The following is a 51002-nucleotide window of genomic DNA, read 5'->3' as shown; positions in this document are numbered from 1 at the left end:
GGCGGTGGATATTTACAACCTGGAGCGACCTCACTTGGCATTGAAATACAGAACCCCCGATGCGGTACATCGGGGGTTCTGAGTCACGTGAAGCTAGACGAAAATGTGTAAACCTATTTCAGGACTAGACATCGCCTTATGAGGTTTCCCCCTCGGCTTAGTAGCTGCCGCTGGCCTTTTTGGCCGCGGTGATCATGGGCGTGATGGTCATGCCCTGTACCACGATGGAGAACATCACCACCGAGTAGGTCATCACCAGGATCACCTCCCGCAGATCGACACCCTGCTCCGGCAGCACCATGACGCCGGAGGGCAGCGCCAGTGCCATGGCCATGGCCAGGCCGCCGCGCAGGCCGCCCCAGGTCAGGATGCGGATGGAGAAGGTGTTGTAGCTGCGGAAACGGCGGAAGGCGACGTAGGGCAGGGACACGCTGATGAAGCGGGCGGCCAGGCAGAGCGGCACCGCGATGACCAGCAGGATCCAGTCTTGCCAGGCCAGATCCAGCAGCACCAGTGCCAGGCCGATCAGCAGGAACAGCAGGGCGTTGAGGAACTGATCCATCAACTCCCAGAAGTGATCCAGGTGGTGGCGGCTCTGCTCGGAGAAGCCGGACTGGCGGGTCCAGTTGCCGATCATGATGCCGGTGACCACCATGGCCAGGGCGCCGGAGACGCCGATCATGTTGGCGAAGGCGAAGCCCGCGGTCGGGATGCAGAGCGTCAGCAGCAGCTCGAGGGAGCCGTCGTCGGTGGCGCTGATCATCACGTGGGCGATGAGCCCCAGCACGGCGCCGAACAGGATGCCGCCGAGGGCCTCGTGCAAGAACAGGCCGGCCACGCTGCCGAAGGTCGGTTCGACCCCGCCGAAGGCGACGGCAAACACGGTGGCGAAGATCACCAGGCCGACCCCGTCGTTAAACAGGGATTCCCCCTCGATCTGGATGGCGATCTGGGGTGGCGCCTTCATCTTCTTGACGATGGCCAGCACGGCGATGGGGTCGGTGGGGGAGATCAGTGCACCGAACAGCATGCAGTAGACCAACGGCAGCTCCCAGCCCAGCAGCTTGGCGATGAACCAGAAGCCATAGCCGATGAGGAAAGTGGAGAGCAGGGTCGCCACTATGGAGAGGATGGTGATCTCCCACTTCTGACTGCGCAGGGCCTTCAGATTGATGCCGAGTCCGCCGGCGAACAGCAGGAAGCCCAGGATCCCCTTCAGCAGGAAGTTCTGGAAGTCGATGCTCTCCATGGTCTCGACGGCCAGCGGTTCCAGATTGAACCAACCCAGCTTACCAAACAGCACCAGCAGGGCGGAGATCAGCATGGATCCTGCCGTGATGGCGATGGTGGTCTGGATCTTCACCACATACTGGTTGGCAAAGGCGATGAAGATCGCCAGGGCTGCCAGGAAGCAGAGTGTGTAGTAGACGCTCATAGTTATTTTTCTCTTTAGTAAACAGCAAGCACGTATCCCCATTGAGGACGGGCATAGGGTACTCTCGGCTCAGGGGGTACTCATTACCTATTTATGGTTATATTTAATCAACCGCACGGACAGATAGACGGCTAGATTTCCATACCATTCGTTTGCTGTTAGGATGAGGTTAACTCAGTGGCATGGATGTAAGAGGAACGAGCGGTGTCTAACGAAAAGCTGAACAAGAAACAGGGGTTGGAAGCGAGCCTGAAGGAACGGATCCTGATCATCGATGGCGCCATGGGCACCATGATCCAGGGCTACAAGCTGGGTGAGGCCGATTATCGCGGTGCGCGTTTTGCCGATTGGCATACCGACATCAAGGGCAACAACGATCTGCTGGTGCTGACCAAACCGGCGGTCATCCGCGAGATCCACGATCAGTATTGCGCCGCCGGGGCCGACATCCTCGAGACCAACACCTTCAACGCCACCCGTATCGCCATGGCCGATTACGAGATGGAAGAATTCTCTGCCGAGATCAACCGGGAGGCCGCTCGCCTCGCCCGCGCCGTCGCCGATGAGTGGACGGCAAGAGAGCCCCACAAGCCGCGTTTCGTGGCCGGGGTCCTGGGCCCGACCAACCGCACCGCCTCCATCTCGCCGGACGTCAACGATCCGGGCAAGCGCAACGTCACCTATGACCAGCTGGTGGTCGCCTACACCGAATCGACCCACGCCCTCATCGAGGGCGGCGCCGACATCATCCTGATCGAGACCATCTTCGATACCCTCAACGCCAAGGCCGCCGCCTTCGCGGTGGATCTGGTGTTCGAGGAGCTCGGCCATGCCCTGCCGGTGATGATCTCCGGCACCATCACCGATGCCTCCGGTCGCACCCTCTCCGGCCAGACCACAGAAGCCTTCTACCACTCCCTGCGCCACGTTAAACCGCTGTCCTTCGGCCTCAACTGTGCGCTCGGCCCGGACGAGCTGCGCCAGTACGTGGAGGAGCTGTCGCGCATCAGCGAAGCCTGTGTCAGCGCCCACCCCAACGCCGGTCTGCCCAACGCCTTCGGCGAGTACGATCTGGATGCGAATGAGATGGCGGAGCACATCCGCGAGTGGGCCCAGAGCGGCTTCCTGAACCTGGTGGGGGGCTGCTGCGGCACCACCCCTACCCACATCCGCGCCATGGCGGACGCCGTGGCGGGCATCAAACCGCGCGCCCTGCCCGAGCTGCCGGTAGCCTGCCGGCTCTCCGGCCTCGAGCCGCTGATCATCACCGCGGAGTCCATGTTCGTGAACGTGGGGGAGCGCACCAACGTCACCGGCTCGGCCAAGTTCAAGCGGCTGATCAAGGAGGGGCTCTACGACGAGGCGCTGGACGTGGCCAAGCAGCAGGTGGAGAGCGGCGCCCAGATCATCGACATCAACATGGACGAGGGGATGCTGGACGCCGAGGCGGCCATGGTGCGCTTCCTCAACCTCATCGCCGGCGAGCCGGACATCGCCCGGGTGCCGGTGATGATCGACTCCTCCAAGTGGGAGGTGCTGGAGGCGGGCCTCAAGTGCGTGCAGGGCAAGCCGGTGGTCAACTCCATCTCCATGAAGGAGGGGGAGGAGAAGTTCATCCAGCAGGCCAAACTGCTGCGTCGCTACGGCGCCGCCGTCATCGTGATGGCGTTCGACGAGGTGGGCCAGGCCGATACCCGCGCCCGCAAGTTCGAGATCTGCCAGCGCGCCTACCGGATCCTGGTGGACAGGGTCGGCTTCCCGCCGGAAGACATCATCTTCGATCCCAACATCTTCGCCGTCGCCACCGGCATCGACGAGCACAACAACTACGCGGTGGACTTCATCGAGGCGGTGAAGGACATCAAGGACAACCTGCCTCACGCCATGATCTCCGGCGGCGTCTCCAACGTCTCCTTCTCCTTCCGTGGCAACGAGCCGGTACGGGAAGCCATTCACGCCGTCTTCCTCTACCACGCCATCCAGAACGGCATGGACATGGGCATAGTCAACGCCGGTCAGCTCGCCATCTACGAGGACATTCCGGCGGAGTTGAAAGAGAAAGTCATCGCCGTGGTGCTCAACCTCAACGACAACGCCACCGAGGATCTGCTGGCCATCGCCGAGAAGTATCGCGGCGCCGGGGCCCAGGCCGAGGATCCGCGGGATCAGGAGTGGCGTAGCTGGCCGGTGGGCAAGCGGCTGGAGCACGCCCTGGTCAAGGGCATCACCGACTTCATCGAGGAGGATACCGAAGAGGCGCGGGCCGGGGCCGAGAAGCCGCTGCACGTCATCGAGGGGCCGCTGATGGACGGCATGAACGTGGTCGGCGATCTGTTCGGCGCGGGCAAGATGTTCCTGCCCCAGGTGGTGAAGTCGGCGCGGGTGATGAAGCGGGCGGTGGCCTACCTGCAGCCCTATATCGAGCAGGAGAAGGAGGGGGGCTCCAGCAACGGCAAGATAGTGATGGCCACGGTGAAGGGAGACGTGCACGACATCGGCAAGAACATCGTCGGCGTGGTGTTGCAGTGCAACAACTACGAAATCGTCGATCTCGGGGTCATGGTTTCCTGCGAGAAGATCCTCAAGACCGCCAGGGAAGTGAATGCCGACATGATCGGATTGTCCGGCCTGATCACCCCTTCCCTCGACGAGATGGTGCACGTGGCCAAGGAGATGGAGCGTCAGGGGTTTACACTGCCGCTGCTGATCGGTGGCGCCACCACCTCCAAGGCGCACACCGCGGTCAAGATAGAGCAGAACTACTCCGAACCCGTGGTCTATGTGTCGAACGCATCGCGGGCGGTCGGGGTGGCCCAGAGCCTGCTCAATCCCGAGCTCAAGCCCGCCTTCGTGGCCCGCATCGACAAGGAGTACGAGATAGCCCGGGAGCAGCATGCCCGCAAGCAACCGAGATCCAAGCCGGTCAGCCTGGCCCATGCCCGCGCCAACCGCCAGCAGTTGGACTGGGTCGGCTATCAGCCGCCAGCCCCCCGCGAGCCTGGCGTGCAGAACTTCGAAAACGTGCCCATCTCGGTGCTGCGGCCCTACATCGACTGGACGCCCTTCTTCCTGAGCTGGGAGCTGGCGGGCAAGTATCCGCGCATCCTGGAGGACGAAGTCGTCGGTGAGGAGGCGACCAAGCTGTTTGCCGATGCCAACGCCATGCTGGATCAGCTCGAGCGGGATGGCAGCGTGCGCTGCGCCGGCATCATAGGCCTGTTCCCCGCCAACGGCGTCGGCGACAGCATCGAGGTCTATACCGACGAATCGCGCACCGAGGTGCGCAAGGTGTTGCACCACCTGCGCCAGCAGAGCGAGAAGCAGGGCTTCCCGAACTACTGCCTGGCGGACTATGTGGCGCCGAAAGAGAGCGGCAAGCCGGACTGGATCGGCGCCTTTGCGGTGACCGGCGGCATAGGCGAGGAGGCCATCGCCAACGCCTACAAGGCCCAGCATGATGATTTCAATGCCATTCTGGTGCAGGCGGTGTGCGACCGCCTGGCGGAAGCCTTCGCCGAGTACCTGCACGAGCAGGTACGTAAGGTGCATTGGGGTTATGCCCAAGATGAGGCCCTCAGCAACGAGGAGCTCATTCGCGAGAACTATCAGGGCATACGCCCGGCCCCCGGTTACCCGGCCTGCCCTGAGCACACCGAGAAGGGCAGTATCTGGGAGCTGCTGGGCGTCGAGCAGGCCATCGGCATGAAGCTCACCGAGTCCTACGCCATGTGGCCGGGGGCGGCGGTGTCCGGCTGGTACTTCTCCCATCCCGACAGCAAGTACTTTGCGGTGGCGCAGATCCAGCAGGATCAGGTGGAAGACTACGCCGTGCGCAAGGGTATGACCCTGGTGGAAGCCGAGCGCTGGCTGGGGCCTAACCTGCATTGATCGGGTGTAAGTGGTCAGGAGAGGAAATGGACAAGGCAAGAGATGATGAGGCATGGCCGGATGAGGTGTTGATTGCCCGCTGTCTGGCCGAAGCGGATGAAGAGGGATACATCGATTTCAAGGTGTTCTGTCGGGCTCTGGATGTATCTGCCTCTGCGCTGGCCGGTTTCTTCCATGAGCGCGATCGCTTCTATGACTCGCCGGAGATGGTGGCCCTACGTGAAGGGTTAAACCACAGGGTAGAGTGGCGTGAACGCAAGCGGCGGGACGGTACTTCCCATGAACCTGCCCGGTTCGTGGTGAAGCGGGCGCAGATCCATCGGGATCATCTCGCGTGCTTTCTGCAACGGTCGCAGCGATACATCACCCGGGCCAGGGCAGACTTTGATCGGGCTGTACTGCGCTGGCGCATGGAGCAAAGCGGGGTCGGCCCCCTCCATTGAGCCAGCTTCCCCTTTTTATTGATATGAAGGTGATGCCTCCTCTGGGCGTGTCACCTTGCCTGCGCCAGCTCGGTGTGACCTGGCCACCCGGTTGGCCCATTCACGGGTCCATGGACCCTGAATCGAGGTGATGATGAAGATTGGATTTGTCGGCCTGGGGGCCGTGGTGCAGACGGCCTATCTGCCTGCGCTCGCTGCATTGGCAGAAGATGCTGAAATATGGGGTTTTGACCCGGATCTGACGCTGTCGGGGGTGAATCAGGCCCAGAGTCTGGAGGCCCTGCTGGCCTTGCCGCTGGACAGGCTGGTCATTGCCACCCCCTCCCTGCTGCACCTGCCGGTGCTGGAGCAGGCGCTGGCAAGCCGCATTCCTCTTATCTTGGTGGAGAAGCCCGTGGTGGCCAGCCTGGCCCAGCACGACCGCTTGCAGGCGTTATTGGCCGATCCCGCAGTGGCGGGCCGGGTGCTGGCGCTGGATCACTGGATGGCCCGCACCGCGGTGCAACGGCTGCTGAGCGGCACGCTGGGGGCCGACTGGCAGCCGCTGACTGGCGAGGCCCGGGTTCGGCCCGCGACCATCCAGGATGTGGCCGAGGTGGAGGGCTTCCTGCTGGAGCCCTGCGGGATCGATGAGCAAGGTCACCCCTTCGCCCTCAACTTCGCGACCGGCGAGCCGGATCAACGGACCTTCCACCATCCGGATGGCGTCATCCTCGACATCGGCACCCATGTGCTGGCGATGATCCGCGAGCTGCTGGTGGCCCTCGGCGGGGGCGACAGCCTGCATCTGATCGCCGAGGGCGTCTGCGATCGGCTGGGGCAGCCCATCGTGCTCGGGGATCTGCGTACCGCCGAGGGGCGTGCCTGCCTGCGCGGTGAGGCGGCCGGGGTGCCGCTGACCCTCTGGCTCGACAAATACGCCGGGCCCGGGGTGGAGAAGAAGGGGCTCAGTCTCCTGCTGAAAGATGGGCGACGGCTGGAGCTGCTGCGCAGCGGCAATCAGGCCTGGCTGCATCATCATGAGAACGGCGTGCTGCAGCGCTGGCAACTGGAGGGGCCACTCTATCGCGACTGCATCGCCGAGACCCTGCTGGCGCCTCTTCCCGCCAAGGGGTGGCAGGGGACGACGGCCCGCCGCCTGCAGGAGGTGGGCTTGCTGCTCGAGCTGCAACAGCTGCTGCGCGGTCCGCATTGAATCTGTTTTAGGGCGATCTTGCAGAAAGACACATGGTGAGGGGAAAGGATTGGCGTTGCCAGACGTTCATGGCACCTTATACTCTCCAGTCCGATTATCAGGTCTGCCATTTCCATGAATATTGCCATTTTATCCCGCGAGCCCAATAACTACTCCACCCGCCGCCTGGTCGAGGTGGCACGGGCCCGTGGTCATCAGGTCGAGGTGCTCGACACCCTGCGCTGCTACATGAACATCGCCTCCCACAGCCCCTCCATTCATTACGAAGGACGGGAGCTGGAGAGCTATGACGCCGTGATCCCGCGCATCGGTGCCAGCATCACCTTCTACGGCACCGCCGTGCTGCGTCAGTTCGAGATGATGAACACCATGGCCCTCAACAGCTCGGTGGCCATCTCCCGCTCCCGCGACAAGCTGCGCGCCATGCAACTGCTCTCCCGCCACGGCATAGGCCTGCCCATCACCGGCTATGCCCACAGTACTCACGACGTGCCGGATCTCATCACCATGGTGGGCGGGGCGCCGCTGGTGGTGAAGCTGCTGGAGGGGACCCAGGGAATAGGGGTGGTACTGTGCGAGACCCAGAAGGCCGCCGAGAGCGTGATCGAGGCCTTCATCCAGACCAACAACAACATCCTGGTGCAGGAGTATATCCGCGAGGCGAACGGCGCCGACATCCGCTGCCTGGTGGTCAACGGCAAGGTGGTCGCGGCCATGCGTCGTCAGGCCCAGCCGGGGGAGTTTCGCTCCAACCTGCACCGTGGCGGCACCGCCGAGGCGATCAAGATAAGCCCCGAAGAGCGGGCGACTGCGGTGCAGGCCGCCAAGATCATGGGACTGGATGTGGCCGGGGTGGACATTCTGCGCAGCGCCCGCGGCCCGCTGGTGCTGGAGGTGAACTCCTCGCCGGGCCTGCAGGGGGTGGAGGCGGCCTCCGGCAAGGACGTGGCGGGCAAGATCATCGACTTCCTGGAGCTCAAGGCGAGTCGCAAGCACAAGCCGGCCGAGTGACGACGGTGACCAGGGATGATTGGAACAGACAAGGCGCCTTCGGGCGCCTTGTCGTTTCTAGCCTTAGCCGTCCGGGGAGGAGGGGTTGGGGAGCTGGGATGGGGTGGCCAGCATCTCCAGCCTGGCGCTGAAGAGGCCCCCCTCCAGCCGGGTGGCGATCCGCCAGCCCAGCTTCTCGCAGATGCGCTGGATGATGGTCAGGCCGCAGCCGTAGCCGAGGATCTGATCCGGCGCCGCCGCGGTGGGATTGCTGATGGTGAGGGTCTGCCCTGTCAGCACTATCTCGATGTGACCATCGGCGTAGCTGAGGGCATTCTTGAGCAGGTTGCCGAGCGCGATGGCCAGCAGGGAGAGCGGGGCCTGCACCTCGCTCTGCTCGTCGAGGCTGAGTCGGATGTCCAGGCTTTCCCGTTGCAACAGGGGGGCGAGCCGAGCCAGCTCCCGCCGGATCAGCGGCGCCACCCGTTGCGGGGGGCGCTCGACCGCCTCCTTGCGCCCCAGCAGCAGGAAGGTCTCGGTGAGCAGCGCCATCTCGTCGCTGGCGGCGCGGATGCGGCTGGCCGCCCGGGCGGCGGGGGCGGGCAAGTCCGTCACCTTGCCGAGCAGGGCGGCGGAACCCTGGATCACCATGTTGGGGGTGCGCAGCTCGTGGCTGGCGAAGCGGCTGAACTCCTGCTCGCGGGCGAACACCGCAGCCACCTCCTGCTTGCCTGCCAGTAGCGCCAGCTCGATCTCCCGCAGCTCCTGCCAGGGGGCGTCCGGCACGAAGTCCGCCTGATCCGGGGTGAGGTGGGCGACCCGCTGACGCAGTCGCTCGAGCGGCCGGGTGATGTGGCGCACCAGCCAGATGCCGAATGCGATGCAGCCCAGCAGCAGGGCCAGCCCGATCAAGCGGGTGACCAGATGCAGCTTGTCTTCGTAAGGGTCCAGATAGTCGTCGGCGTCATCGTTGAACACCAGATAGAGCAGGCCCTGGCCCGAGGGGTGGGGCCGCACCAGGAAGTGCTTGTCCTCCTTGCCGAGCTGGTGCTCGAAGAAGCCCGGGCTCTGGTAGGCCTTGAGCCAGGCGGGCAGGCGGCCGTGCTCGGTCCAGTAGCTGGAGAATTGACGCGGGCTGGGTGCCGGGGCCGCGGTGCCGAGCCGCAGCCAGTCGTCGTTGTAGCGGGTGACTTCGGCCTCCAGCCAGTGGCGCAGGCTCAGCTCCTCCATCTTGTCCTCGGCCACCACCATCAGCAGGCTGAGGATCACCAGCAGCAGCAGCCCGGCCCCGCCCAGCGCCAGGATCAGCCGGCGACGCAGACTGGGCAGGCTCATGGCGCCACCTGCGCGTCAGCTGTCATTGGCATGCTCGCTCCCAGGCTTCACCAGTCGGTAACCCTGACCGTGCAGGGTCTCCAGCATGGGGGTGGGGAAGGGCTTGTCCAGCGCGTTGCGCAGGGCATAGATGTGACTGCGCAGGGCATCGGAGTCGGGCTCCTCATCCCCCCAGACGGTGTCGAGCACCTCCTGGCGGCTGACCAGGGCCGGGGCCCGGCGGGTGAGCAGGGTCAGGATCCGGAACGGGATCTTGCCGAGTTTCAACTCGACGCCGGCACGGCTGGCGCGGCCACTGGCGGGATCCACCTCCAGCTCGCCGAAGCGAAGCGCCCCCAGATCGGTGCGGGGGCCGCGCAGGGCCAGCGCCTGCAGCCTGACCTCCAGCTCCTCCATGGCGAACGGCTTGACCAGGTAGTCATCGCCGCCGGCGCGAAAGCCGGCCAGCTTGTCGTCCAGGCCATCGCGGGCGGTGAGAAACAGCACGGGTGTCGCAATGCCGTCGGCCCGCAGCCGCTCGACGGTGCGCAGGCCATCGAGGCGCGGCATCATCACATCCATGATGATGACGTCGAAGCGCTGCTCCGCCAGCAACTGCAGGGCGGCCTGGCCGTGATAGGCGCAGTCCAGCCGGTGCCCCGCCAGCTCCAGATAATCCATGATGGTTTCCGCGACCTGGGGATTGTCTTCCACCACCAGTATTTTCATGTTCTGATCTCCTGGTCTCGACCGATATTTCACGGTTATTTCACAGCGGATACGCCATCCTGTGTGCCAGTGTAACCCCGAGGATCCCCGATGAAGAAGCCTCTCTGTGCTCTCCTGCTGCTCATCTTGCTGCCATTTGGCACTGTGCAGTCGGCCGAGTTCAAGCTGACCGGCCGCACCACCTGGCAACTGGGCCAGCTGATGGTCAACGGCATCCCCTTCGCGATCGACGGCCAGACCCGCTTCAAGGATGGGCTGAGTGAAGACGATCTCGGGGGCAGCTGGGTCGATCTGGAAGGGGTGGTGCAGGGGGAGCAGCGGCTGATCCGCGAGGTGGAGACGCTGGAAGAAAAAGACCAGATGGAGCTGGAAGGACCTGTGGCCCAGGGGCGGATCTGGGGCTATGTCACCTCGGACGACAGCCTGGCGCCGTTCGAAGGGCGCTGGTTGGAGCTGGAGTGCCGGTTCGATGGCATGCGTCTGAGCCGCTGCCGTGAAGATGATTGAGGCGCCCACAGCAGCGCCGACCGGAAAAAGTGCCCATCCAGGCCCATAGTTAAACCTCATCGCCGGTTGACCATGGGCCTGTTTGCTATGACCAGAACCGCATTGCTGCTGTGGGTGTTACCGTTTTGCACCCTGGCCACCGAGGCCGAACTCTGGCTGGTGGAGCTGGAGCACAACGACGGCATCCGCCTGCAATTTCAGGGTGCCGAACTGGAGCTGGGCAGCGCCGCGCTGACCGGGGTGAACCAGCCCGACGATCTCAAGCCCGGCATGCGGCTCGCCATCCTGAGCCGGTACGGCGTTGCCCAGCAGATCCGGGTGCTCGCCACGGCGCCGGATCTGGCGCAGAGCAGCCAGTGGCTGCGGGCGGAGGACAGGCTGCTCGCTACCGCAGGGGAGACCTTGTTGCTGCAGGAGCTGGGAGTGCTGGTGTTTGATGCCGGCACCCGCTGGCTCAACGGCAGCCCCGCCGACCTGCAACCGGGCCTCAGGCTGGTGCTGAGCCGCGATGAGGATGGACGCTTGACCGAGGTGCTGATCCCCAATCCTGAGGATGACTAAGGAGGTCGCGCCACGGGGTGGCGCGACCTTGTCACTTATTGGAAGTGGATATTCTCGAGAGGAATCTGGGTCGCATTCCATGAAGTGTCACAGGGCCTTGGACTAGGATAGGTAAATTCAAATAGTTCTTGTTTATCCTTGTTGATCCCCTGAATGACGACACGGGTTCTATTGTCGATTGCCGCATAGTTGATCAAATAATCCCCTTGGGTAGACAACTTGTCCTCGTAAATGCTGGAGCATATATCCGAGTAGAGGCCATCATCAAAGTTCCATGCCATCTGACCAGTTCTGTTCTGACTATCAATGTCGAAGATGGCGGCCTGGCTGGTAGCGAGATCTATACCGGCAGGGGTACCAAGTGGGTTGTTGAGGCTTCTCAACCCATTATTGAACAGTATCAGTTGCCCATTCTGGGTTATCGATAGGGCGTGCTGTCCAATGGGCGTCTGACCTGTAGAGAGAGACAAGGCTAGCTTCTGTAGCGATGGATAGGAGTGCCAGTGTTTGGTCTCGTCCCCCAGCAACCAGATGATTTTACCCGTGTTGTAATCCAGCTTTACCACGAAGTTTTCGCGGCTGGAGATCAGTAAGGTGTCATCGGCAGGATCATAGGTAGCGGCATTCATATGAAACCAGTCCACGCCATCTCTGACAAAATTTCTGGGGTCATCGCCCTCTTGCAGCATATATTCAGAGAATATTTTACCGATATCCCATTCCTTGATTACCGTACCATTTCTATCTATTTCACTTAAAAACGACTCTATTTTTAATACCCCGTCGATAGTACCATCCAATTCAACCAGCACTCCATGCTTGCCTGGATCTATATTGTGATGAAAGTAGGCGTCGCTACCCATCTTTGTGCCACTGACATTTAACATACCAGTTTTTCCATATAGAGACACAGTATCGATAGCGGTAGCAGCCCCCTTAAAGTTTCCTGTCCAAAAAGTATTGTTGATGAAAATTGATGGGTTGGAATTTCTTTTTATATCAGCATCCCAACGTACTTCACCATCTATATCCATAATAATGGGAGTCTTGAGTTGTCCTTTCAAATAAAAATAACTGTAACTCGGTGTGGCGGTCGGCTTGATGCTGATGCCTACGTTGTCATAAATACCCACGCTGTCGACATAGGCGGCAGCAGGGACCATCTTCTGAAATGAGTAGATACTGTCATCGATATACTGAATATCTATCGTGAGTTCATTGAGATAGTTGCTGTAGAGGCCAAATATTGGAATCTGTACGTTGTTATTTGCGGTGTTATATAACCCATTGCTGGACAGGTAGTTCCAATCATAGGTAGCAGAGACGGGTTTGGCGAAGTTGTCGTCTTTTGTCTTGATATGGAAGGATATATTTTTTATCTTGCTGGTGTCTAATCCAGTCATATTCAAGGCTGAAATAAACACTGAAGTGTGTGGGTCATCCTCTATGACTTGTGTCGCAGGGTCATAAGTAAATTGTTCAGCCAGAGTCTTGCTGTCATTACTACTGTCGCATCCATATAACCCAAAGCAGAACATGCCAAGAATACATGTTTTTTTGTGGTTCATAATGCACACCATCCCTATGTTAATGAACAGCATTCATTGTAGTGAAAAAATCATGGTTGAGTTAACAGATGGGCCGTATATACTGGCGCCATCTTGTCGGAGTGCCGACCGTCGAACGACGCGAAGCTGAGACCGTTAATTCGGGATCCGTGGAACCTGATCAGGCTAGAACCTGCGAAGGGAAACAAGGGTAACCAGTGGGTTGCCGCGCGGGGAGAGGGACAAGCCTCTCCCGCTCATCGAAGGGGTCAATCCCGCGATGAGTCAGGGTGCACGAGAGGGAGTCTGTCCCGTCCGGTCTGTCCATCGAGGCGCCGCACGGCCCGCCCGAACAGGGGGGAGCCAGACAGCAGAGCAGGGAAGCACAGATCCCGGGCTCGCTCCCTCTTGAAGCACATCTCACCCACAGGTTCATCACTTCTCCTCGAACTCCAGACAAGCAAACACCCATAACTTCAACCAGTTAATGTGAGTTTTGCTATGTCTACCCCAGTACAGTCCGCTCCAGAAGCACAGTCCGTTTCAGAAAACGCCGTATCTGAACAGATCAAGCCAGCCGTCGCCAGCCGCCGCCAGCAGCGCGCCAGCGCCCAAACCTTTATCGATAACCTCAAGGGCATGGCCCATCCCAACTCCAGACGCATCTTCATCCAGGGCTCGCGCCCCGACATCCGGGTCGGGCTGCGGGAGATCTCCCTGGCCGACACCTTCGTCGGTGGCAGCGAGGAGCACCCCAAGTTCGAGGCCAATGAGTCGGTGCCTGTCTACGACACCTCGGGCGCCTACGGCGACGAGCAGGCCGAGATCGACGTGCGCCGCGGCCTGCCGCGCCTGCGGGAAGCCTGGGTGCTGGAGCGGGGCGACACCGAATCCCTCGATGGCCTGAGCTCCGCCTTCACCCAGGAGCGCCTCGCCGACGAGGGGCTGGATCACCTGCGCTTCGATAACTTGCCCAAGCCGCTGCGTGCCAAGCCGGGTCGCCGGGTGACCCAGCTGCACTATGCCCGCCAGGGTATCGTCACCCCCGAGATGGAGTTCATCGCCATTCGCGAGAACATGGGCCGCGAGCGGGTGCGCTCCGAGCTGCTGCTGCGCCAACATCCGGGTCAGGGCTTCGGCGCCCGCCCGCCGGAAAACATCACCCCCGAGTTCGTGCGCGATGAGGTGGCCGCCGGCCGCGCCATCATCCCCAGCAACATCAACCACCCGGAAGCCGAGCCCATGATCATCGGCCGCAACTTTCTGGTGAAGATCAACGCCAACATCGGCAACTCGGCGGTCACCTCCAGCATCGAGGAAGAAGTGGAGAAGCTGGTCTGGTCCACCCGCTGGGGCGCCGACACCGTCATGGATCTCTCCACCGGCCGCTACATCCATGAGACCCGCGAGTGGATCCTGCGCAACAGCCCTGTCCCCATCGGTACTGTGCCCATCTATCAGGCGCTGGAGAAGACCAACGGCATCGCCGAGGAGCTGACCTGGGAGCTGTTCCGCGACACCCTGCTGGAGCAGGCCGAGCAGGGGGTGGATTACTTCACCATCCACGCCGGCGTCCTGCTGCGTTACGTGCCCATGACCGCCAAGCGCCTCACCGGTATCGTATCCCGCGGCGGTAGCATCATGGCCAAGTGGTGCCTGTCCCACCACAAGGAGAACTTCCTCTACCAGCATTTTCGCGAGATCTGCGAAATCTGCGCCGCCTATGACGTGGCGCTCTCCCTGGGGGATGGCCTGCGTCCCGGCTCCGTCTATGACGCCAACGACGAGGCCCAGTTCGCCGAGCTGCACACCCTGGGCGAGCTGACCAAGATCGCCTGGGAGTACGACGTCCAGGTGATGATCGAGGGGCCGGGTCACGTGCCCATGCACATGATCGAGCGCAACATGACGGAGCAGCTGGAGCACTGCCACGAGGCGCCCTTCTACACCCTGGGCCCGCTCACCACAGACATAGCCCCCGGCTACGATCACTTCACCTCCGGCATAGGTGCCGCCATGATCGGCTGGTATGGCTGCGCCATGCTCTGCTACGTCACCCCCAAGGAGCACCTGGGGCTGCCGAACAAGGAGGACGTCAAGCAGGGGCTCATCACCTACAAGATCGCCGCCCACGCCGCCGATCTCGCCAAGGGTCACCCCGGCGCCCAGATCCGCGACAACGCCATGTCCAAGGCGCGCTTCGAGTTCCGCTGGGAGGATCAGTTCAACCTGGCGCTGGATCCCGAGACAGCCCGTGCCTACCACGACGAGACCCTGCCCCAGGAGTCCGGCAAGGTGGCCCACTTCTGCTCCATGTGCGGCCCCAAGTTCTGCTCCATGAAGATCACCCAGGACGTACGTGACTACGCCGCCAAGCTCGATGCCGCCAAGCTGGAGACCATAGAGGTGAAGCTGGTGGGCATGGATGGCCAGCAACAGCGGGTGCAGGCCGAGGTGGAGAGCGGCATGGCCAAGATGGCGGAAACTTTCAAGGAGAAGGGGGGCGAGCTCTACCATCAGGCGGCGGCCCTCAAAGAGGAGCGGGAAGAAGCATGAGCACCAAGCCCATCGTCTGGACCATAGCCGGTTCCGACTCGGGGGGCGGCGCCGGCATCCAGGCGGATTTGCACAGCATGCACAGCCTCGGCGTGCACGGCTGCTCCGTCATCTCCGCCATCACCGCCCAGAACTCGGTGGCGGTGAAGATGGTGGATCCCGTGCTGATGCAGAGCTTCTGCGCCCAGATCGACGCCCTCGGCGTCGATCTGCCGCCGGCCGCCATCAAGATAGGCCTGCTGCCGACCCGGCTCCATGTGGAGGTGCTGGCACGCCGGTTGGAGGTGATCGCCGCCCCCTTCGTGGTCTATGACCCGGTGGCCATCGCCAGCAGCGGCACCCCCATGGCCGAGCCGAACATGCTGGCGGCGGTGCGCGAGCACCTGCTGCCAAGGCTGTCTCTCATCACCCCCAACGGCCCCGAGCTGGAGGCACTGACCGGCATCCCGGCGACCAGCCCCGCGCTGGTGCGGGCGGGGGCCGCCCGGCTGCGCGAACTCGGCGCCCGCGCCGTGCTGGTCAAGGGGGGGCATCTGGCGTGGAGTGGCGAGCTCTGCCTCGACTACTACCAGGATGAGCACAGGGAGTTCTGGTTGGCCGCGCCGCGCCTGGCGACTCGCCACGGCCACGGCACCGGTTGCTGCTACGCCAGCGCTATCGCCGCCGTCGTGGCGCTGGATTATCCGCTGGAGGATGCCATCACCCTGGCGCGCGCCTACCTGCAGCAAGGGTTGGCGGCCGCGCAGGGGGTTGGTGCCGGCCCAGGCCCCATCGCCCACCTCGGTTGGCCCAGGGATCTCGCCCAGTTCCCCCGCGCCCTGCTGGCGGGCTCTGCGCTGGATCACCGCTTCGGCCTCTATCCCGCCAGCGAGGCCCGCCTGCCGGAGGGTCCCTTCGCCGGGACCGAGCATCGCCTCGGCCTCTATCCGGTGGTGGATTCGGTGCCGTGGCTCGAGCGGCTGTTGAAAGCCGGGGTCAAGACACTGCAGCTGCGTATCAAGGACTTGCCCGCCGACGCCGTGATGCCCGCCATCGTCGAGGCGGTGGCGCTCGGCCGCCGCTTCGGGGCCCGGCTCTTTATCAACGATTACTGGCAGCAAGCCATCACCGCTGGTGCCTATGGCGTGCACCTGGGCCAGGAGGACATGGAGACGGCGGATCTCGCCGCCATCCAGGCCGCCGGCCTGCGCCTCGGCATCTCCACTCACGGCTACTTCGAGCTGATGCGGGCCCGGGAACTGGCACCTTCTTACATTGCCCTCGGCCATATCTTCCCCACCAACACCAAGCAGATGCCGTCCCGCCCCCAGGGGCTGGTGCGGCTGCACCACTACCGTGCCCTGATGCGCGACTGGCCGACCGTGGCCATAGGCGGCATAGGCGAGGATCGGGTGGGGCCGGTGCAGGAGAGCGGGGTGGGCAGCATAGCCCTGGTCTCCGCCATCACCGCCAGCGATGACTGGCAGGGGGCCACCGTCCGTCTGCTGGCCGCCGTCGGGGCCGGGGACGAGCCACTGTCGGCCCTGCCTAACCAGGAAAAGGAGGCCAGCCATGCTCTCTGACGAGGCATCTTTAAGTGACGAAGAGTATCTGCGCTATGGCCGCCAGCTGATGCTCGCCGAGATTGGGGAGGAGGGGCAGGCGCGGCTCAAGGGCAAGTCGGTACTGATCGTCGGTCTCGGTGGCCTCGGCTCGCCGCTGGCGCTCTATCTCGCCGGGGCCGGAGTGGGCACGCTGTGGCTCGCCGATGGCGACATCCTGGATTCCAGCAATCTGCCGCGCCAGATCCTGTTCGATGGCGAGGGCCTGCGCCGCTCCAAGGCCGAGCTGGCCCGGGAGCGACTGGCGGCCCACAACCCGCTGGTGGAGCTGATCGCCATCAACCAGCGCCTCGATGGGGCTAGCCTGCCGGCCTTCGTGGCCGAGGTGGATCTGGTGATCGACTGCTGTGACAACCTGGCGACCCGCCACGCCATCAACGCCGCCTGCGTAGTGCAGGGCAAGCCCTGGATCTCCGCCGCCGCCGTCGGCTGGCAGGGTCAGCTGATGGCGCGCAGCGCCCCTGAGCATGCCTGCTACGCCTGCCTCTACCCGGCGGATACCGAAGTAAGGGAGAGCTGCCAGAGCAGCGGTGTCACCGGCCCGCTAGTGGGAGTGATGGGTTCCCTGCAGGCGCTGGAGGCACTGAAACTGCTGCTCGGGCGCCCCAGCCCGGTGGCGGGCACCCTGCGCCGCTTCGATGCCCTGACCCATGAGTGGCAGTGCCTGCAGCTGCCCGCCGATCCCGCTTGCCCGGTGTGTGGCAGCCATAAGGATGACCAATGAATATTCGATTGAACGATATCGAGCTGACGCTGCCCACCGGCCAGAGTCTGACCGAGCTGCTGGCGGTGCAGGAGATTGCCCCCCAGGGGGTGGCGGTGGCCCTCAACGGCGCCGTGCTGCCCCGTAGCCGCTGGTCAGAGACCCGCCTCAGTGACGGGGACGAGATCCACCTTTTCACCGCCATTGCGGGAGGCTGAGATGCTGACCATTGCGAACCACACCTTTTCTTCCCGTCTCTTCACCGGCACCGGCAAGTTCGCCCGTCCGGAGCTGATGGCCGCCGCCATCGAGGCAAGCGGCTCCCAACTGGTGACCATGGCCATCAAGCGGCTGGAGCCGGGCAAGCGCCACGACGACATCCTCACTCCGCTGCTGGCCCTCGGGGTCAAGCTGCTGCCCAACACCTCGGGCGCCAAGACCGCCGCCGAGGCGGTATTTGCCGCCCGGCTCGCCCGGGAGGCGCTCGGTACCAACTGGCTCAAGCTGGAGATCCACCCCGATCCCAAATACCTGTTGCCCGATCCCATAGAGACGCTCAAGGCTGCGGAACAGCTGGTGAAAGAAGGCTTCGTGGTGCTGCCCTATTGCGGCGCCGATCCCGTGCTGTGCAAGCGGCTCGAAGAGGTGGGCTGCGCCGCCGTCATGCCGCTCGGCGCCCCCATTGGCTCCAATCAGGGGCTGGTGACCCGGGAGTTTCTGTCGATCATCGTCGAGCAGGCCAAGGTGCCCGTGGTGGTGGATGCGGGGATCGGGGCCCCCAGCCACGCGGCGGCGGCCTTTGAGCTGGGTGCCGACGCCGTGCTGGTCAACACCGCCATCGCCGTGAGCGGGGATCCTGTCGCCATGGGCCGCGCCTTCGCGCTGGCCTGCGAGGCCGGTCGCGGCGCCTATCTGGCCGGATTGGGGGCGCGTGGCAGCCAGGCCCAGGCCTCCAGCCCGCTTACCGATTTTCTGGAGGCGCTATGAGCCAGAGCATGGGGCAAGATGTGGTGTCTGCATGCTCCCCTCTCCCATTGGGAGAGGGGCCGGGGGTGAGGGAACCGGCTGAAGCGGCACTTGAATTGGTTGAGCCCTGCACTCCTCCCCCTCCCAAGGGGGAGGCCGGGAGGGGGTTGGATTTTGCCGACCGCTGGCGCGAGCTGGACTGGGATCATGTGGGCATGAGCATCCGCGCCAAGACGGCGCGGGACGTGGAGTTGGCGTTGGCCAACCCACGGCGCGGCCTGGATGACTTCATGGCGCTGATCTCCCCGGCCGCCGAGCCCTTCCTGCCGCAGATGGCGGAGCTGGCGGAGCGCCTCACCCGCCAGCGTTTCGGTAACACAGTCGGCTTCTACGTGCCGCTCTATCTGTCGAACCTCTGCGCCAACGACTGCTCCTACTGTGGCTTCTCCATGAGCAACCGCCTCAAGCGCAAGACCCTGAATGCCGAGGAAATCGAGCGCGAGTGTCTGGCCCTCAAGGCGCGCGGCTTCGACAGCGTGCTGCTGGTGACCGGCGAGCACGAGACCAAGGTGGGTATGGCCTATTTTCGCCAGCACCTGCCACAGATCCGCCGCCACTTCAGCACCCTGGCGATGGAGGTGCAGCCGTTGTCGCAGGCCGAGTATGCCGAGCTCAAGACGCTCGGGCTGGATGCGGTCATGGTCTATCAGGAGACCTATCACGCCCCGGCCTACGCCCGCCACCACCTGCGCGGCAACAAGCAGGATATCGAGTGGCGCCTCGCCACCCCGGACAGGCTGGGCCGCGCCGGCATCGACAAGATTGGCCTCGGTGCCCTGATCGGCCTGTCGCCGGACTGGCGCGCCGACAGCTATTTCGTGGCCGAGCACCTGAGCTGGCTGGAGCGCCACCACTGGCAGAGCCGCTATTCCCTCTCCTTCCCGCGGCTGCGCCCCTGCACCGGCGGTCTGCAGCCCGAGGTGACCATGACGGACCGCCAGCTGGTGCAGCTCATCTGCGCCTGGCGCCTGCTCTCGCCGACCCTGGACTTGTCTCTCTCCACCCGGGAATCGCCGGCCTTTCGCAACGGCGCCCTGCGCCTCGGTATCACCCAGATGTCGGCGGAGTCGCGCACCCAGCCTGGCGGCTACGCGGAAGGGGATGAGGAGGAGTTGGAGCAGTTCGCCATCCACGACGATCGCGCCCTCGGCGAAGTTGCCGCCGCTGTCAGGCAAGCGGGGTTGCAGCCGGTGTTCAAGGATTGGGAACCGTTTTTGGGGAGGTAATAAAGCCAGTTAGCTGGACCACAAGCGTATATAGGTTTCTGGCTGGCTATAACAGGATGCATTTAACTTTGTTCATTGCATCCTGTTATTCTGTGTTATCTACAAGGAATGTTTAAATGACAGGTGCCACCACTCATTTTAGAGTTAGTTATTAAAGTGTCTCTTTGAGTCTGTCTTTGGCGAATTCCAGAAATCTACTGATTTTACGGGAACGGGCACTCTCACCTGTGGCCATAAGTGCGACAATGTCAACTTGTGGTAAAGCATATTCTGGGAGGAGCTCTACCAAAGTACCAGTATTGAGCTCAGTAATAAGGTCCCATTCCGAACGATTGATTATGCCCAATCCATCTAGAGCCCACTGCTTCACCACATCGGCAATATTGCTGGTAAGTGAAGGCGTCACCCTGAGACGACATTCTCTGCCTGATTCGATATGCTGGAAACGCCAGAGGGAAACATCTTCATTATTTTCCCTCAATACGATGCAATCATGCTGATTAGTCATCAGTTGTTCTGGTGTTGTCAGGTCTGGCATGGTGGAAATATAGTCTGGTGATGCACAGAGGACACGACGAGTGGGCGAGATGACCATTCTATAGAGATGTGCCTGGGTTAATTCACCAATATAAAACATGATGTCAGGTTGGAGAGGGGAGTCTGTCCAAGAAGGGCGATCGGACAGGGTAAGATCGATGGATACTGCCGGGTATTGCTGCTTGAATTGGCCAATAATGGGAGACAGTTTTTTCTCACCGAAACCAATAGGTGCAATTATATTGATATGGCCGCACAGGTCATCCTTGGCCGCTCTTAGCGATTCTTCAATTGAGGCCATTTGTCTGATAATTCCTGACCCCATGTCGATCAATATCTGGCCATGCTCGGTGACTTTTAGTTGTCGACCCTGTCGTTCAATCAGAATAAGTCCAAGCTTTTCCTCGAGGGACCTGAGCTTCTGAGTAACATAAGGTGCCGAAACATTGAGTTGTTTTGCTGCGGTGGAGAAGTTTTTGCAGGCAGCAATTGTAATAAAAAATTTTATATCATTTATAGCCAGCATTAACATCGCCATTAAGTGAGGATTAACAAAATGCTAAATATGAGAAACATGCTACCACATGCTATGTTCTTACCGCAATGCAATAGCATTATCTGTTAATCGACGGTTTGGATTCGGCTCCGCAGATATGCTGACCATCTAAACTAGCTTTAATGGGTTAAATCGAGGTGCTATTTGTCGGAGTGGTAGTCGATAAATAGCCCTTTCAAAGGAAGTATTATGACATTTAGTATCATGCTGGCATTTGTTTTTAGCTGTGTCGCCTTTAGTTTTTCTCCAGGGGCGGGCGCCATTGCAACTATGTCAAGATCGATAGAAGGCGGCATAGTTCAAGCCAGGTACAATATTATTGGTTTGCAACTGGCACTGCTGGTTCACCTCACCATTGTAAGTGTCGGACTAGGAACCTTTGTGGCATCATCAGAAGTTGCGTTTGATTTCATAAAATATATAGGTGGAGGCTATCTTATTTACTTGGGTGTGATGAAAATAAAAAACTCAGGGAATATCGTGTTGCGTAATACTGAGACGCAAGGCGGCAAGTTAAATAGCTTGGTTAATGGTTTTGTTGTCAATCTAACAAATCCAAAATCCATTGTGTTTTTGGTCGCGTTTCTTCCGCAGTTTGTCGACGGTTCAGATAGTGGTTATCAATATATTAAACTTGGCTTTTTCATTGTTTTGGTGGACTGCATCGCAATGTTGTCATATGCATCTTTCTCTCATGTTTTATTGCGATATCTCTCTGAGCCATCTCATTTAAAGCGTTTGAATTTAATATTTGGTGCAGTATTTATCATGCTAGCCGTGATGTTGTTAATGTCTGGCAGACATTGAGAGGACGATTCAATAGGTGACATCATGGCCATAGGGGAAGATGGCTTGTGAGGGATGTGGCCATGGCCCGGCAGCCAATGAATCACTTCATGGACAACGTGCCGCCTTTTTCAGAGAAGGTTATGGTACTGCAACGGAGTGGCTCTGCTTGGATCTTTATCTTGGCGGGGATGAGGGAGTACACATGAGCATCCAGAGGTTGGCCATGGAGGAAGATACGATTTTTGGCCCGACATTCGAAAGTGGCGCCAACGGCGATAGCCACGGCCTCGCTCGCCGAATTGCCGGCGCCTGCCACAATCTCCAGCCTGAACAGGCCCAGCTGCCGAAAACCGAAGTCGCATAACAGGGCGACCGCCTGCCGGGCGATGCTGTGGCCTTGTCGGGATTGTCTTACCCAATAGCCGATATTGCCGTAGCGATGATGGGGAGCCAGCTGATTGATACCGACGCCACCCAGTAGCTGGCAGGCGACTGCGCAAAAGAGGCCCATATCATAGGCACGCCCCGCCGCACGATCCTGTTCGCAGGTGGCAAACCACCCTAGCGCCTTGTCCCGATTGAATGAGGGAGTGCACCAGCTCATCCAGGTGCCGACCGTCTCGATGGATTCGTGCGCCGCGCGGACAAACTCATCGGCATCAGTCGGTTCGAAGGGGCGAATAACGAGATTGGCATTGGCAAGTGGTTGGAATGTCCTGGGCTGTCCTGCTTTTTCATTTGGATGAATGGTTAGGCCTTTTCGACGGCAACCCGCTTAAGCCCCATGCCAACACTGGCAGGAGCCGTGAGTGAGAAACCGAATTGCTGATAGAGTCGCTGAGCCTGCCCATCTGCCAGCAAGCTGACATAGCCTGATTCCGGCACTTCGCGGGCGATATAGTCCGCGATCTCCGCCATGATCTTTTTGCCTACACCTTGACCCTGATATTCAGGCAGGACTGCAATATCAACGACTTGATAAAATGTCCCGCCATCTCCGATGATACGACCCATGCCGATTGCGGTCTGACCGCAAAATATCTGGACGGCAAACAGCGTATTGGGCAGGCCACGTTCTGCGGCCTCAATAGTCTTCGAGCTAAGTCCCGCAGCTGTTCGAAGATAGCGATAGGTTTCGACGAGCGGCGTTGAGTGGACGACAGTGAAAGCAGGTGTTGGTGCGGTCATTTGGATAACTCCTGTGGGGCCTGATTGAATTAAATTCGCATATAACGCAATGGTCTGGGGGATTGATGTGTTCTCTCCAAGGGGCAGACCGCTGTGCTGCGATCGGATGGGGAGGCTCTCCTCGATGTCTCCAGATGGTTTGCTATAAACCCACCCTCTCCAACTCCGTAATATCCCCACCACCAATCAATTTCAAATTCCGGCTGATCTGCTCCACCGGCCAGTTCCACCAGGCGAGGGTGTTGAGGCGGGCTATGGTGTCGTCGTCGAAGCGGTAGCGGATCACCCGGGCTGGGTTGCCGCCGACGACGGCGTAGTCGGGCACGTCGCCGGTGACCACGGAGCGGGCGGCGATGATGGCGCCGTTGCCGACCTTGACGCCCGGCATGATCAGGGCGTCATAGCCTATCCAGACGTCGTTGCCGATGACGGTATCCCCCTTGTAGGGGAGGCTGCCCGGTGCGGGGGCGGTGCTCTCCCAGCCGTTGCCGAAGATAAAGAAGGGGTAGGTGGAGAAGCCGGAGCTCTGGTGGTTGGCGCCGTTCATGATGAACTTGACCCCGCGGGCGATGGCGCAGAACTTGCCGATGATGAGCTTGTCGCCGATGAAGGGGAAGTGGTAGAGGACGTTGCGCTCAAAGCCTGCCGAATCTTCCGGGTCGTCGTAGTAGCTGTAGTCACCCACCTCGATATTGGGCCCCTTGATGGTGTTCTTGATAAAGCACACCTGGGGGAAGCCATTCATGGGATGGGGATTGGTGGGGTCGGGTCCGTGCAAGGTGCTCTCCTTTCGAATCTGTTGGCACCTAACCCTAAGGGAGTTTGATGACCCTTTGCCACCCTTTTTCGGTTGTTTATCACTGGCTGGATGCCTGTGAGCCAGTCCTTGTCGCCCCCTGTGTGTTGGCGCATCGATCTTGGGCGGTTTTTTCTCTAGCATGGGCAGATGCGGGGCGCGGCTCCGTCACACGACTTTTGGCGGCGTCCGTTTATGGACTTTGGGCGGAGAGAAGAGATGAAGATGCGTTTCTTGTTGGTGTTGGGTGCCCTGGTGCTGGGCGGTTGTGCGGTCAATCCCTATGGTGGCACTCAGGCGCCGGTCTCCGAGCCTAAGCCGCCGGTGAGCCAGCCGGACAAGCCGGTGACCGAGCCCGAGGTGGTGAAACCTGCCCCCAAACCCGTGGCGCCGACCGGGCTGGCGCTGGCCATGGCGGATGCCTTCCTCAAGGCCCAGGAAGTGCAGGCGCTGGCGGGTAGCAATCCTGTGCTGCTGTTGATGCCGCCCCAGAATGGCACGGGTGAGCCGTTCAATACCCAGCCCATGGCGGTGGCCATGAGCCAGCGCATTCAGCAGCACGGTGGCTTCAGCTTCGCCGATCCCGGCCAGGTCGCGGCCATCACCGGCCAGCTCGAGTATCAGCAGGGGGGCATGAACCCGGCCTCCCTGGTGCGTCTCGGCCGCCAGACCGGGGCCGGTTACATGCTCTACGGGGATCTCGTCTCCGAGGGGAGTCGCTACCGGCTCGCCATGAGCCTGATGGATCTGAAAAGCGGCGAGCTGCTGTGGAACGGGAGCCGCACCGCCAGCCGCTGATCCCATAGTGTTGACCGCTGATAAAGCCATCGCGCCCGTCTCGATGGCTTTGTTGTTTTCAGCCCCGGCCTTCTGATGCCGAGCGGGCATTTTTGCAGCGCAATATCCTGCCTTTCTCACCACAATGCCATCTCACGCCATGTTTTAAGTACATAACGCTATCAAGAAGCGGATTTGTTGATATTAATCACTGCTTGGTGGTGATGGATTGACATAAAGTCGACGCCGAACGGAACTGACCTGCCATAAGTCACTGCCTCACCCGCGGCGTCGTTCTCCACCCCTTGTCTCGGCGGAGAGGGAGAGGGCGGCAAGGTGTCGGCAAGCTTTCCCTCTTTCCCTGTCGCTCGCCCTGATATCGGTGGCCTGTCGAACGCAGGCCCCCGTCATACGAGCGGCGGGACCGTGTGCGATACTTAACGGGTCGTGTATAACAATCAACAAAGGGTGGCTCGCCCAAGGCTCGGAAGGAACACAGATGGCTCTCTCAGTGGCACAGCTCTACGAAGTGATGACCCAGCTGCCGGATCCCGTCTTTATCCTCAGTGAGGACGGCTATTACGTGGAATACATAGGCGGGGTGGAGCAGCAATCCTATCAGGACGGCAACCCGCTGATCGGCAAGCAGTTGCTCGATATCCTGCCCGATGACAAGGCGCGCTGGGTGATGGAGCAGGTGGCGCACGCCCTGGCCACCGGCGAGGTACAGGTGGTGGAATACGATCTCTCGCCCGCCGAGGTGGAGGGGATCAACGCCGATGCGGGCCCCCAGGGGATGCAGCGCTTCGAGGGCAAGATAGCGCCGCTGCCATCCCTCTACGACGGCAAGCGGGCGGTGGCCTGGATGACCCGCAACATCACCCGTCAACACGAGTTGCAGCGCAGGCTCAAGCGACTCGGTGAGACGGATCAGCTCACCGGTCTCTACAATCGCCACTTCTTCTTCGAACACTATCACCACAGGGTGCAGGGCCAGCAGAGCACCGGCCTCATCATGCTGGATCTCGATCACTTCAAGCGGATCAACGATCGTTTCGGCCATCAGGCCGGGGATCGGGTGCTGTGCAACTTCAGCGAGTGCGTGGCCGCCCAGTTGAGGGCCGAGGACATGTTCGTGCGCAGTGGGGGCGAGGAGTTTCTGATCCTGCTGCCGGAGATAGACGAGGAGATATTGCGCAAGGTGGCGGAGCGCATCCGCGCCGCCGTGGCAGCCATGGCGCCGGATCCGGCTCCCATCACGGTGAGCCTGGGGACCACCCTGATCCGGCCTGGCGAGGAGGTCAGTGCCGTGCTGGCCCGGGCCGACGAGTGGCTCTATCGGGCCAAGCGGGGCGGGCGCAACCGGGTGGCCCACGACTCGGATCCCTGAGCGGCACGACCACATAACAAACAAGGGCGACCCTGGGGTCGCCCTTGTTGTTTGTCCTCGGCCTTGGCCAGATCCGCCTTAGCTGAACAGGGTCGAGACGTTCTGGCCCGCCATCAGCAGGCCTATGCCCAGCACGCTGAACCAGACCAGGGTGGCGGTCACCAGGGCGTAGCCACCGGCGACGAAGAGGCCGTCCCGCTGCAACATGCCGATGGCCAGCAGCAGTATGGCCCAGGCGGGCATGGCGTTGGTGAAGGGGATGGCGCCAAGCGGCAGCATCAGCAACAGGGCCGCCAGCATGATCAGCAGGCCGTTGCAGCGATTGATGACGGTGCTGCCGGTCAACAGCAGCAGGCGCGGCCGGATGAAGCGATCGATGCGAGCCAGCAGATCGGCCCCCTTGTGCAGGGTGGGCTTGAGCTGGTCGGCGGCGAAGCGGCGCTCCATCAGGATGGAGGGCAGCCAGGGCACCCGGTTGAGGGTGATGCCGACGCCGATAAACAGGATCAGCAGGCCGAACGGGGTGCTGACGCCGGGAATGGAGACCGGCAGCAGGAAGGGCACCGTGAGCAGCACGCAAAACAGCAGCATGCCCTGTTCACCCACCAGGCTGAGCATGTCCCGCAGGCTGATGTGGCTCTCCTCGATGGCATGAGCGGTGGCCCGCAGGGTGTCGGAAAGCTTGTTCTGTGGGTCGTTGAGTTGCGCGGCAACCATTCCTGAAATCCTCGTCTTGTTAATGCCAGCTCTGTGGCGCCGCTAGCTTACGGGGTCGAGGTTAATCCCAGATGAATGGTGCCTCGGTGGGAGGGGGCAATGCAGAAACAGGGCCTGTCTTAATGGGCCGATACAGCCCCTATTTAGGATCGGATGCAGAAGGCTCTGATATGCTTTTGGCGCGAGCCATGCACACATAAGCAGATCAGGGGGAAGGTCGTGATGCGAGCGGGAATGATGGTGGTGGGGTTGTTGTTGCCACTGGGCCAGGGCTGGGCGGCCCAGCCCGATGAATTGGGTTGGCAGCTGACGCCTTTCGCGGGCTACAGCTCGTCGATCGGCTTCGAGGCGATGGAGGATCCCGCCCCCGCGCCGGTGGCGACCCGGATCGACTCGCTACAGGGGGAGAGCTCGGGCAACTGGGGCTTCTTCATCAGCAAGGAGGTGGACGATCCCGGCATGATAGAGCTGCTCTACAGCCACCAGTCGACCCCGATGTCACCGGATCAGCCGGACAAGCTGACGGTGGACACCCTGCACTTCGCCGGTGCCCTGATCCTCTCTGACAACGTCATGGCGCCCTACATAGGTGCCGGGATCGGGGTGACGCGCTTCGATGCCTATGAGAGTGAAGTGGCGCCCTCCATGTCTCTGGCGCTCGGGGTGCAGCCGCGCCTGACCAAGCAGCTGGCGCTGCGCGCCGAGGTGCGTGGCTACGGCTCTCTGGTCAACGACGACAGCCAGTTCCTCTGCAACCCCGAGATCTGTGCCTTCCGGGTGCGGGGGGACCTCATCACCCAGTGGCAGGCCAATATCGGGCTGACGCTGCGGTTCTGATCTTCTGGCCCTCTCGGGGCTAAGGCCGGTATCAGATATCAAGAGGGGCCGCTATGGCCCCTCTGCCATTGGATCCATCAACGGGCGCGCAGCAGCCAGCGGCTGGCCGGGGTCATGTCCAGCAACCGGTAGCCGAGCAGCGTGCAGGCGACCAGCGCCGGCACCTTCAGCAATTCCCACCACACCAGCTTGCCCTGGGGGCCGAAGATCATCAGCCAGACCACCAGCATCATGTGCAGGCAGTAGAGGCCGAGCACCTTGGGGGCCTGACGCTCCAGCCACCTGCCCTTGCCCCAGTCGGGATTGGCCAGCAGCAGGCCGAACAGGCCGAGGGCCCAGGGCAGGGAGCCAAGCAGGAAGTCATGGCGATTGAGGGGCACCTCGGCAAAGTGCAGCAGGCCGACAGCTTCCAGCGCGTAGAGCGCCAGACCCGTCGCCATCAGCAGGGCGCTGCGTCTGGTATCCGGTCGCCATTTGCGGGCGCGCAGGTAGGCGCCGAGGGCCACGAACAAGAGCGAGAAGAAGGGGCCGTTGCGGGTCAGCAGGGCCCACTCGCCCCCCAGCAGCGGCTTGCCGTAGGAGCCGCCGAGCAGCGCCAGCAGATAGAGCAGCACGCCTGCCACCAGCGCCAGCTGGGGCAAGCCGACGCGCTGGCAGAGCGCCAGGATCAGCACCGCCAGCATCAGGGCGGGCAGGAACCAGAGGTGGATCATGCCGCCCACCCACCAGACGTTGAGGAGATCCCCCACCTGCATCTGCCACTGACCCGCCATGGCCGGCAGATAGCCCTGCTGCACCGCGGCCACCGGGTTGAAGGGCACCAGCAGATAGATGAGGCTCCACCCCAGCCAGAGCAGCAGCAGGGGGCGACAGTAGCGCAGCGCGACCTCCATGGGGTTGCCTGCGGCCAGCCTGGGTTGCAGGAAGTAGCCGGCGCACAGGAAGAACAGTGGCACCGCGAAGCGGCTCAGCTGATTGATGGTGCCCCCCAGCCACAAATAGAGAGGATCACCCCAGAGGCTGGGATCGAAGGGATTGCTGAAGGGGGAGATGTGAATGGTCATCACGGCCAGGATGGCCAGTACCCGCCCGCACTCGATGCTGGAGATGCGCATGATACCTCTTGGCGTCTGGAGTTCTGGCCGCACCCTAACAGCCGCACCTGACCCCCGCCAGCCGCGGGGAGCACAACTGTGACCCCGGCCGGCGGCCGGTTACCCTTTGTTACCTCCCCGAAAGGGACGTTACCCCCTGTGAGAGGGAGATCCCGCTTTGGTGTATGTAACGGGTCGACACCCCTGGCCAGGCCGGCGCCTAGAGCAGGGCGATCAGCAGGGTGGCGAGGGCGCCCGCCAGCAGCAGGGCGATGCCGCGCCGGGGTGGCCCGTGCAGCTTGTTCCACATCAGCAGGCTGGTGAGGGCGAGCAGCAGCAGCGCTAGGGCGGCGAGGTCGCCAAACAGCTGCCAGGGGAGGCCGGTGCCCATGCCGCGATGCAGCCGGTTGAGGCTGGCGGCGAAGTTGGCCTGCTGGCGCTCGATGCGCACCTCCAGGGTGCCGGCCACATAGCTGGCGGCGAGACTCTGGCTCAGGGTCACGGCCTTGAGCTCCCAGCGCGCGGGCAGGATGAGGGGGCCGCTCGGGGTGGGCAGGTGCTGGGGTGGGGTGACAGTGGTATGGGCCTGTTCCAGCCCCTCGGAATAATGTTGTTGCACAAGGATGGTGAGCGCGGCGGGCTCACTGAGCGGCGCCGTCAGCGTCAGCACCTCGCTGCGCTTGTCGGTATGGGGCCCGGGCAGGGGCAGCACGGCCCTGTGTTGCAGCCAGAGGCCGGTGAGGCCGTAGATCAGGAGCAGGGCCAGGGTGGCAAAGCCGGCCCAGGCGTGGATGCGGCGCACCCACTTGTTGTTATGCAGGGGGAGTTTCTTGGTTTTCATACATATCTGGCCGGCTTGCGCCGGCCAGTCTGGTCAGGAGGGGATCAGAAGCGGTAGGCCGCGGTCAGGTTCAGCTGACGGGGGCTGCCCGGCATGATCTGGGCCGCGCTGGTGGCGCTGACGTAGTACTCATGGTCGGTCAGGTTCTCCACGCTGAGCTGGGCATCCCACTGCTGCCAGCGGTAACCGGCACGGGCGTCGTAGCGGGCGTAGCCCGGCAGCACTGTGGTGTTGGCGTTGTCGGCGAAGCGATCCCCCACCGCCGTCACCCCGGTCTCCCCAAACCAGCCCTGCTGGCCGCTCTGGTAGCCGGCGAACAGCTGGCCGTTCTCGCGGGAGACGTTGCTCGGCCGCTTGCCCTGCAGATCCGCATCCGCTTTGACCTGCTCCGCATCCTGAATGGCGACGCCGCCGTGCAGGTAGACCTCGTCGGTCAGTTGGGCGCGGGCGCTCAGCTCGATGCCGTCGGTACGCTGCAGACCGGTGAGGATCACCTTGGTGGGATCCAGCGGATCCTTGCTGCGCTTGTTGTACATCTCCAACCGGTAGATGGAGAGAGTGGTGGCCAGTCGGCCGCCCAGCCAGTCACTCTTGACCCCACCCTCGTACAGCCGGGTGTGCTGAGGATCCAGGTTGTTGTTCTTGTCCCCCGGGGTGATGCCGATGAGCTCACCGCCGACCGGGGTGAAGGTCTTGCTGTAGGCGGTATAGAAGGCGTGCTCCTCGATGGGGTTCCACACCAGGCCCAGGCGCGGACTCAGGCTGGTGACCGAGAGGGTCTCCTCCTTGTTGAGATCGTTGCGGCGGCTGGTGACGGTGAACTCGTCCCGGCGCAGGCCGCCGAGCAGGTGCCAGTCACCCAGGCTGAGCTGATCCTGCACATAGAGGCCGTAGCCACGCACCTTGTGGTTGGCGTCGCTGGAGAGCTTCATGGCGCCGTTGTAGGTGGGCAGGGAGCCCGGATCGTAGAGGTTGCCCGGCGGGATCGGGGTGGCGTTCTGATACAGCTTGGGGGTGCGCTCCTGCCAGTTCTGCTCCAAGCCCACCAGCAGGCGATGGGCGACGGGGCCTGTCTGCAGCTGGCCCTCGGCCTCTGTGTTGCTGGTGAGGCTGTTAGCCTTGAGATCCTGCTGCCAGCGGGCACGGGTCACCTTGTCACCCTTGACGGCGGTGACATAGGTGTTGTCGAACTGGCTGTCGAGGCTGGTGTAACCGAGCTGCTGGCGCAACTGCCACTGATCGTTGATGTCCCAGCTGAAACGGGATCGGGTGGACTGGGCCAGATCGTCGATGAAGTCCCGGCTGGTGTCGCTGTAGACGCTCTCTATGGGGACGTCGGCGGGACGGCCATCGACCCCGGGGATGCCGCGATCCGGGGTGCGGTCGTGCTCGTTGCGCTCGTACTGCACCAGCCAGTTCAGGCTGTCGCTTATCTCCCAGTTCACGGCGGGTGCCAGCAGGGTACGCTTGCTGGTCACGTCGTCACGAAAACTCTCCTTGTCCTCCTGAGCCAGGTTGAGGCGCAGTTGCACCCGCTCCCCTGCCTCGGCGTTGAGGTCGGCGGCGAAGCGTCGGCTGTCGAAGCTGCCGACCCGGGCGCTGACGCTGGACGCCTGCCCGCGCTGGGGCGTCTTGCTGACTCTGTTGATGATGCCCCCGGTGCTGCCACGGCCGTAGAGCACGGCGGCCGGCCCCTTGAGCACCTCGACCCGCTCTATGTTGCCAAGGTCGCGGGTGTACTGCATGTCGTCGCGCAGACCGTCGAGATAGAAGTCGTTGCTGGCGTTGAAGCCGCGGATGTTGACGCTGTCGAAGCGGGTGTCACCGCTGGCGTTGACCCCGGGGATGCCGCTCAGGGCCTCGCTCAGGGTGGGTTGGCCGTAGGCGGTCAGCTCGCTGGCCGGGACGCTCTCTATGGTCTGGGGCACCAGCTTGGCCGGGGTGGCGGTGCGGGTCGCGGTGGCGACCTCTTCGTGCTGGCTGCGTTTGCCGACGACCGTCATGGTTTCGTCAGCGGCCTGGGTGCCGGCACTGAGGGCCAGCAAGGCGGCGCCCAGCAGGGCGCGCTCTGGGTTGGGGTTATGCATCTGCGTGTGACTCTTTTAATCGACCTGATGGCCTGAACTTATTGATTTATTTGTAATTATTTTTTTGCTCCCGACACGGGAGGGCGCTAATGATATTTATTTTCATTTGACTGGCAAGCGAAAGGTGTAAAAAATCCACATCTATTGCCGTTGTCGCAGTCAGATGGCGCTGACTGATGGCATTGCCCGGCAGTTGAGTCTTGGTGGTGGCCCGGGGCTGGTTTACCATCTGAACCCGGTGGCGGGCTGTCACCTCAGACTCAGGCAAAGGGAAGGCGACAGATGGAAGAGATCATCAGGGCGGATCTGAATAACCGGCAGCACGGCGAGGCGCTGGTCTGCCTGCTCAATGAATACGCGAAAGACGAGATGGGGGGCGGCTGTGCCTTGCCCGACGAGGTGCAGGCCAATCTGGCCGGGGTGCTGGCTGCCCGCGGGGATGCCCATGTTCTGCTGGCCTGGGTGGATGGCGAGCCGGCCGGGATGGCCACCTGCTTCGAGGGCTTCTCGACCTTCGCCTGCCAGCCCCTGCTCAACATCCACGACATCGCCGTGCACCCGGATTTTCGCGGTCGCGGCCTTGGCAAGCGGCTGCTGGCGGAGGTGGAGCGCCTGGCCCGCGAACTCGGTTGCTGCAAGCTGACCCTGGAGGTGCTGGAGGGCAACAAGGTGGCGCAGGCCGCCTATCGTGCCAGCGGGTTTGCGGGATACGAACTGAACCCCGAGGTGGGACGGGCCCTGTTCTGGCAGAAGAAACTGCATTGAGCCGGCCGGCAAAAACGGATCCCTCTGATTGTCATCGGGCCGACCAGCCTCTAGAGTGGCGTCCAATTTCCCCATTCTCTCAACGGCCAGCCTTGGCCGGGTGATCAAGATGACGCTTTATGCCTCGGATCAGCGAGTGACCCGAGTGAACTCCGTACAGATGCGCACGATGAAGCGTTGTCCGGAGCCTGTGGAGGCCTGAGCCTCCCCCCATTCATCGTACCCTTGCCGATCGGACCTCGTGATGAGGCCCGAGACGCGCTGGTACGAGCGAAACAAAGGCCATAGACGCGACCTCGTCTATGGCCTTTTTTGTTGGCTCGCATCCAGGATGCGGGTCCGAAACAGAGCAGAGGCCCACCCGGGTTCTCTGCTTTTTTTTTTGGCTTGTGGCCGCCAAGGTCAGGGTATGCTCAGGCATACCCGCTTTGCCGCCTGGCCAGTATGAGGAAATTTAAATGTCACAGAATATCTATGATAACCCAGGCTTTTTTGAAGGTTATGCCCAGTTGCCCCGCTCCCGGCAGGGGTTGGCGGGGGCGCCCGAATGGCCGGCGTTGCAGGCCATGCTGCCGCCGCTGGACGGCAAGCGGGTGCTGGATCTGGGCTGCGGCTATGGCTGGTTCTGCCGGGTGGCCCGGGAGCAGGGGGCGGCCGAGGTGCTCGGCATCGATCTCTCCGCCAGGATGCTGGCCCGCGCCGCCGAGCTGACCCGGGACGAGGGGATCCACTATCGGCAGGGAGATCTGAACGGACTCGAGCTGCCTGCCGGGTCGTTCGATCTGGTCTACAGCTCGCTGGCGCTGCACTACCTGCCCGAGCTGACAACCCTGTTCGAGACGGTTTACCACTCGCTGGTGGCGGGGGGCAGCTTGGTGTTCTCGGTGGAGCATCCCATCTTCACCTGCCCGCAGCCCCAGGGCTGGCTGGTGGATGGGGAGGGGCGCCGCTCCTGGCCCGTCAACGGCTATCAGGCCGAGGGCAAGCGGATCAGCAACTGGCTGGCGGAGGGGGTGATCAAGTATCACCGCACCCTGGGCACCCACCTCAATGCGTTGATCGCGGCGGGATTCGCGATCCGTCACCTGGAGGAGTGGGGACCGACTGCGGCGCAGATCGCCGCCAATCCGGCGCTGGCGGAGGAGGCCGAGCGCCCCATGCTGCTGCTGGTAGCGGTGCAAAAGCCATTGCGTTGATCTGAGAGGTAAATAGAAACGGCGCGCAGAGGGTTCTGCGCGCCGTTTTTTTATGGGGTTCAGCTTGGGGCCGACTCAGAAGTCGTAGCGAGCCGCCAGCTGGAAGTCATCCTTGGTGTTCAGCTTGCCGCTGTCCTGGCTGTCCAGGTTATTGATGCGGTATTCGCCGATGACCCTCAGGTTCTTGTTGAACTTGTACTGGGCACCCAGGGTGTAGTAGTCGATGGAGTCGTAGTCGGACTTGCCGCTCTGCTCTACCGTCTGCTTGTTCCACAGGGCCATCAGGCCGAAGCCGCTCTCGAAGTTGTAGCCGAGCGCCGCTTCCCAGCCAGTGTGATCCTTGCCGGTGGCCAGGAAGTCGGTGCCGTCGGCGTAGCTCAGGGCGGCGTAGACGGCCTTGTTGTCGTACTTGGCGGAGAGCAGCCACAGCTTGGCATCCTCTTCACCGCTCTTGTCGCGGATACCCACGTTGTAGGCCGTGCCCAGCGCCAGGTTGAACGGGAAGGTATAGGAGACGGCGGCACCGTAGGCGGCATCGCTGTCCTTGCTGGTGGTCTCCTCGGTGTCACCGCCGTCGAACTTGTAGCTGGTATCGACCTGGAAGCCGTTGAACAGGCCGGAGTATTTCAGCACCGAGCCGGCGCGGTTGGTGGCGAAGGTATCGGTCTTGGCGCCGAGGGCGTCGTTGCCGTAGCCGTCGGAGAGGGAGACGTCAGTCCAGTTGGCCAGCATGCCGGGGGCGCCTTGCTGACGGCCGAAGGTGACGTTGCCCCAGTTGGCGCCGACCCCGGCGAAGGCCAGACGGGTGCGCAAGTTGTCGGAGTTCTCGCTGACGGTCTTCTCGCTGTCGTTGATATAGAGCTGCAGTTCGTACTGGGCCAGGGCCTTGAGGCCGGGGTTGATTTCGCTCTCTACCTTGGCACCCAGACGGACAAACTGGTTGGCACCCTGTTTGTCGCTATATTCGTTTTTGATGTCACCGTTGGCATCCAGCTCCTTCTTCTCACCGAAGAATTGACCGGCATAGATGCGGCCGTAGAGATCGAGCAGGGTGCTGTCGTTTTTGTATACTTCGACGGCTTGCGCCTGGAAGGCCGCGGTGAGTGCCAATGCTACTACTGTCAGCTTTTTCATCTTAATCCCTTGTGTTACAAGCTTTGTTTTAAAAGACGGGGCCATGCTAGGCAGGGCAGATGACAGCGGGGTGACCGTGGCGTGAACAACCTATGGCGGTTTGGTGTCAGTTGGGTGACGGCGCGATTTATATGGCGATCCACCACTTTTGCGCGCAAAGGTTTGCCCTTGTGGTAGAATGCCGCCCGTTTTCGAGCACCTAAGGTTGGATATGCGATGAGACGTGAACTGGCAATCGAGTTTTCCCGAGTGACGGAAGCGGCGGCACTGGCTGGCTACAAGTGGCTCGGACGTGGTGACAAGAATATCGCCGATGGTGCGGCCGTTGCGGCCATGCGCCATATCCTCAATCAGATCCAGATCGATGGTGAGATTGTGATCGGCGAAGGCGAAATTGATGAAGCCCCCATGCTCTACATCGGTGAGAAGGTGGGGACGGGTCTGGGGGATGCGGTGGATATCGCGGTCGATCCCATAGAAGGTACCCGGATGACTGCCATGGGGCAGTCCAATGCCCTGGCCGTGCTGGCCGTCGGCGACAAGGGCTCCTTCCTCAAGGCCCCCGACATGTACATGGAAAAGCTCATCGTCGGTCCCAAGGCCAAAGGTGCCATCGACCTGAACCAGGCCCTCGAGCTGAACCTCAAGGCCGTGGCCAAGGCGCTCGGCAAGCCACTCTCCCGTCTGACCGTGATCACCCTGGCCAAACCGCGCCACGACAAGGCGATCAAAGAGATGCAGGGACTGGGCGTGCGAGTGTTCGCCATTCCCGACGGTGATGTGGCGGCGTCCATCCTCACCTGCCTGCCGGACAGCGAAGTGGACATGCTGTATGGCATCGGCGGCGCACCGGAAGGGGTCATCTCGGCGGCGGTGATCCGCGCGCTGGATGGCGACATGCAGGCACGCCTGGTGCCCCGTCATAAGGTCAAGGGCGACAGCCCGGAAGTCCGCGCCCTGGGCGAGCAGGAAATTGCTCGCTGCGAGGAGCTGGGCATCGATCTGAGCAAGGTGCTGAAGCTGGAAGATCTCGCCAAGAATGACAACGTCATCTTCTCGGCCACCGGCATCACCAAGGGTGATCTGCTGGACGGCATCACCAGCGATGGCGTCATGGCGACCACCGAGACCCTGCTGATCCGTGGCAAGTCCCGCACCATCCGTCGCATCAAGTCGATCCACTTCCTGAACCGCAAGGACACTGTGGTACGGGATATCATCCTGTAATCGGATGAGCACTGTGGTGGCAAGTCACGTACTCTCATGCCGTCGCATCAAGTCGATCCACTTCCTGAACCGCAAGGACACTGTGGTACGGGATATCATCCTGTAATCGGATGAGCACTGTGGTGGCAAGTCACGAACTCTCATGCCGCCGCATCAAGTCGATCCACTTCCTGAACCGCAAGGACACTGTGGTACGGGATATCATCCTGTAATCGGATGAGCACTGTGGTGGCAAGTCACGTACTCTCATGCCGCCACATCAAGTCGATCCACTTCCTGAACCGCAAGGACAGCGTGGTGCGCGACATCATCCTGTGATGCGCTGAGTGCTGCAACTGTCTGAAAAAGCCCGACGTTCGTCGGGCTTTTTGTTGTCTGGGTGGCGGGCCGACCTTTATTTCAGGGATGCCGGAGGATAAGGCTAAGGGGAATCACGACTCCTTGCTAGACTGGTTCGCCATGGACAGGAAAGCATCATATGGAGTGTCGTCAAGGCTGTGGTGCCTGCTGCATCGCCCCGAGCATCAGCAGCGCCATCCCCGGCATGCCGGCGGGTAAACCGGCCGGTGTCCCCTGTGTTCAGCTCGATGCCCAACTGGGCTGCAAGATCTTCGGTCAACCCGAACGCCCGGCGGTGTGCGGTGGTTTCAGCCCCATGGCGGATGTCTGCGGATCGCACCGGCAGGAGGCCATCTGGCTGATCGGTGAGCTGGAGCGGTTGACCGCCTGAGTCCGATTACGCCGCTGCGCGGCTAATCAAACCTATGCGGCTGAGGTCAGGCGCCCCCTTATTCCCGGCCCTTCTCCCGCCAGGGGAGAAGGGAGAAAAATAATTCGGATCAACACCAATAAAAGAGGCCGCAATTGCGGCCTCTTTTGCATGGAAAAATTAGTCTTAGATCCCGGCAAGCTCCAGGGCCTGGCGATAGTATTCGTTGGCCTTGTTGGTGAGCCGGCGCTTGTCCATCAGCTGACCGAGGGCGTGGCAGAGGACAGGGCTCGGTGCGCGCTGCACCTCCTGCTCCAGCAGGCGCTGGGCCTCGTCCAGCTGACCAGCCAGCAAATAGATCCGGGCCAGAGCCGCTTCGGCACCCGGCTGATCCTGCATCTTCTTGAGCAGGGTCAGCATGGGCTGATAGTCATTCAGCTTGAGCTTGGGCAACAGGCTGAACAGCTCGGGGGCCGGGTGTTTGCGGAGCGCCTCCAGCCAGAGCTCGGCCGCCTCGCTGTCGGCACCGAGCTGGCGCAGCCGATCGCCGTAGCTGGCCAGCAGGGCAGGATCCTGGCGCAGCTTGCGTGGCAGCGCCTGCCAGACCGGGCGAAGGGTCTCGAGTGCGCCGCTGGCGGTGTCGAGGCGGGCACGCCAGGCCTGATGCAGCAGATCTTCTTCCTGCTGGGGCGTCAGCTTGCCCACCTTGCGCAGGGCCGGGGCGAGATCGATCAGCGCCGCCCAGTCTTGCCGCGCCAGATAGACCTGACGCAGCTGGTCCAGCACCATGGGGTGGCGCGGATTGAGGGCGTAGACGGATTCGAGCCGACCGAGGGCGCTGTCGTACTGGCCCTGCTCAATCTGCAGCTGGGTTTGGATCAGGGTCAGCGCCAGCTCGGCCTTGGGGTTCTCCTCCTGCGCCTTTTGCAGGTATTGATCCCGGCGAGCGTCATCGCCGCGCGCCTGAGCCACCCTGGCGGCACTGAGGTAGTTGAGCAGCGGAGTGTCGCTGTTGTCGGCGCCCTTGAGCAGCAGCTTCTCGGCCTGGCTGTAATGCCCCTCGGCCATGGCCAGGGTCGCATTCACCGTCTGCTGGTTCGCCTTGCGGCGCCGGCGCGTGCCAAACCAGCCTTGGGTCTTGCGGCGCAGGCCGAACACCCGGCCGAGCAGCCACTCGAGGATGAGCAGGGCGCCGTAGAACAGTACCGCCAGGATCACGGCGCTGGTGACCGAGGACTCCACTGTGTAGTTGCCCAGGGCGATGAGCACATAGCCCTTGTTGCCGGATGCTTCGGGGCCGAACATCAGGCCAGCCACCATCACGGCGACCACTAGGATCAGACGAATCATGGTCTCCTCCTCAACTGCCGGCCAGGATGCGTTGCAGGCGCTCGGTCAGCACCTGTTCCAGCATGGCCTGGGTCTTGAACTGATCCGGATAGTCGAACTGGATCTGCTCGCTTTTGAGCTTGTCGAGCTCGGTTTGCATGTATTGGGTGGCGCTGTTGTCGACGTCGAAGTACTGGGTCAGCCAGCGTTGGGCCTTTTCCAGGCTGTCGGTGTAGAGTGCCTGCTGCTCGCGATAAACGGCGAGCTGGGCCTGCAGCAGCTTGGTCTTGAGGTTCTCGCGCAGGAAGATCTCCTGCTGCGGGGAGAGCAACGCCTCCGCCGCCCCATCGCGGCGACGGATGGTGATGAAGTTCTCGGTGAACTTGACCCAGTTCTTCTTCAGGTTGTTTTCCCACTCGTCCGGATTGGTGCTGACCGCCTGATCCGGCTCGGCCTTGGCATCGGGCATGCTGACGGTGGAGAGCGGCAGCAGCTCTATCTGATCGGACAGGGCGGCCAGCTTCAGGGTCAGCCCCTCGCGGTCGACGCGCGGCATGGCCTTGAGTTGGGCGATGTCTTCCGCCAGCGCCTTGCGAATGGGCATCAGGCTGGGATCGTTGAGCGCCTTGATCCGCTCGTCGGCGTTGCCGAGCAGGGTGATGGCGGAGATGAGGTCGTGTTCGAGCCACAGCTTGCGGCCCGCCATGCGCACCAGGTATTCGGATTCCGCCAGCATCCAGTCGTTGGGACGCTTGTCATCCAAGTCCAGCACCTTGTGCTGCAGGGCATCCAGCGCGTCCTGCAACTGTTGCTGGCTCTTGCCGAGGGTGGCGAGTTGCTCGGCATCCTTGCTGTTGCTCTGATCCAGCTTGCCCATGACCTCGGCGAGCTGTTGCTTGAGGGCGCCGATCTCCGCCTGCTGGGTGACGGCATTCTTGTGGCCGTGCAGATAGAGACCACCGGTCAGCCCCAGGGCCAGCAGGATGGCAACGCCACCGAGGACGACGCCAGCGCCGCCCTTCTTGTTGCCGACGGCCTTGTTCTCGGGCTTGTTGTTGTCGGCCGCGGGGGCCGCAGCACTCGGCTGGACTTCTTGCTGTTCAGTCATTCCATCTTCCTCAGTTCCAGGGCGGCCACCAGAGCCTGGTTGGATGCACCTTGGGCAATCACGATACGGGTAAAGCCAGCCGCCTCGGCCAGTTCGGCCACCCGGGGACTGGGCACCACCAGCAGGCGGTCATAAAGCCAGGGCTGCTGCTGGCTTGGCACCAGTTCCAGCAGCCGCTGCAGCAGTTCACCACTGGTGATGAGCAGGCTGTCGAGGCCGGCCCCCTGCCAATGGCGAGTCAATGCGTCTCCGTCGAGCGCGGGGTAGTGGCGCTCATAGGTGGCACAATAGTGCACCAGTGCGCCGCGTGAGGCCAGTGTCCGGGCGATGAGATCCCGGCCGCCGTTGCCGCGCAGGATCAGTACCCGCTTGCCCGCCATCTCTTGCAGGGTCGGCAACAGCAGCAAGCCTTCGCTGCGGGGATCCTCGGGGCTCTGGGCCCGGATCCCCACCTCGGCGAAGGCATCTGCACTGGCCTGACCGACCGCAAAGTAGTCAATATGTGGCCAGGTCTGACCAGTTTGCAACAGAAAATGATGAGCAAATTTAACGGCATGGGCGCTGACGGCAACGACGATATCCGCGGCAGACAGCAATTCGGGCAGGCGGGAGAGCTCGTCCCCCGGCCGGGTTTCCAGCAGCGGGCAGCAGAGCGGGTGGTGGCCGCACTGGCGCAGCAACTGCACCAGCTCCTCGGCCTGCTGCGCCGGGCGCACCACCAGCGGGATCATGGGATCCGGCTCGCCGGGCGCGACCCTGGCCTGGCCGGGCCCGCACTCATGCGCGGTAGACCTCGGCCAGTATGACGTCGGCACCATCGGCCAGCAGGCGCTGGGCCAGCGCATGGCCCAGCGCCTCGCCGTCGGCCAGGGGACCGCGGATCTCGTCGCGGATCACCCGGGTGCCATCCGGACTGCCCACCAGGCCACGCAACCAGATCTCCTCTCCCTGCACCAGGGCATAGGCACCGATAGGCACCTGACAGCCCCCTTGCAGGGCGCGGTTCATGGCCCGCTCGGTCAGCACCCGCGCCCGGGTTTCGGCGTGTTCGAGTGGTGCCAGCAGCGCGTGCAGCTCCTGATCGTCGATGCGGCATTCGATGCCGACCGCACCCTGACCGTTGGCGGGCAGGCTCTGCTCCGGCTCGATGAAGGCGGTGATGCGGTGGGCCATCTCCAGCCGTTTCAGGCCGGCGGCGGCGAGTATGATGGCGTCGTAGTCACCGGCATCCAGCTTGGCGAGGCGGGTGTTGACGTTGCCGCGCAGGTCGCGGATCACCAGATCCGGGCGTGCGGCGCGCAGCTGGCACTGGCGGCGCAGGCTGGAGGTGCCGACCACGGCGCCCTGAGGCAGCTCGTCGATCTGCGTGAAGCGATTGGAGACGAAGGCATCTCGCGGATCTTCTCGCTCGCAGATGGTGTGCAGGCCCAGCCCCTCGGGGAAGTCCACCGGCACGTCTTTCATGGAGTGGACGGCGATGTCGGCACGGCCCTCCAGCATGGCAGTCTCCAGCTCCTTGACGAACAGGCCCTTGCCACCGACCTTGGCGAGCGGCGTATCCAGGATCTTGTCACCCTGAGTGCTCATGGGCACCAGTTCGACCTGCAGATCGGGGTAGAGGGCTTCCAGTCGATCTTTGACAAAATTGGCCTGCCACAGGGCCAGTGGGCTCTTGCGAGTGGCGATTTTCAGGGTTCGGGCTGCCATATCAATCAGTTGTTTCATCTTTAGTGAGGAAAACGATCTTACCACCCTTTACAGGGGCTTTCATGGCGTAGCCGGCAAAAGCGGGGGCAGCGTCAAAAAAGCGGGTTGAAAATGATTTTCATCCAGTCGAAAATTAAATGTAATTAATTGAATTTATTTATTTTTATTGCTTTCCGTTGATACCGTCACCGCGCTGGTCAGAAATAATCCGATGATTCCGTACGGGCTTGTTTACCACGGCAGTTTGCATTGTTAACATGATCACACTTTTTTGACGTCTCCCCGTTTTGGTGCGTCATTTCTCTTCCCCATAGGTAGGGCATTGCTGGTAAAACTCGACACGCTGGTGGCGCGCTACGACGAACTCAATCGTCTCAAGACGCAACGAGCGCTGGATCTCATGAGTCGCTATGGGCAGCAGGTCTTCCAGTTGCTGCCCGTCATGCTGCACTTCAATCATCCCCTCTTGCCCGGTTATGTGGCGGGGGACGTGCCTCATGGTATCTGGAGTTTTGTCGCCAACGAGGCCCAGCAGGCCTTCATCGAAGATCTGTGCCAGAACGCCAACTGCCAGGGTGGCCTCAGTACCCACGACAAGTCGATCCAGGGTCTCTACTCCATGGGCAGCACCTCGTCCATCGGTCAGTGCTGCCACTCGGATCTCGACATCTGGGTCTGCCATGCCGCAGGTCTGTCGGTGGAGCGGCTCGCCCTGCTGGAGCAGAAATGTCAGCTGCTCTCCAAGTGGGCCGAGCAGCGCGGGGTCGATCTGAACTTCTTCCTGATCCCCGAAGACAAGTTCCGTCAGCGCAACGACGCCCAGATGCAGGGGGAGAGCTGCGGCAGCGCCCAGCACCTGCTGTTGCTCGACGAGTTTTACCGCAGCGCCATGCACATCGCCGGCAAGCGCCTGCTCTGGTATCTGGTGCCCGCCGAATATGACGATCACTACGACGACTATGTGAGCGGCCTGTTTGCCCACGGCAAGCTGAGCCAGGATGACTGGCTCGATCTCGGTGGCTTTGACCGCATTCCGGCTGAGGAGTACTTCGGCTCCGCCCTCTGGCAGCTCTACAAGGGCATCGACTCCCCTTATAAAGCCGTGCTCAAGTCGGTGCTGATGGAGGCCTACTCTCACGAGTATCCCAGCACCCGCCTGCTGTCGGTGACCAGCCGCGACTGGTTCCAGCACAACGAGGGCATGCACTACCGGCTCGACAACTACTGCCTGATGCTGGACAAGGTGACCAACTACCTCAAGTCCATCGGCGACATGCAGCGCCTCGATCTGGTGCGCCGCTGCTTCTATCTCAAGGTGTGTGACGGCCTGAGCCATCCGAAGGAGGAGCACAGCCCGGACTGGCGCCGTGCGCAGATGGCGCAGCTGGTGGCTTACTGGGGCTGGAGTCCGGAGCGGTTGCACCACCTGGATCACCGCCAGGAGTGGAAGGTCGAGGACGTCAAGGTGGCCTACGCCGAGTTGCTCGAGGCCCTGATGCAGAGCTATCGCAACCTCATTCAGTTTGCCCGGCGCAACAACATCAGCGAGTCCATCAACCCGGAAGACATCGGCATACTGTCGCGCAAGCTCTATGCCGCCTTCGAGAGCCTGCCGGGCAAGGTGCAGCGCATCAACCTCAAGATAGCGCCGGATCTCAGCGAGCCGGATCTCAGCTTTGTGCAGGTGCCCCACGGCCGCCTCAACCGCGCCGGCTGGTATCTCTACAAGCACTCGCTGGAGCCGGTGAACATCATCGGTCGGGCGCCGCTCGAATATAACGGCTACATCAGCAAGCTGATCGCCTGGGCCTACTTCAATGGCCTGATGACGCCCCAGTCCCGGGTGCACCTGTTCAATCAGGGCTCGGATCTGCACACCGACAACCTGCACCAGTTCTGCCGCGATCTGTCCGGCACCTTCCCGGTCAAGTACCCGAGGGCTACCAACCTGGCCCTGAGTCGCCCCTGCGAGATCCATCAGCTCTCCATCTTCCTCAACCTGGAGACGGATCCCACCAGCCACTGGGTGGGGCAGGTGATCGAGTTCGACGCCAACGCCGCCGATGTGTTCTCGTTCGGTCGCAATCAGGAGTGTCTGGTGGGCTCGGTGGATCTGGTCTATCGCAACTCCTGGAGCGAGATCCGCACCCTGCACTTCCAGGGGGAAGAGGCGGTGGTGGATGCCCTCACCACCATACTCGGCAAGATGCACCAGGACGCGGCCGCCCCCGAGATGATAGAGGTGTTCTGCTACAGCCAGCACTTCCGCTCCCTGGTGCGCTCCCGCTTCCAGCAACTGCTGGCCGAGTGCATCGAGCTACGCCTCGCCCGCGACAAGCAGCAGCTGGTCAAGACCCTGGCCCTCGGCAAAGAGAAGTACGGCATCTTCTTCGAGCGGCGCGGGGTCTCGGTCAAGAAGCTGGAAAATGCCATCGACTTCTACCGCCACATCTCCCACAACAAGCTGGATCACCTGCCGCTGCGGCTCGACAAGACCCACAGCCAGCACCTGCCCGGCATCGTCGATGCCTACGCCAGCGAGGGGCTGGTGCAGTTCTTCTTTGACACCCGCAATGCGGGCACCAACATCTATATCCTGGACGAGGCGAATCGGGTGGAGATCTACCAGCACTTCGCCGGCAACAAGGATGAGCTGGTGCAGGGAGTGAACCGCTTCTACACCTCGGGCCACGAGCGTTTCAGCAACGCGGGCCAGTTCAGCAACTTCAACCTGCCCCAGTACTACGAAATCGTGCAGCAGGGCGAGGTGCTGGCGGTGATCCCCTACCGCAGCCAGAGCCCACAGCGAGACAATCCGGGCCCGGCGCGGGAAGTAGGATGATGTGCTGCTGACGCTCCACGACTCCAATGCAAACGGCCTGCTATGCAGGCCGTTGTCGTATGCGTGATCCGGTGTCAGGCGTCGAGGCGAGCCAGCAGCCAGGCACGGATATCGGTGAGCTGGGACCGGCAGATCTCGTGGCGCATGGGGTACTCGTGCCACTCGGGGCTGAGGCCGGCCGCTTCCAGCCGGTTCTTCGCCTCCCAGCCCATGGAGAGCGCCACTACATCGTCGTAGATGCCGTGCATGTAGCAGATGGGCAGGGCACGGGCGGCCTCACTCATTTCTGCTAGCAAGGCGTCGGGCGCCGCCAGGTAGGTGGACATGCAGAGCAAGCCCGCCAGGGGGTGAGGGCAGCGCAGGGCGGTGAAGGAGGCGATGACGCCCCCCTGGGAGAAGCCGGCCAAGATGATGCGCTCGGGGGCGAAGCCCTCGGCGATCAGGCTGTCCAGCAAGCCCTGGATGCTTGCGGCAGATTCCCGCACATGGGACTCCACGGCGCGATCCGCCGGGTGCTCGAAGCTCCGGATGTCGTACCAGCCGCGCATCTTGTGGCCCATGTTGATGGTGATGGGCCGCTCGGGAGCGTCTGGCAGCAGGTGGCGCACCGGCAGGGAGGCGGGCAAGTCCAGCGCGTCCACCAAGGGGGCCAATCCGGCGCCGGAATCCCCCAGCCCGTGCAGCCAGATCACGGCGTGGCGGGCACCGTCGGGATGCAGATCTATCATGGGAAGACCACTGGCTCGCCGGCCTGGGTGGTGCAGGCGCGGGTCAGCAGGGCCTTGAGCTCCTCGCCGAAGCGGTTGTCTATCCAGCTCTCCCCGCGCAGTTCGAAGTGGAAGCCGTTCTCCCGGGTGGCGACCCAGACCTGGTGCAGGGGCTCCTGCTTGTTGATGATGACCTTGGTCTTGTTCTCGAAACTTAAGGTCAGCACACCGCCGGCCCGTTCACAGTCGATATCCGGATACCCCTCGTCGATAACGTCTTCCACATACTGGAAAAAGGTGTCTGTCAGGGCGTGATACTCGTGATCCTTCATCGGTTTATCCTGTTGCTTTTAACAATGTGAGTGCGATTATAGAGGGCCAAAAATTTTTTCGCAGCGAACCATTATGACCAGCCAGTTCACCAAGTGCCTGTTGGCCGCATTTCTGTCCCTCGGGTTGGGCGCCTGTGGTCTGACGGGGCCGCTTTACATGCCGCCGCCGGAGCAACCGGCTCCCGCCGAGCAGCCAAAACCAGCGTCGCCCAAGACAGAGAGTACGCCGCAAGCCGCTTCGCCTGCGACCGCCAAACCGGCCTCCGAGGCCGCGCCGCAATAATCTAGGAAGGAACCGCCCCCTTGGATCACTTTAACTACGACGCCGACGGCCAGCTGCAGGCAGAGCAGCTTCCCCTGCAACAGCTCGCCGAACAATACGGCACACCGCTCTATGTCTACTCCCGCGCGACTCTGGAGCGTCACTGGCACGCCTTCGATCAGGCGGCCGGCGATATTCCCCATCTGATTTGCTATGCGGTCAAGGCCAACTCCAACCTGGCGCTGCTGAACCTGCTTGCCCGTCTGGGTTCAGGGTTTGACATCGTCTCCGGCGGGGAGCTGTCCAGGGTGCTGGCGGCGGGGGGGGATCCGGCCAAGGTGGTCTTCTCCGGCGTCGCCAAGAGCGAGGCCGAGATGCGCCTCGCACTGGAGAAAGAGATCCTCTGCTTCAACCTGGAGTCTGAAGCCGAGCTGGAGCGCCTGAACCGGGTGGCCGGCAGCATGGGCAAGGTGGCGCGGGTCTCGGTACGGGTCAATCCGGACATCGACGCCGGCACCCATCCTTATATCTCTACCGGCCTCAAGCAGAATAAATTCGGCATCCCCATCGAGCAGGCCCCCGCCATCTACCGCAAGGCGGCGACCATGGCGAACATCGAGATCAAGGGGGTGGATTGCCACATCGGTTCTCAACTCACAGAATTGAATCCCTTTATGGAGGCGGCGGACAAGCTGCTGCGGCTCATCGACGAGCTGGCCGCCGAAGGCATTCACATCCATCACCTGGACGTGGGCGGTGGCCTGGGGGTCAACTATGGCGCCGAGCAGCCACCGCACCCCACCGAATATGCCGAGGCGCTCAAGCAGAAGCTGGCGGGTCGGGATCTGACCCTGCTGTTCGAGCCGGGCCGTGCCATCGTCGCCAACGCCGGCGTGCTGCTGACCCGGGTCGAGTTCCTCAAGCCTGGCGAGACCCGCAACTTCGCGCTGATCGACGCCGGCATGAACGATCTGCTGCGCCCCTCCCTCTACGGCGCCTGGATGAACATCATCGAGGTGGACAGCCGCACGACCCACGAGCCTGCGCTGTACGACGTGGTTGGCCCGGTGTGCGAGACCGGCGACTTCCTCGGCAAGGAGCGTACCCTGGCCATAGGTGAGGGCTCCCTGCTGGCGGTCCGCTCCGCCGGCGCCTACGGCTTCACCATGTCCTCCAACTACAACACCCGTCCCCGCGCGGCCGAGGTGCTGGTGGACGGTGACCAGGCTCATCTCATCCGGGAACGCGAGCAGCTGACCGATCTCTGGCGCGGTGAGCATTTGCTACCCTAGAAACCCGCGTCGTGAGATGGTAACGACAACCCCTCTCTCCCCTTGCGCGGAGGGAGGTTGGCAGGGCTGGCAGACGGCGTTTCACTGCGTGAGCGCCTGATCAACGGTACAGGAATGCAGGATGTTGATAGATTTTTCCAAGATGCATGGCCTGGGTAACGACTTCATGGTGGTGGACGGCGTCACCCAGAAGGTGTTCTTCAGTAACGACATCATCAAGAAGCTGGCGGATCGCCACTTCGGCATCGGCTTCGATCAGCTGCTGCTGGTGGAGCCGCCCTATGATCCCGAGCTCGACTTTCACTACCGGATCTTCAATGCCGATGGCAGCGAGGTGGAGCAGTGTGGCAACGGCGCCCGCTGTTTCGCCCGTTTCGTGCGCCTGAAGGGGCTGATCAACCGGGACAGGATCGGCGTCAGCACCGCCCGTGGCCGCATCACACTGCAGCTCGAGGGTGAAAACCAGGTCACGGTCAACATGGGGGTCCCCCAGTTTGAACCGGGCAAGGTGCCGTTTCGCGCCCAGAAGGCGGAAAAAACCTACCTGCTGCGGGCCCAGGAACACACCGTGATGTGTGGCGTGGTCTCCATGGGCAACCCCCATTGCGTCATCGAAGTGCCCTCGGTGGACGATGCGCCTGTATCGACCCTGGGTCCCATCATGGAGCGGCACGAGCGTTTCCCCGAGCGGGTCAACGTTGGCTTCATGGAGATGGTCAACGCCACCGAGATCAAGCTGCGGGTGTTCGAGCGCGGGGTGGGGGAGACGCTGGCCTGCGGCACAGGCGCTTGCGCCGCCGCGGTGATCGGCATCAGCCAGGGCAAGCTCAAGGAGCGGGTCACCGTCAGCCTGCCGGGGGGCAAGCTGACTATCGCCTGGAAGGGGCCGGGCCAGCCGGTCTACATGACGGGACCGGCCGAGCACGTGTTCGATGGCCAGATAGAGCTGTAACCCTCTCCCGCCGGGAGGGAAAGATAAAGGGGGCGCAAGCCCCCTCTGCACAACGATAATGTCAGGGCCCCGTGCCCTTTTTCTATGATGGACCAACCAAGTTATGAGCGAACTCAAACGGCAGGAATCACTGATGGACGAAGCCACAGTGCTGGAGTACCTGGCCCGTTATCCCGAGTTTTTCCAGCGCCACGCGGCCATGCTGGACCGGATCCGCATTCCCCATGAGCAGAAGGGCACCGTCTCCCTGGTGGAGCGCCAGATGGACAGGCAGCGCGAGCGCATCGAGCAGCTGGAGCAGGAGATCACCGAGCTGATGGGGATCGCCAGCGAGAACGAGCGGATCTTCCGGGTCTATGCGGACCTCTATGGTGAGCTCTATGGCTGCCGGACCCTGTTCGAGGCGAGCGTGCTCCTGGGCAAGGCCTTCGTGCAGCGGTTGCGCTTGACCGGCTTGCGACTCTGGCTCAACCCGAAAAAATTCCAGCTCAGCGGCTCTGAGCAGCGCTTCCTGGCAGAGGGCAAGCAGCTCGATCAATTGTTGGGTCAGCGCCTGCCGGGGACGGATTACTACTTCGGCCGGCTCAACCAGAGCGAGAAACAGACGCTGTTTGGCAACGACGTGCTGGTCAATTCTGTGGCTCTGATGAGGCTCGGGGAGTTCGGCGTGCTGGCCTTCGCCAGCTCGGATCCCAGCCACTTCGCCCCCCACAACGACACCCTGCTGCTGGGCCAGCTGGGTCGCCTGCTGCAGCAGCGTCTGCCCGAGCTGACCCGTGGCTAGGGAGCCCGCCAGATCACCCACCAAGGCGGCGCCTGCCGCCGAGCCTCTGCCGGCCGCGCTAGCCGATGAGCTGGCGGCCTTTATCGAATACCTGAGGGTCGAGCGCCAGCTCAGCCCCCACACCCGCAGCAACTACGAGGCGCACCTGCAGGCCATGACGGCGGAGCTGGTGCGCCTCGGTCTCGATGACTGGGGCCGGCTCGAGGCGAGCCAGGTGCGCAGCCTGGTGAGCCGGATGCACAAGGGGGGGCTGGCGCCCCGTTCGCTCGCCACCAAGGTTTCGGCCCTGCGCAGCTTCTGCGACTGGCAGGTGCGTCAGGGGCGGCTCGCCGCCAACCCGGCCCGGGGCATAGTGACCCCCAAGCAGGGGCGACCGCTGCCCAAGAATCTCGACGTGGACGAGATGTACCAGCTGCTCAACATCACCGACGAGCAGGATCCGCTGGCGGTGCGGGATCGCGCCATCATGGAGCTGATGTACTCCTCCGGCCTGCGCCTGGCCGAGCTGGTGGGGCTCAACCTGGTGGACATCAAACTCGATGAACGTCAGCTCAGGGTGACCGGCAAGGGCTCGCGGGAGCGGGTGCTGCCCATGGGGCGGATGGCGGTGGAGTGGCTGCAGAAGTGGCTCAAAGTGAGGCCACTGCTGGCGGGGGATGAGGCCGAGGCGCTGTTCGTCTCCCAGCGCAAGCAGCGGTTGTCGGCGCGATCTGTGCAGGAGCGGCTCGATGGCTGGGGCAACAAGCAGGCGCTCAACGCCCACGTCCACCCACACAAGCTGCGCCACAGTTTTGCCACCCACATGCTGGAATCCTCCGGCGATCTGCGGGCGGTGCAGGAGCTGCTGGGGCACGCGGATCTCTCCACCACCCAGATCTACACCCACCTCGATTTCCAGCACCTGGCCAAGGTGTATGACAATGCCCACCCCAGGGCCAAGCGGGATGCCGCAACCCCGGATGATGAGTGACCTTGTATGACGGTGACCTGTTATCCGAGGGAATGACAGCGTCCAACTCGCCAGGGCCAAGCGGGATGCCGCAACCCCGGATGATGAGTGACCTTGTATGGCGGTGACCTGTTATCCGAGGGAATGACAGCGTCCAACTCGCCAGGGCCAAGCGGGATGCCGCGACCCCGGAAGATGAGTAAAAGGTGCAGTGCTCGAATGGTTCGGTGCCCTGTTTCCCTCACCCTGCCCCTCTCCCAAAGGGAGGGGGGCCGATTGAGGTTGTGTTAATGCCGAAGGCGGCCATCGACCACGTATTTTTTGGCCACCGGTTAACCACGATCTATCCGCAATCGCCGATCTGCGCCCTTCTCCCCTCGCGGGAGAAGGGTTGGGGATGAGGGGGCAAGTCAATGGATCTGCGGAAATCTTGTCCCACCAAGAGGAGTAAGCATGCAGTTTTATCGTCGTTGGCAGCCGGTGGCCGCCATCTCGTTCGATCTCGATGACACCCTCTATGACAACGGCCCCGCTATCTTGCGGGCCGAGCAGTGGATGCTGGCGCACCTGCGCAGCTCATACCTGGCCACCGCCATGCTGGACAAGCCGCGCTGGCTGGCGCTCAAGCGCGAGCAACTGCTCGCCCATCCCGAACTATGCCAGGACGTCAGCCTGGCGCGCCAGCATTGCATCCGTGTGGCCATGACGCAGGGCGGCATGCCCTTGGAGCTGGCCGAGCGGGAGGCGGAGCAGGTGTTCGCCGGCTTTCTCGCCGAGCGCTCGAAGATAGTGGTGAGCGCGGCGACCCACGCGCTGCTTGGGAGACTGGCGGAGCGCTATCCGCTAGTGGTGATCACCAACGGCAACCTGGATCTGGCGCAGGCCGGCTTGAGCGACTACTTCACCCTGGTCTGCAAGGCGGGAGCCGGCGCCCGGATGAAACCGGCACCGGACATGTTCCTGCAGGCGCAGGCAGCCCTCAAGCTGCCCCCCGACCAGATACTGCACCTGGGGGACGATCCCGAGACCGATGTGCTGGGGGCCCGTCTGCACGGCTTTCGGGCCGCCTGGCTCAATGAGCGCAATCAGCCCCACCAACGGCTGCGACTGCTGCCGGATGTGGAGATCTGTGCCCTCGGCGAGCTGGCGGAACTGCTGCTCTGAGCCTTGCCGGCGTGAGTGAATTGCGTGAGTTACTTGCGGCAGATAAGGCCGCTGGGGCCCCAGTCCGTCTGATTGACCCGGCAATAGGTGATGCCCGAGGGCAGCGCCTGCTGCAGGGTGATGGCGCTGTCCTGATAGTGGCAGACCAGATAGAGGGGGCGAGCCCCGTCCCCCGTCAGGCTCCAGTAGTGTGTCTCGGCGCTGTCGCCGTTGTCCGGTTTCAGCTGTGCCAATTCCCCCGGCTCACCGTCGAACAGGGCCAGCGCCTCCAATCGGTGGCGCAGCGTCTGGCTCGGCTTTCCCTCCCGGTCCCGAGTCACCCCCTGCCAACCGGTGGTAGGGGAGAGCAGTTGCTGGCGGCTCGCTATCTGGGGTGGGCAATCGAATTGCAGGCTGGCGCTCAAGGCCAGGGCCATCAGTAACATGAGGGGATCCCGGTGGTGGCTGATGCGCACCATGCTAGCGCATGGCGTCGGTGCTACGCCATCGCCCGTTTGCCATGCCGGCGTGGCTGACGAAGAGAGGTGAACAGCTTACAAGCGTTGTGCTGGCCTGCGCCCTATGGGCGCAGGCCAGCGTAAGGATCAGGCGACTAGCCAGCCTGTTGTCTGCGCTCGCGGCAGGCGGCGCCGAAGGCCTCGAACAGCTTGATGGAGTGAGGGTTTTCGCTCGCCTTCCACTCCGGGTGCCACTGCACCGCCAGGGTGAACTGGGGCAAGGCGGGGGCATAAATGGCCTCGATCAAGCCATCCTCGGCGTAGGCCAGCGGTGCCAGTCCCTTGGCCAGCGTCCTGATCCCCTGACCGTGCAGGGAGTTGACCGGGATCTGCTCCTCTCCCATCAGCTCGGCGAACCAGCTGCCGGGCACCAGGCTGACCTGATGGCTGTGGCCATATTGATCCTCCACCGGATCCTCTGCGTCCTCCCGGTGATCCGCATAGCCGGGCTCGTTATAGACCTTCTGATGAATGTCCCCGCCGAGGGCCACGTTGATCTCCTGCATGCCGCGGCAGATGCCGAGCAGCGGCAAGCCCCTGTCGATGGCGGCGCGCACCAGCGGAATATCGAACAGATCCCTGTCCCTGTCCTGGGGTTTCTCCGGGGTCAGGTTCTCCTGGCCGTAGAGGGCGGGATCTATGTTGGAGCCGGCGCCGCTCAGGTAGACGCCGTCCGCCAGATCCAGATATTGCTCCAGATCCTCGGCACCGCAGCA

At 62.3% G+C, this 51002-nt stretch carries 47 protein-coding genes, 1 pseudogene and 1 riboswitch (1 of these 49 only partly in view); of the genes and pseudogenes, 27 read left to right on the top strand and 21 right to left on the bottom strand.

All coding sequences use genetic code 11. The annotated features are described in order from the left end of the window. Positions 1-157 precede the first annotated feature (157 nt). Entirely contained in the window at positions 158-1435 is a 1278-nt protein-coding gene (locus tag LG30_RS0115115; protein ID WP_033131521.1) for a cation:proton antiporter, read from the bottom strand. A gap of 204 nt (positions 1436-1639) precedes the next feature. Here LG30_RS0115115 and metH point away from each other — a divergent pair, with 204 nt between their 5' ends. The 4 genes from metH (at position 1640) to rimK (ending at position 7972) form a co-directional block, all read left to right on the top strand. Then, positions 1640-5323, top strand: coding sequence for a methionine synthase (gene metH / locus LG30_RS0115110; RefSeq protein WP_033131520.1), 3684 nt, complete (start codon positions 1640-1642; stop codon positions 5321-5323). 26 nt (positions 5324-5349) lie between these two features. Then, on the top strand, positions 5350-5766 hold the full coding sequence (locus LG30_RS0115105; RefSeq protein ID WP_033131519.1) for a hypothetical protein: 417 nt from the start codon (positions 5350-5352) through the stop codon (positions 5764-5766). Positions 5767-5899: 133 nt separating this feature from the next. Beyond that, on the top strand, positions 5900-6961 hold the full coding sequence (locus LG30_RS0115100) for a Gfo/Idh/MocA family oxidoreductase (RefSeq protein WP_033131518.1): 1062 nt from the start codon (positions 5900-5902) through the stop codon (positions 6959-6961). A 114-nt stretch (positions 6962-7075) separates the two neighbouring features. Then, entirely contained in the window at positions 7076-7972 is an 897-nt protein-coding gene (gene rimK, locus LG30_RS0115095) for a 30S ribosomal protein S6--L-glutamate ligase (RefSeq protein WP_033131517.1), read from the top strand. Positions 7973-8035: 63 nt separating this feature from the next. Here rimK and LG30_RS0115090 read toward each other — a convergent pair whose 3' ends face one another. Both LG30_RS0115090 and LG30_RS0115085 read right to left on the bottom strand, forming a co-directional pair. After that, positions 8036-9286 (bottom strand): sensor histidine kinase, encoded by a 1251-nt coding sequence (locus LG30_RS0115090; RefSeq protein ID WP_033131516.1) that lies wholly within the window; start codon positions 9284-9286, stop codon positions 8036-8038. Between the two features lie 15 nt (positions 9287-9301). Continuing rightward, positions 9302-9994: a response regulator transcription factor gene (locus LG30_RS0115085; protein WP_033131515.1), complete on the bottom strand. Its 693-nt coding sequence runs from the start codon at positions 9992-9994 to the stop codon at positions 9302-9304. Between the two features lie 90 nt (positions 9995-10084). On the opposite strand from LG30_RS0115085, the gene LG30_RS0115080 reads away from it, so the two are divergent. Together LG30_RS0115080 and LG30_RS0115075 are read left to right on the top strand one after the other, a co-directional pair. Beyond that, entirely contained in the window at positions 10085-10501 is a 417-nt protein-coding gene (locus LG30_RS0115080; RefSeq protein ID WP_033131514.1) for a hypothetical protein, read from the top strand. Positions 10502-10588: 87 nt separating this feature from the next. Next, positions 10589-11062 (top strand): hypothetical protein, encoded by a 474-nt coding sequence (locus tag LG30_RS0115075; protein ID WP_033131531.1) that lies wholly within the window; start codon positions 10589-10591, stop codon positions 11060-11062. A 35-nt stretch (positions 11063-11097) separates the two neighbouring features. Here the strand turns inward: LG30_RS0115075 and LG30_RS21655 are convergent, their stop codons facing one another. Continuing rightward, positions 11098-12630, bottom strand: a complete 1533-nt coding sequence (locus LG30_RS21655) for an aryl-sulfate sulfotransferase (protein WP_161785835.1) — start codon at positions 12628-12630, stop codon at positions 11098-11100. Between the two features lie 87 nt (positions 12631-12717). Further along, positions 12718-12831, top strand: a riboswitch (TPP riboswitch). A gap of 279 nt (positions 12832-13110) precedes the next feature. Here LG30_RS21655 and thiC point away from each other — a divergent pair. Genes thiC through thiH form a run of 6 tightly spaced genes read left to right on the top strand, consistent with a single transcriptional unit; the run spans position 13111 to position 19721 of the window. Beyond that, positions 13111-15165 carry a phosphomethylpyrimidine synthase ThiC gene (gene thiC / locus LG30_RS0115065; protein WP_052101124.1) on the top strand — a complete coding sequence of 685 codons (2055 nt, stop codon included), beginning with the start codon at positions 13111-13113 and terminating at the stop codon, positions 15163-15165. Then, positions 15162-16727 (top strand): thiamine phosphate synthase, encoded by a 1566-nt coding sequence (gene thiE / locus LG30_RS0115060; protein WP_033131513.1) that lies wholly within the window; start codon positions 15162-15164, stop codon positions 16725-16727. Before thiC ends, thiE begins: the two co-directional genes overlap by 4 nt. Beyond that, positions 16717-17490, top strand: coding sequence for a HesA/MoeB/ThiF family protein (locus LG30_RS0115055; protein ID WP_033131512.1), 774 nt, complete (start codon positions 16717-16719; stop codon positions 17488-17490). Before thiE ends, LG30_RS0115055 begins: the two co-directional genes overlap by 11 nt. Then, a complete protein-coding gene (gene thiS, locus LG30_RS0115050) occupies positions 17487-17687 on the top strand; it encodes a sulfur carrier protein ThiS (protein ID WP_033131511.1) in 201 nt (66 codons plus the stop codon). Before LG30_RS0115055 ends, thiS begins: the two co-directional genes overlap by 4 nt. A 1-nt stretch (position 17688) precedes the next feature. Continuing rightward, entirely contained in the window at positions 17689-18456 is a 768-nt protein-coding gene (locus LG30_RS0115045; RefSeq protein ID WP_033131510.1) for a thiazole synthase, read from the top strand. Next, positions 18453-19721 (top strand): 2-iminoacetate synthase ThiH, encoded by a 1269-nt coding sequence (gene thiH / locus LG30_RS0115040; protein WP_152599320.1) that lies wholly within the window; start codon positions 18453-18455, stop codon positions 19719-19721. Before LG30_RS0115045 ends, thiH begins: the two co-directional genes overlap by 4 nt. A 151-nt stretch (positions 19722-19872) precedes the next feature. On the opposite strand, the gene LG30_RS0115035 is transcribed toward thiH, so the two are convergent. Beyond that, positions 19873-20784 carry a LysR family transcriptional regulator gene (locus tag LG30_RS0115035; RefSeq protein WP_033131508.1) on the bottom strand — a complete coding sequence of 304 codons (912 nt, stop codon included), beginning with the start codon at positions 20782-20784 and terminating at the stop codon, positions 19873-19875. A gap of 219 nt (positions 20785-21003) precedes the next feature. Here LG30_RS0115035 and LG30_RS0115030 point away from each other — a divergent pair, with 219 nt between their 5' ends. Beyond that, positions 21004-21621 carry a LysE family transporter gene (locus tag LG30_RS0115030; RefSeq protein ID WP_033131507.1) on the top strand — a complete coding sequence of 206 codons (618 nt, stop codon included), beginning with the start codon at positions 21004-21006 and terminating at the stop codon, positions 21619-21621. 163 nt (positions 21622-21784) lie between these two features. Here the strand turns inward: LG30_RS0115030 and LG30_RS0115025 are convergent. From LG30_RS0115025 to LG30_RS0115015, 3 genes and pseudogenes are all read right to left on the bottom strand, one after another. Beyond that, a pseudogene (locus LG30_RS0115025) lies at positions 21785-22351 on the bottom strand (GNAT family N-acetyltransferase); the annotation flags it as partial. Between the two features lie 2 nt (positions 22352-22353). Then, a complete protein-coding gene (locus LG30_RS0115020; protein ID WP_033131506.1) occupies positions 22354-22791 on the bottom strand; it encodes a GNAT family N-acetyltransferase in 438 nt (145 codons plus the stop codon). Positions 22792-22933: 142 nt separating this feature from the next. Beyond that, positions 22934-23569 (bottom strand): Vat family streptogramin A O-acetyltransferase, encoded by a 636-nt coding sequence (locus tag LG30_RS0115015; RefSeq protein ID WP_033131505.1) that lies wholly within the window; start codon positions 23567-23569, stop codon positions 22934-22936. A 237-nt stretch (positions 23570-23806) separates the two neighbouring features. Between LG30_RS0115015 and LG30_RS0115010 the strand changes: the two genes are divergently transcribed. Together LG30_RS0115010 and LG30_RS0115005 are read left to right on the top strand one after the other, a co-directional pair. Beyond that, on the top strand, positions 23807-24385 hold the full coding sequence (locus LG30_RS0115010; RefSeq protein ID WP_033131504.1) for a hypothetical protein: 579 nt from the start codon (positions 23807-23809) through the stop codon (positions 24383-24385). 478 nt (positions 24386-24863) lie between these two features. Then, the gene (locus LG30_RS0115005; protein ID WP_033131503.1) at positions 24864-25754 is read left to right on the top strand and encodes a sensor domain-containing diguanylate cyclase; all 891 of its coding nucleotides are present in this window, start codon (positions 24864-24866) and stop codon (positions 25752-25754) included. 78 nt (positions 25755-25832) lie between these two features. Here the strand turns inward: LG30_RS0115005 and LG30_RS0115000 are convergent, their stop codons facing one another. Continuing rightward, positions 25833-26471, bottom strand: coding sequence for an exopolysaccharide biosynthesis protein (locus LG30_RS0115000; RefSeq protein ID WP_033131502.1), 639 nt, complete (start codon positions 26469-26471; stop codon positions 25833-25835). Positions 26472-26690: 219 nt separating this feature from the next. Between LG30_RS0115000 and LG30_RS0114995 the strand changes: the two genes are divergently transcribed. After that, positions 26691-27308 carry a porin family protein gene (locus LG30_RS0114995; RefSeq protein ID WP_033131501.1) on the top strand — a complete coding sequence of 206 codons (618 nt, stop codon included), beginning with the start codon at positions 26691-26693 and terminating at the stop codon, positions 27306-27308. A gap of 77 nt (positions 27309-27385) precedes the next feature. Here the strand turns inward: LG30_RS0114995 and LG30_RS0114990 are convergent, their stop codons facing one another. The 3 genes from LG30_RS0114990 to LG30_RS0114980 all read right to left on the bottom strand — a co-directional run bounded on the left by LG30_RS0114990 (position 27386) and on the right by LG30_RS0114980 (position 31330). Then, a complete protein-coding gene (locus tag LG30_RS0114990; RefSeq protein ID WP_033131500.1) occupies positions 27386-28423 on the bottom strand; it encodes an acyltransferase in 1038 nt (345 codons plus the stop codon). 199 nt (positions 28424-28622) lie between these two features. Then, on the bottom strand, positions 28623-29243 hold the full coding sequence (locus tag LG30_RS0114985; RefSeq protein ID WP_033131499.1) for a PepSY-associated TM helix domain-containing protein: 621 nt from the start codon (positions 29241-29243) through the stop codon (positions 28623-28625). Positions 29244-29287: 44 nt separating this feature from the next. Beyond that, positions 29288-31330 carry a TonB-dependent receptor gene (locus LG30_RS0114980; RefSeq protein ID WP_033131498.1) on the bottom strand — a complete coding sequence of 681 codons (2043 nt, stop codon included), beginning with the start codon at positions 31328-31330 and terminating at the stop codon, positions 29288-29290. A 282-nt stretch (positions 31331-31612) separates the two neighbouring features. Between LG30_RS0114980 and LG30_RS0114975 the strand changes: the two genes are divergently transcribed. Next, positions 31613-32095: a GNAT family N-acetyltransferase gene (locus LG30_RS0114975; RefSeq protein ID WP_033131497.1), complete on the top strand. Its 483-nt coding sequence runs from the start codon at positions 31613-31615 to the stop codon at positions 32093-32095. Positions 32096-32553: 458 nt separating this feature from the next. Next, on the top strand, positions 32554-33291 hold the full coding sequence (locus LG30_RS0114970; protein WP_033131496.1) for a class I SAM-dependent methyltransferase: 738 nt from the start codon (positions 32554-32556) through the stop codon (positions 33289-33291). A 75-nt stretch (positions 33292-33366) separates the two neighbouring features. Here the strand turns inward: LG30_RS0114970 and LG30_RS0114965 are convergent, their stop codons facing one another. Further along, positions 33367-34425, bottom strand: coding sequence for a porin (locus tag LG30_RS0114965; RefSeq protein WP_033131495.1), 1059 nt, complete (start codon positions 34423-34425; stop codon positions 33367-33369). 216 nt (positions 34426-34641) lie between these two features. Here LG30_RS0114965 and glpX point away from each other — a divergent pair, with 216 nt between their 5' ends. Together glpX and LG30_RS0114955 are read left to right on the top strand one after the other, a co-directional pair. Beyond that, a complete protein-coding gene (gene glpX, locus LG30_RS0114960) occupies positions 34642-35652 on the top strand; it encodes a class II fructose-bisphosphatase (protein WP_033131494.1) in 1011 nt (336 codons plus the stop codon). Positions 35653-36130: 478 nt separating this feature from the next. After that, complete coding sequence (locus LG30_RS0114955; protein ID WP_033131493.1) at positions 36131-36382, top strand: zinc/iron-chelating domain-containing protein; 252 nt, start codon at positions 36131-36133, stop codon at positions 36380-36382. A gap of 165 nt (positions 36383-36547) precedes the next feature. Here the strand turns inward: LG30_RS0114955 and LG30_RS0114950 are convergent, their stop codons facing one another. The 4 genes from LG30_RS0114950 to hemC are packed head-to-tail and all read right to left on the bottom strand — an operon-like array spanning position 36548 to position 40505. Next, positions 36548-37711 carry a heme biosynthesis HemY N-terminal domain-containing protein gene (locus tag LG30_RS0114950; RefSeq protein ID WP_033131492.1) on the bottom strand — a complete coding sequence of 388 codons (1164 nt, stop codon included), beginning with the start codon at positions 37709-37711 and terminating at the stop codon, positions 36548-36550. A gap of 10 nt (positions 37712-37721) precedes the next feature. Further along, positions 37722-38798, bottom strand: a complete 1077-nt coding sequence (locus LG30_RS0114945) for a uroporphyrinogen-III C-methyltransferase (RefSeq protein ID WP_033131491.1) — start codon at positions 38796-38798, stop codon at positions 37722-37724. Next, the gene (locus LG30_RS0114940) at positions 38795-39529 is read right to left on the bottom strand and encodes a uroporphyrinogen-III synthase (protein WP_033131490.1); all 735 of its coding nucleotides are present in this window, start codon (positions 39527-39529) and stop codon (positions 38795-38797) included. Before LG30_RS0114940 ends, LG30_RS0114945 begins: the two co-directional genes overlap by 4 nt. 46 nt (positions 39530-39575) lie before the next feature. Then, positions 39576-40505, bottom strand: coding sequence for a hydroxymethylbilane synthase (gene hemC / locus LG30_RS0114935; protein ID WP_152599318.1), 930 nt, complete (start codon positions 40503-40505; stop codon positions 39576-39578). Positions 40506-40827: 322 nt separating this feature from the next. Between hemC and LG30_RS0114930 the strand changes: the two genes are divergently transcribed. After that, a complete protein-coding gene (locus LG30_RS0114930; protein ID WP_033131488.1) occupies positions 40828-43347 on the top strand; it encodes a class I adenylate cyclase in 2520 nt (839 codons plus the stop codon). Between the two features lie 74 nt (positions 43348-43421). On the opposite strand, the gene LG30_RS0114925 is transcribed toward LG30_RS0114930, so the two are convergent. Then, positions 43422-44075 carry an alpha/beta hydrolase gene (locus LG30_RS0114925; protein WP_033131487.1) on the bottom strand — a complete coding sequence of 218 codons (654 nt, stop codon included), beginning with the start codon at positions 44073-44075 and terminating at the stop codon, positions 43422-43424. Then, a complete protein-coding gene (gene cyaY / locus LG30_RS0114920; RefSeq protein ID WP_033131486.1) occupies positions 44072-44386 on the bottom strand; it encodes an iron donor protein CyaY in 315 nt (104 codons plus the stop codon). Before cyaY ends, LG30_RS0114925 begins: the two co-directional genes overlap by 4 nt. 73 nt (positions 44387-44459) lie before the next feature. On the opposite strand from cyaY, the gene lptM reads away from it, so the two are divergent. The 6 genes from lptM (at position 44460) to LG30_RS0114895 (ending at position 49789) form a co-directional block, all read left to right on the top strand. After that, the gene (gene lptM / locus LG30_RS22775; protein WP_081966201.1) at positions 44460-44669 is read left to right on the top strand and encodes an LPS translocon maturation chaperone LptM; all 210 of its coding nucleotides are present in this window, start codon (positions 44460-44462) and stop codon (positions 44667-44669) included. A 20-nt stretch (positions 44670-44689) separates the two neighbouring features. Beyond that, positions 44690-45940: a diaminopimelate decarboxylase gene (lysA, locus tag LG30_RS0114915; protein WP_033131485.1), complete on the top strand. Its 1251-nt coding sequence runs from the start codon at positions 44690-44692 to the stop codon at positions 45938-45940. 121 nt (positions 45941-46061) lie between these two features. After that, the gene (gene dapF / locus LG30_RS0114910; protein WP_033131484.1) at positions 46062-46892 is read left to right on the top strand and encodes a diaminopimelate epimerase; all 831 of its coding nucleotides are present in this window, start codon (positions 46062-46064) and stop codon (positions 46890-46892) included. Positions 46893-46995: 103 nt separating this feature from the next. Then, on the top strand, positions 46996-47676 hold the full coding sequence (locus LG30_RS0114905) for a DUF484 family protein (protein WP_033131483.1): 681 nt from the start codon (positions 46996-46998) through the stop codon (positions 47674-47676). Next, a complete protein-coding gene (gene xerC / locus LG30_RS0114900) occupies positions 47669-48646 on the top strand; it encodes a tyrosine recombinase XerC (RefSeq protein WP_033131482.1) in 978 nt (325 codons plus the stop codon). The genes LG30_RS0114905 and xerC overlap by 8 nt, the downstream gene beginning before the upstream one ends. Positions 48647-49078: 432 nt before the next feature. Then, entirely contained in the window at positions 49079-49789 is a 711-nt protein-coding gene (locus LG30_RS0114895) for an HAD-IA family hydrolase (RefSeq protein WP_033131481.1), read from the top strand. 29 nt (positions 49790-49818) lie between these two features. On the opposite strand, the gene LG30_RS0114890 is transcribed toward LG30_RS0114895, so the two are convergent. Both LG30_RS0114890 and LG30_RS0114885 read right to left on the bottom strand, forming a co-directional pair. Further along, on the bottom strand, positions 49819-50214 hold the full coding sequence (locus tag LG30_RS0114890) for an STY0301 family protein (RefSeq protein ID WP_033131527.1): 396 nt from the start codon (positions 50212-50214) through the stop codon (positions 49819-49821). Positions 50215-50381: 167 nt separating this feature from the next. Beyond that, a protein-coding gene (locus LG30_RS0114885; RefSeq protein ID WP_033131480.1) for a gamma-glutamyl-gamma-aminobutyrate hydrolase family protein crosses the window boundary here: on the bottom strand, positions 50382-51002 show its 3' portion. Its footprint extends 156 nt past the window's final position; only the last 621 of its 777 coding nucleotides appear in the window; its start codon lies off the right edge, out of view; its stop codon occupies positions 50382-50384.

Origin of the sequence: Aeromonas aquatica, from assembly GCF_000764655.1 — a bacterium.
Taxonomy (GTDB): Bacteria; Pseudomonadota; Gammaproteobacteria; order Enterobacterales; family Aeromonadaceae; genus Aeromonas; species Aeromonas aquatica.
The sequence above is the reverse complement of the archived record's forward strand: the minus strand, read 5'-3'. Positions and strand labels throughout refer to the sequence as shown.

Excerpts from the sequence above, each read along its gene's own strand:
- LG30_RS0114980 (WP_033131498.1), bottom strand. The coding sequence starts at position 31,330 with ATGCATAACCCCAACCCAGAGCGCGCCCTGCTGGGCGCCGCCTTGCTG.
- LG30_RS0115030 (WP_033131507.1), top strand. The coding sequence starts at position 21,004 with ATGACATTTAGTATCATGCTGGCATTTGTTTTTAGCTGTGTCGCCTTT.
- LG30_RS0114945 (WP_033131491.1), bottom strand. The coding sequence starts at position 38,798 with ATGACTGAACAGCAAGAAGTCCAGCCGAGTGCTGCGGCCCCCGCGGCC.
- LG30_RS0114895 (WP_033131481.1), top strand. The coding sequence starts at position 49,079 with ATGCAGTTTTATCGTCGTTGGCAGCCGGTGGCCGCCATCTCGTTCGAT.
- lptM (WP_081966201.1), top strand. The coding sequence starts at position 44,460 with ATGACCAGCCAGTTCACCAAGTGCCTGTTGGCCGCATTTCTGTCCCTC.
- LG30_RS0114950 (WP_033131492.1), bottom strand. The coding sequence starts at position 37,711 with ATGATTCGTCTGATCCTAGTGGTCGCCGTGATGGTGGCTGGCCTGATG.
- LG30_RS0115035 (WP_033131508.1), bottom strand. The coding sequence starts at position 20,784 with ATGCTGGCTATAAATGATATAAAATTTTTTATTACAATTGCTGCCTGC.
- LG30_RS0114940 (WP_033131490.1), bottom strand. The coding sequence starts at position 39,529 with ATGATCCCGCTGGTGGTGCGCCCGGCGCAGCAGGCCGAGGAGCTGGTG.
- glpX (WP_033131494.1), top strand. The coding sequence starts at position 34,642 with ATGAGACGTGAACTGGCAATCGAGTTTTCCCGAGTGACGGAAGCGGCG.
- LG30_RS0115115 (WP_033131521.1), bottom strand. The coding sequence starts at position 1,435 with ATGAGCGTCTACTACACACTCTGCTTCCTGGCAGCCCTGGCGATCTTC.
- LG30_RS0114890 (WP_033131527.1), bottom strand. The coding sequence starts at position 50,214 with ATGTTACTGATGGCCCTGGCCTTGAGCGCCAGCCTGCAATTCGATTGC.
- hemC (WP_152599318.1), bottom strand. The coding sequence starts at position 40,505 with ATGGCAGCCCGAACCCTGAAAATCGCCACTCGCAAGAGCCCACTGGCC.
- LG30_RS0115075 (WP_033131531.1), top strand. The coding sequence starts at position 10,589 with ATGACCAGAACCGCATTGCTGCTGTGGGTGTTACCGTTTTGCACCCTG.
- LG30_RS0114990 (WP_033131500.1), bottom strand. The coding sequence starts at position 28,423 with ATGCGCATCTCCAGCATCGAGTGCGGGCGGGTACTGGCCATCCTGGCC.
- dapF (WP_033131484.1), top strand. The coding sequence starts at position 46,062 with ATGTTGATAGATTTTTCCAAGATGCATGGCCTGGGTAACGACTTCATG.
- LG30_RS0115000 (WP_033131502.1), bottom strand. The coding sequence starts at position 26,471 with ATGGTTGCCGCGCAACTCAACGACCCACAGAACAAGCTTTCCGACACC.
- LG30_RS0115080 (WP_033131514.1), top strand. The coding sequence starts at position 10,085 with ATGAAGAAGCCTCTCTGTGCTCTCCTGCTGCTCATCTTGCTGCCATTT.
- thiE (WP_033131513.1), top strand. The coding sequence starts at position 15,162 with ATGAGCACCAAGCCCATCGTCTGGACCATAGCCGGTTCCGACTCGGGG.
- LG30_RS21655 (WP_161785835.1), bottom strand. The coding sequence starts at position 12,630 with ATGAACCACAAAAAAACATGTATTCTTGGCATGTTCTGCTTTGGGTTA.
- LG30_RS0115010 (WP_033131504.1), top strand. The coding sequence starts at position 23,807 with ATGAAGATGCGTTTCTTGTTGGTGTTGGGTGCCCTGGTGCTGGGCGGT.
- cyaY (WP_033131486.1), bottom strand. The coding sequence starts at position 44,386 with ATGAAGGATCACGAGTATCACGCCCTGACAGACACCTTTTTCCAGTAT.
- LG30_RS0114975 (WP_033131497.1), top strand. The coding sequence starts at position 31,613 with ATGGAAGAGATCATCAGGGCGGATCTGAATAACCGGCAGCACGGCGAG.
- LG30_RS0114970 (WP_033131496.1), top strand. The coding sequence starts at position 32,554 with ATGTCACAGAATATCTATGATAACCCAGGCTTTTTTGAAGGTTATGCC.
- thiS (WP_033131511.1), top strand. The coding sequence starts at position 17,487 with ATGAATATTCGATTGAACGATATCGAGCTGACGCTGCCCACCGGCCAG.
- LG30_RS0114955 (WP_033131493.1), top strand. The coding sequence starts at position 36,131 with ATGGAGTGTCGTCAAGGCTGTGGTGCCTGCTGCATCGCCCCGAGCATC.
- LG30_RS0114925 (WP_033131487.1), bottom strand. The coding sequence starts at position 44,075 with ATGATAGATCTGCATCCCGACGGTGCCCGCCACGCCGTGATCTGGCTG.
- thiH (WP_152599320.1), top strand. The coding sequence starts at position 18,453 with ATGAGCCAGAGCATGGGGCAAGATGTGGTGTCTGCATGCTCCCCTCTC.
- LG30_RS0115085 (WP_033131515.1), bottom strand. The coding sequence starts at position 9,994 with ATGAAAATACTGGTGGTGGAAGACAATCCCCAGGTCGCGGAAACCATC.
- LG30_RS0114985 (WP_033131499.1), bottom strand. The coding sequence starts at position 29,243 with ATGAAAACCAAGAAACTCCCCCTGCATAACAACAAGTGGGTGCGCCGC.
- LG30_RS0114905 (WP_033131483.1), top strand. The coding sequence starts at position 46,996 with ATGAGCGAACTCAAACGGCAGGAATCACTGATGGACGAAGCCACAGTG.
- LG30_RS0115020 (WP_033131506.1), bottom strand. The coding sequence starts at position 22,791 with ATGACCGCACCAACACCTGCTTTCACTGTCGTCCACTCAACGCCGCTC.
- LG30_RS0115105 (WP_033131519.1), top strand. The coding sequence starts at position 5,350 with ATGGACAAGGCAAGAGATGATGAGGCATGGCCGGATGAGGTGTTGATT.
- rimK (WP_033131517.1), top strand. The coding sequence starts at position 7,076 with ATGAATATTGCCATTTTATCCCGCGAGCCCAATAACTACTCCACCCGC.
- LG30_RS0115100 (WP_033131518.1), top strand. The coding sequence starts at position 5,900 with ATGAAGATTGGATTTGTCGGCCTGGGGGCCGTGGTGCAGACGGCCTAT.
- LG30_RS0115055 (WP_033131512.1), top strand. The coding sequence starts at position 16,717 with ATGCTCTCTGACGAGGCATCTTTAAGTGACGAAGAGTATCTGCGCTAT.
- LG30_RS0115090 (WP_033131516.1), bottom strand. The coding sequence starts at position 9,286 with ATGAGCCTGCCCAGTCTGCGTCGCCGGCTGATCCTGGCGCTGGGCGGG.
- LG30_RS0115005 (WP_033131503.1), top strand. The coding sequence starts at position 24,864 with ATGGCTCTCTCAGTGGCACAGCTCTACGAAGTGATGACCCAGCTGCCG.
- thiC (WP_052101124.1), top strand. The coding sequence starts at position 13,111 with ATGTCTACCCCAGTACAGTCCGCTCCAGAAGCACAGTCCGTTTCAGAA.
- LG30_RS0114965 (WP_033131495.1), bottom strand. The coding sequence starts at position 34,425 with ATGAAAAAGCTGACAGTAGTAGCATTGGCACTCACCGCGGCCTTCCAG.
- LG30_RS0115045 (WP_033131510.1), top strand. The coding sequence starts at position 17,689 with ATGCTGACCATTGCGAACCACACCTTTTCTTCCCGTCTCTTCACCGGC.